The 55,243-nt window shown below is 72.2% G+C and carries 53 protein-coding genes and 2 pseudogenes (1 of these 55 cut by a window edge); 26 read left to right on the plus strand and 29 right to left on the minus strand.

Translation table 11 applies throughout. The annotated features are described in order from the left end of the window. Positions 1–78 precede the first annotated feature (78 nt). The gene (locus ACFV1J_RS17115) at positions 79–222 is read right to left on the minus strand and encodes a hypothetical protein (protein ID WP_385858819.1); all 144 of its coding nucleotides are present in this window, start codon (positions 220–222) and stop codon (positions 79–81) included. 228 nt (positions 223–450) lie between these two features. On the opposite strand from ACFV1J_RS17115, the gene ACFV1J_RS17120 reads away from it, so the two are divergent. Next, positions 451–870: an Asp23/Gls24 family envelope stress response protein gene (locus ACFV1J_RS17120; RefSeq protein WP_385859203.1), complete on the plus strand. Its 420-nt coding sequence runs from the start codon at positions 451–453 to the stop codon at positions 868–870. Between the two features lie 157 nt (positions 871–1,027). On the opposite strand, the gene ACFV1J_RS17125 is transcribed toward ACFV1J_RS17120, so the two are convergent. The 10 genes and pseudogenes from ACFV1J_RS17125 to fdh form a co-directional block, all read right to left on the minus strand. Then, positions 1,028–2,044 (minus strand): SMP-30/gluconolactonase/LRE family protein, encoded by a 1,017-nt coding sequence (locus ACFV1J_RS17125; RefSeq protein ID WP_385858821.1) that lies wholly within the window; start codon positions 2,042–2,044, stop codon positions 1,028–1,030. Beyond that, positions 2,041–2,685, minus strand: coding sequence for a diguanylate cyclase (locus tag ACFV1J_RS17130; RefSeq protein ID WP_385858822.1), 645 nt, complete (start codon positions 2,683–2,685; stop codon positions 2,041–2,043). The genes ACFV1J_RS17125 and ACFV1J_RS17130 overlap by 4 nt, the downstream gene beginning before the upstream one ends. 2 nt (positions 2,686–2,687) lie before the next feature. Then, complete coding sequence (locus tag ACFV1J_RS17135) at positions 2,688–3,056, minus strand: low affinity iron permease family protein (protein ID WP_385858824.1); 369 nt, start codon at positions 3,054–3,056, stop codon at positions 2,688–2,690. A gap of 145 nt (positions 3,057–3,201) precedes the next feature. Next, positions 3,202–3,867: an HAD family hydrolase gene (locus ACFV1J_RS17140; RefSeq protein ID WP_385858826.1), complete on the minus strand. Its 666-nt coding sequence runs from the start codon at positions 3,865–3,867 to the stop codon at positions 3,202–3,204. Continuing rightward, on the minus strand, positions 3,864–4,241 hold the full coding sequence (locus tag ACFV1J_RS17145; RefSeq protein ID WP_385858828.1) for a DUF6479 family protein: 378 nt from the start codon (positions 4,239–4,241) through the stop codon (positions 3,864–3,866). Before ACFV1J_RS17145 ends, ACFV1J_RS17140 begins: the two co-directional genes overlap by 4 nt. A gap of 251 nt (positions 4,242–4,492) precedes the next feature. Next, a pseudogene (locus ACFV1J_RS17150) lies at positions 4,493–4,678 on the minus strand (Ku protein); the annotation flags it as partial. Positions 4,679–4,767: 89 nt separating this feature from the next. Then, complete coding sequence (locus tag ACFV1J_RS17155) at positions 4,768–6,006, minus strand: NAD(P)/FAD-dependent oxidoreductase (protein WP_385858830.1); 1,239 nt, start codon at positions 6,004–6,006, stop codon at positions 4,768–4,770. Positions 6,007–6,108: 102 nt separating this feature from the next. Continuing rightward, on the minus strand, positions 6,109–7,131 hold the full coding sequence (gene nrfD, locus ACFV1J_RS17160) for an NrfD/PsrC family molybdoenzyme membrane anchor subunit (RefSeq protein ID WP_385858832.1): 1,023 nt from the start codon (positions 7,129–7,131) through the stop codon (positions 6,109–6,111). Continuing rightward, the gene (locus ACFV1J_RS17165; RefSeq protein ID WP_385858834.1) at positions 7,128–8,045 is read right to left on the minus strand and encodes a 4Fe-4S dicluster domain-containing protein; all 918 of its coding nucleotides are present in this window, start codon (positions 8,043–8,045) and stop codon (positions 7,128–7,130) included. The genes nrfD and ACFV1J_RS17165 overlap by 4 nt, the downstream gene beginning before the upstream one ends. Beyond that, positions 8,042–11,311: a formate dehydrogenase gene (fdh, locus tag ACFV1J_RS17170; protein ID WP_385858836.1), complete on the minus strand. Its 3,270-nt coding sequence runs from the start codon at positions 11,309–11,311 to the stop codon at positions 8,042–8,044. Before fdh ends, ACFV1J_RS17165 begins: the two co-directional genes overlap by 4 nt. A 195-nt stretch (positions 11,312–11,506) precedes the next feature. Between fdh and ACFV1J_RS17175 the strand changes: the two genes are divergently transcribed. Continuing rightward, on the plus strand, positions 11,507–12,136 hold the full coding sequence (locus tag ACFV1J_RS17175; RefSeq protein ID WP_385858838.1) for a DNA polymerase ligase N-terminal domain-containing protein: 630 nt from the start codon (positions 11,507–11,509) through the stop codon (positions 12,134–12,136). A gap of 97 nt (positions 12,137–12,233) precedes the next feature. Then, on the plus strand, positions 12,234–12,773 hold the full coding sequence (locus tag ACFV1J_RS17180) for a cysteine hydrolase family protein (protein WP_385858840.1): 540 nt from the start codon (positions 12,234–12,236) through the stop codon (positions 12,771–12,773). A 66-nt stretch (positions 12,774–12,839) separates the two neighbouring features. Here ACFV1J_RS17180 and ACFV1J_RS17185 read toward each other — a convergent pair whose 3' ends face one another. Both ACFV1J_RS17185 and ACFV1J_RS17190 read right to left on the minus strand, forming a co-directional pair. Further along, positions 12,840–13,319: a DUF5709 domain-containing protein gene (locus tag ACFV1J_RS17185; protein ID WP_385858842.1), complete on the minus strand. Its 480-nt coding sequence runs from the start codon at positions 13,317–13,319 to the stop codon at positions 12,840–12,842. A gap of 112 nt (positions 13,320–13,431) precedes the next feature. After that, complete coding sequence (locus tag ACFV1J_RS17190) at positions 13,432–13,830, minus strand: DUF2795 domain-containing protein (RefSeq protein ID WP_385858844.1); 399 nt, start codon at positions 13,828–13,830, stop codon at positions 13,432–13,434. 317 nt (positions 13,831–14,147) lie between these two features. Here ACFV1J_RS17190 and ACFV1J_RS17195 point away from each other — a divergent pair, with 317 nt between their 5' ends. Then, entirely contained in the window at positions 14,148–15,290 is a 1,143-nt protein-coding gene (locus ACFV1J_RS17195; RefSeq protein ID WP_385858846.1) for a Vms1/Ankzf1 family peptidyl-tRNA hydrolase, read from the plus strand. 46 nt (positions 15,291–15,336) lie between these two features. Here the strand turns inward: ACFV1J_RS17195 and ACFV1J_RS17200 are convergent, their stop codons facing one another. Next, positions 15,337–16,800 carry an MFS transporter gene (locus tag ACFV1J_RS17200; protein ID WP_385859205.1) on the minus strand — a complete coding sequence of 488 codons (1,464 nt, stop codon included), beginning with the start codon at positions 16,798–16,800 and terminating at the stop codon, positions 15,337–15,339. Between the two features lie 41 nt (positions 16,801–16,841). After that, a complete protein-coding gene (locus ACFV1J_RS17205; RefSeq protein WP_385858848.1) occupies positions 16,842–17,789 on the minus strand; it encodes a nucleoside hydrolase in 948 nt (315 codons plus the stop codon). A gap of 245 nt (positions 17,790–18,034) precedes the next feature. On the opposite strand from ACFV1J_RS17205, the gene ACFV1J_RS17210 reads away from it, so the two are divergent. The 3 genes from ACFV1J_RS17210 to ACFV1J_RS17220 all read left to right on the plus strand — a co-directional run bounded on the left by ACFV1J_RS17210 (position 18,035) and on the right by ACFV1J_RS17220 (position 20,816). Continuing rightward, positions 18,035–19,063 carry a LacI family DNA-binding transcriptional regulator gene (locus ACFV1J_RS17210; protein WP_385858849.1) on the plus strand — a complete coding sequence of 343 codons (1,029 nt, stop codon included), beginning with the start codon at positions 18,035–18,037 and terminating at the stop codon, positions 19,061–19,063. 79 nt (positions 19,064–19,142) lie between these two features. Beyond that, on the plus strand, positions 19,143–19,661 hold the full coding sequence (locus ACFV1J_RS17215; RefSeq protein ID WP_385858851.1) for a lytic polysaccharide monooxygenase auxiliary activity family 9 protein: 519 nt from the start codon (positions 19,143–19,145) through the stop codon (positions 19,659–19,661). 207 nt (positions 19,662–19,868) lie between these two features. Further along, a complete protein-coding gene (locus tag ACFV1J_RS17220; RefSeq protein WP_385859207.1) occupies positions 19,869–20,816 on the plus strand; it encodes a hypothetical protein in 948 nt (315 codons plus the stop codon). Positions 20,817–21,001: 185 nt separating this feature from the next. On the opposite strand, the gene ACFV1J_RS17225 is transcribed toward ACFV1J_RS17220, so the two are convergent. Together ACFV1J_RS17225 and ACFV1J_RS17230 are read right to left on the minus strand one after the other, a co-directional pair. Beyond that, positions 21,002–21,424, minus strand: a complete 423-nt coding sequence (locus ACFV1J_RS17225; protein WP_385858853.1) for a DUF779 domain-containing protein — start codon at positions 21,422–21,424, stop codon at positions 21,002–21,004. A gap of 94 nt (positions 21,425–21,518) precedes the next feature. Beyond that, a complete protein-coding gene (locus ACFV1J_RS17230) occupies positions 21,519–21,947 on the minus strand; it encodes a cupin domain-containing protein (protein ID WP_385858855.1) in 429 nt (142 codons plus the stop codon). 171 nt (positions 21,948–22,118) lie between these two features. Here ACFV1J_RS17230 and nsrR point away from each other — a divergent pair, with 171 nt between their 5' ends. The 6 genes and pseudogenes from nsrR (at position 22,119) to ACFV1J_RS17260 (ending at position 27,231) form a co-directional block, all read left to right on the plus strand. Continuing rightward, positions 22,119–22,562: a nitric oxide-sensing transcriptional repressor NsrR gene (nsrR, locus tag ACFV1J_RS17235; RefSeq protein WP_385858857.1), complete on the plus strand. Its 444-nt coding sequence runs from the start codon at positions 22,119–22,121 to the stop codon at positions 22,560–22,562. Positions 22,563–22,751: 189 nt separating this feature from the next. Then, positions 22,752–23,966, plus strand: coding sequence for a globin domain-containing protein (locus ACFV1J_RS17240; RefSeq protein WP_385858859.1), 1,215 nt, complete (start codon positions 22,752–22,754; stop codon positions 23,964–23,966). A gap of 5 nt (positions 23,967–23,971) precedes the next feature. After that, positions 23,972–24,214 (plus strand): annotated as a pseudogene (locus tag ACFV1J_RS17245) (hypothetical protein); the annotation flags it as partial. Between the two features lie 184 nt (positions 24,215–24,398). Next, positions 24,399–24,851, plus strand: coding sequence for a VOC family protein (locus tag ACFV1J_RS17250; protein WP_385859209.1), 453 nt, complete (start codon positions 24,399–24,401; stop codon positions 24,849–24,851). 111 nt (positions 24,852–24,962) lie between these two features. After that, positions 24,963–25,568: a TetR family transcriptional regulator gene (locus ACFV1J_RS17255; RefSeq protein ID WP_385858861.1), complete on the plus strand. Its 606-nt coding sequence runs from the start codon at positions 24,963–24,965 to the stop codon at positions 25,566–25,568. A 184-nt stretch (positions 25,569–25,752) separates the two neighbouring features. Then, a complete protein-coding gene (locus tag ACFV1J_RS17260) occupies positions 25,753–27,231 on the plus strand; it encodes an FAD-dependent monooxygenase (protein ID WP_385858863.1) in 1,479 nt (492 codons plus the stop codon). 243 nt (positions 27,232–27,474) lie between these two features. Here ACFV1J_RS17260 and ACFV1J_RS17265 read toward each other — a convergent pair whose 3' ends face one another. Beyond that, entirely contained in the window at positions 27,475–28,215 is a 741-nt protein-coding gene (locus tag ACFV1J_RS17265; protein WP_385858865.1) for an SDR family NAD(P)-dependent oxidoreductase, read from the minus strand. A gap of 305 nt (positions 28,216–28,520) precedes the next feature. Between ACFV1J_RS17265 and ACFV1J_RS17270 the strand changes: the two genes are divergently transcribed. Then, positions 28,521–28,874, plus strand: a complete 354-nt coding sequence (locus ACFV1J_RS17270) for a DoxX family protein (RefSeq protein WP_385858867.1) — start codon at positions 28,521–28,523, stop codon at positions 28,872–28,874. Positions 28,875–29,060: 186 nt separating this feature from the next. Here the strand turns inward: ACFV1J_RS17270 and ACFV1J_RS17275 are convergent, their stop codons facing one another. Then, on the minus strand, positions 29,061–29,741 hold the full coding sequence (locus ACFV1J_RS17275; protein WP_385858868.1) for an NADPH-dependent F420 reductase: 681 nt from the start codon (positions 29,739–29,741) through the stop codon (positions 29,061–29,063). Between the two features lie 76 nt (positions 29,742–29,817). On the opposite strand from ACFV1J_RS17275, the gene ACFV1J_RS17280 reads away from it, so the two are divergent. After that, on the plus strand, positions 29,818–30,168 hold the full coding sequence (locus ACFV1J_RS17280; protein WP_385858870.1) for a winged helix-turn-helix transcriptional regulator: 351 nt from the start codon (positions 29,818–29,820) through the stop codon (positions 30,166–30,168). Between the two features lie 16 nt (positions 30,169–30,184). Next, positions 30,185–31,009 carry an SDR family oxidoreductase gene (locus tag ACFV1J_RS17285; RefSeq protein ID WP_385858872.1) on the plus strand — a complete coding sequence of 275 codons (825 nt, stop codon included), beginning with the start codon at positions 30,185–30,187 and terminating at the stop codon, positions 31,007–31,009. Between the two features lie 191 nt (positions 31,010–31,200). Here the strand turns inward: ACFV1J_RS17285 and ACFV1J_RS17290 are convergent, their stop codons facing one another. From ACFV1J_RS17290 to ACFV1J_RS17300, 3 genes are all read right to left on the minus strand, one after another. Next, the gene (locus tag ACFV1J_RS17290; RefSeq protein ID WP_385858874.1) at positions 31,201–31,827 is read right to left on the minus strand and encodes a hypothetical protein; all 627 of its coding nucleotides are present in this window, start codon (positions 31,825–31,827) and stop codon (positions 31,201–31,203) included. A 74-nt stretch (positions 31,828–31,901) separates the two neighbouring features. Further along, a complete protein-coding gene (locus ACFV1J_RS17295) occupies positions 31,902–32,729 on the minus strand; it encodes a hypothetical protein (protein WP_385858876.1) in 828 nt (275 codons plus the stop codon). After that, on the minus strand, positions 32,726–33,247 hold the full coding sequence (locus ACFV1J_RS17300; RefSeq protein WP_385858878.1) for a sigma-70 family RNA polymerase sigma factor: 522 nt from the start codon (positions 33,245–33,247) through the stop codon (positions 32,726–32,728). The genes ACFV1J_RS17295 and ACFV1J_RS17300 overlap by 4 nt, the downstream gene beginning before the upstream one ends. A 393-nt stretch (positions 33,248–33,640) precedes the next feature. Here ACFV1J_RS17300 and ACFV1J_RS17305 point away from each other — a divergent pair, with 393 nt between their 5' ends. Both ACFV1J_RS17305 and ACFV1J_RS17310 read left to right on the plus strand, forming a co-directional pair. Beyond that, positions 33,641–36,181: a SpoIIE family protein phosphatase gene (locus tag ACFV1J_RS17305; RefSeq protein WP_385858880.1), complete on the plus strand. Its 2,541-nt coding sequence runs from the start codon at positions 33,641–33,643 to the stop codon at positions 36,179–36,181. Between the two features lie 215 nt (positions 36,182–36,396). Further along, complete coding sequence (locus tag ACFV1J_RS17310; protein ID WP_385858882.1) at positions 36,397–38,517, plus strand: ATP-binding protein; 2,121 nt, start codon at positions 36,397–36,399, stop codon at positions 38,515–38,517. Positions 38,518–38,529: 12 nt separating this feature from the next. On the opposite strand, the gene ACFV1J_RS17315 is transcribed toward ACFV1J_RS17310, so the two are convergent. Next, positions 38,530–40,236 carry a hypothetical protein gene (locus ACFV1J_RS17315; RefSeq protein ID WP_385858884.1) on the minus strand — a complete coding sequence of 569 codons (1,707 nt, stop codon included), beginning with the start codon at positions 40,234–40,236 and terminating at the stop codon, positions 38,530–38,532. A 400-nt stretch (positions 40,237–40,636) separates the two neighbouring features. On the opposite strand from ACFV1J_RS17315, the gene ACFV1J_RS17320 reads away from it, so the two are divergent. Together ACFV1J_RS17320 and ACFV1J_RS17325 are read left to right on the plus strand one after the other, a co-directional pair. After that, positions 40,637–41,083, plus strand: coding sequence for a hypothetical protein (locus ACFV1J_RS17320; protein WP_385858886.1), 447 nt, complete (start codon positions 40,637–40,639; stop codon positions 41,081–41,083). 3 nt (positions 41,084–41,086) lie between these two features. After that, entirely contained in the window at positions 41,087–43,180 is a 2,094-nt protein-coding gene (locus ACFV1J_RS17325; RefSeq protein WP_385858887.1) for a hypothetical protein, read from the plus strand. 223 nt (positions 43,181–43,403) lie between these two features. On the opposite strand, the gene ACFV1J_RS17330 is transcribed toward ACFV1J_RS17325, so the two are convergent. Beyond that, positions 43,404–43,844 (minus strand): peptidoglycan-binding protein, encoded by a 441-nt coding sequence (locus ACFV1J_RS17330; RefSeq protein WP_385858889.1) that lies wholly within the window; start codon positions 43,842–43,844, stop codon positions 43,404–43,406. A 346-nt stretch (positions 43,845–44,190) separates the two neighbouring features. Between ACFV1J_RS17330 and ACFV1J_RS17335 the strand changes: the two genes are divergently transcribed. Then, on the plus strand, positions 44,191–44,373 hold the full coding sequence (locus tag ACFV1J_RS17335) for a hypothetical protein (protein ID WP_385858891.1): 183 nt from the start codon (positions 44,191–44,193) through the stop codon (positions 44,371–44,373). Between the two features lie 466 nt (positions 44,374–44,839). Here the strand turns inward: ACFV1J_RS17335 and adh are convergent, their stop codons facing one another. The 3 genes from adh to ACFV1J_RS17350 form a co-directional block, all read right to left on the minus strand. After that, positions 44,840–46,363, minus strand: a complete 1,524-nt coding sequence (gene adh / locus ACFV1J_RS17340) for an aldehyde dehydrogenase (RefSeq protein WP_385858893.1) — start codon at positions 46,361–46,363, stop codon at positions 44,840–44,842. A gap of 68 nt (positions 46,364–46,431) precedes the next feature. Further along, on the minus strand, positions 46,432–47,778 hold the full coding sequence (locus ACFV1J_RS17345) for a GAF domain-containing protein (protein WP_385858895.1): 1,347 nt from the start codon (positions 47,776–47,778) through the stop codon (positions 46,432–46,434). A gap of 3 nt (positions 47,779–47,781) precedes the next feature. Continuing rightward, positions 47,782–47,976 (minus strand): hypothetical protein, encoded by a 195-nt coding sequence (locus ACFV1J_RS17350; RefSeq protein ID WP_385858897.1) that lies wholly within the window; start codon positions 47,974–47,976, stop codon positions 47,782–47,784. 110 nt (positions 47,977–48,086) lie between these two features. On the opposite strand from ACFV1J_RS17350, the gene ACFV1J_RS17355 reads away from it, so the two are divergent. After that, positions 48,087–48,743, plus strand: a complete 657-nt coding sequence (locus ACFV1J_RS17355; protein WP_385858899.1) for a TetR/AcrR family transcriptional regulator — start codon at positions 48,087–48,089, stop codon at positions 48,741–48,743. A 102-nt stretch (positions 48,744–48,845) separates the two neighbouring features. On the opposite strand, the gene ACFV1J_RS17360 is transcribed toward ACFV1J_RS17355, so the two are convergent. Continuing rightward, complete coding sequence (locus ACFV1J_RS17360) at positions 48,846–50,129, minus strand: glycoside hydrolase family 18 protein (protein WP_385858901.1); 1,284 nt, start codon at positions 50,127–50,129, stop codon at positions 48,846–48,848. Between the two features lie 362 nt (positions 50,130–50,491). Between ACFV1J_RS17360 and ACFV1J_RS17365 the strand changes: the two genes are divergently transcribed. The 3 genes from ACFV1J_RS17365 to ACFV1J_RS17375 all read left to right on the plus strand — a co-directional run bounded on the left by ACFV1J_RS17365 (position 50,492) and on the right by ACFV1J_RS17375 (position 54,110). Beyond that, a complete protein-coding gene (locus tag ACFV1J_RS17365) occupies positions 50,492–51,664 on the plus strand; it encodes an acyl-CoA dehydrogenase family protein (RefSeq protein WP_385858903.1) in 1,173 nt (390 codons plus the stop codon). Between the two features lie 164 nt (positions 51,665–51,828). Beyond that, on the plus strand, positions 51,829–52,971 hold the full coding sequence (locus ACFV1J_RS17370) for a hypothetical protein (RefSeq protein WP_385858905.1): 1,143 nt from the start codon (positions 51,829–51,831) through the stop codon (positions 52,969–52,971). Then, positions 52,968–54,110, plus strand: a complete 1,143-nt coding sequence (locus tag ACFV1J_RS17375) for a phosphotransferase family protein (RefSeq protein ID WP_385858907.1) — start codon at positions 52,968–52,970, stop codon at positions 54,108–54,110. The genes ACFV1J_RS17370 and ACFV1J_RS17375 overlap by 4 nt, the downstream gene beginning before the upstream one ends. 85 nt (positions 54,111–54,195) lie before the next feature. Here the strand turns inward: ACFV1J_RS17375 and ACFV1J_RS17380 are convergent, their stop codons facing one another. Continuing rightward, on the minus strand, positions 54,196–54,621 hold the full coding sequence (locus ACFV1J_RS17380; protein WP_385858909.1) for a hypothetical protein: 426 nt from the start codon (positions 54,619–54,621) through the stop codon (positions 54,196–54,198). 208 nt (positions 54,622–54,829) lie between these two features. Between ACFV1J_RS17380 and ACFV1J_RS17385 the strand changes: the two genes are divergently transcribed. After that, on the plus strand, positions 54,830–55,243 hold the 5' portion of the coding sequence (locus tag ACFV1J_RS17385; protein WP_030412641.1) for an Lrp/AsnC family transcriptional regulator. It continues 27 nt past the right edge of the window; only the first 414 of its 441 coding nucleotides appear in the window; it begins with the start codon at positions 54,830–54,832; its stop codon lies off the right edge, out of view.

Here is a 55,243-nt window from a genome sequence, read left to right on the forward strand (position 1 = left end):
CCCGCCGGCCCACGGGGGCCCCCTTCCCCCACCGCCAACCCCGGCGCCCTGTCCCGGGGGCCCCGGGTCGCCGGGGCGTCAGCTGCCGAAGGGGAATGCCGACCGGCGGGTCATCGACCGGACCTCGTGCACGAACACGAGGGGGCGGTGGGCGAGTTGGCCGTCCGCAGGGGCGGCGGCCGGGGCGACGGGGGAGAGGCCAAGGGCCGGGGCGATGGTCATGCTCATGAACGGCCGGCCGGGAATCGTGACGTATGGAGACGAGTGGGGCCGACGGGAATTCCGGGACGGGTGGGCGGTCGGCCCGGCCGACAATTCCGGTTGCCGGGACGGCAAAGGAGGAGAGGCGGCCTCATCTCTCGGGCTCTAGCGTGAAGAGAGGCCAACGCTTTTCTCCGTACGGAGCGCACGGCACGAACCACAGGCGACGGAGCGAGGGGTGTGAGCGGGATGACCGAGGTCACCGAGCACGGGTCGCGGAACGCCGGGACCCTCGGGCGGACGACCATCGCCGACGGCGTGGTGGCGAAGATCGCATATCTGACGGCCGGTGATGTGGTCGGCGTACACGCCCTGGGCAGTGGGCTCGCGCGGTCCGTGGGCGAGCTGCGCAAACGGGTGCCCGGCGGAGGGTCGGGCGGCACGCACGGGGTCAGGGTCGAGGTCGGCGAGAAGCAGACGGCCATCGACCTGGACATCATCGTCGACTACGGCGAAGTGATACCGGACGTCGGACGTTCCGTCCGCGAGCAGGTCATCGCCGCGGTCGAGCGGATGACCGGCCTGGAGGTCGTGGAGGTCAACATCGCGGTCAGCGATGTGAAACTCCCCGAAGAGGAGGAGGAGCCCACCGAACGGGTCGTCCGGTAGGCGGGGACCCTCCTGCCGGGCCCGGACCCGGGGCGTCGGCGCACGGCGGGAGCGATGTGGCCACCCCGCCGGCGCCTGCTGCCGCCGGCCAACTGCCCCGCCGGCCACCGGCGCCATGCGACTGCGCCATCCGGACGACGGGGTGTCGGCAGCCGCCTCAGTGCCCGGTCAGGGACTCCGCGCCGGGCAGCGCGCACACCGCCACGCCGCGCTGGGCGACGCTGGCCAGGACCAGCCGACTGCCCGTACGGCAGACCGCGGTGACCATGCGATACGGCGACCGGGCGGCGCGCAGGTCCCACGCCGGGTGGCCGTCGGGCCGGATGCCCAGCACCCGCACGGTCGGATGCGGCGGCGGGAAGGGACGCACCCGCCGCACCGTCCGCCAGACGGCCCGCCGCACCGGGCGGGGCAGGGCGTGCATCAGCTCCAGGGCCGGGTGGCGCGGCCCGGCGAGGGCCACCCAGAAGATGCCGTCCTCGGCGAGGGAGATGTTGTCGGGATAACCGGGCAGGTCCGCGGCGAACGTCTCGGAGTGGCCGGCGCGCGGCCCGGTGAGCCGGTAGCGGCGCAGCCGGCGGGCCCCGGTCTCGGCCACGAGGAGGAACGACCCGTCCGGCGCCAGCGCCACACCATTGGCGAACTGCAGCCCCGACAGCAGCACTTCGGGCGTTCCGCCGGGCCGCAGCCGCAGCAGCCGGCCCGTCCCGAGGTGCTCCAGGATGTCGCCCGGCCACTCGTCGAGACCGTAGCGGCGGCTGGAGACGGTGAAGTAGACGGTGCCGTCCGGCGCCGCGGTGACATTGCTGCAGAACCGCAGGGGCGCGCCGGCCACCTCGTCGGCCAGCACCCGGACCGTCCCGTCCCGGATCGTGAGCTGCAGCAGACCCCGGTAGGCGTCGCAGACGAGCAGCTCACCACCGGGGAGCGGATGCAGACCGAGCGGCCGGCCGCCGGTGTGCCCCACGGCCTCCGCCCGGATTCCCCGGTCGGCCGCTCCCGCCTCCGGCAGCCGCAGCCGCCAGATCGTGCCGTCCGCGGCGCCCGTCAGCACATTGCCGTCGGCGTCCGCCACCACGTCCTCGGGCCCCTCGATCTCGGGAGCGACGAGCCGCGCCGACGGGAGCGGCAGCGGCCCCCCGCCCGTGGCCCGCTCCCCCTGGACGGTGCTCACCGGCCGCGCCGGCGCCGGGCCGCCCGGACGCACCGGGTCATCTCCTCCGCGTACGGCAGCACGATGCAGGCGCCGATGCCGAGGCCGATACCGGCCAGATAGCGCGCGGGCAGCGGGTTCTCCTTGGGCAGCAGCTTCCAGTCCTCGGGCCCGCGGCCGCCGCGCAGCGTGGCCCGGACCTGCTCGGGGTGGAGCGTGCCCAGGAACGCCAGCGCGGCCAGCGGCAGGACCTCCAGGAAGCTGTGGATGTGCTGCTCGACCGGGCGCAGCTCCCGCTCGCCGTCCGCCAGGCCGACGTCCCACAGGGCGGTGGCGGCGTGCGCCAGCGCGGCACCGCCCATGACCGTCAGGACCAGCGGATTGATCCTGGCCAGCAGGCCCATCGCGACCGGCACCCCGGCCTCGGCCATCATCAGCGCGTGCACCGCCGATTCCCGCACCCCCGTGGTGTCCTCGATGCGGGTGCGCCGGTGCATGGCCCAGTCCGCCACCGCCGGGACGAACCACAGCGGCATCACGCCGTACATCAGGAACCGGCGGTTGGCGTCCTCGACGTCCATCGGCCGGCGCGGTGCGGCGAGCGCGGCGGGCCGGTACCGGCCGCGCCGGACCCGGGCGACCGGACTCTTCTTGAGGTCCATGCTTACGTTTCCTCCTCCAATCGGATCGCCTTCCTCAGGTCCTCCGCGGCCTTTCCGCCCCGGCCCTCGCGCGACTCCAGCAGCGCGGCCGCCACGGCGTCGAGTTTCCGTTGGATCGCATGTTCCGCCCGCAGCTCGGAGTTCTTGAGCAGGGCGAGGAGAAGCAGGGTCACCGCGGTCATGAAATCCCCCACCAGCAGCTGCCAGGCCAGTGACAGATGGGCGAGGTGAACGGCGAGGAAAAGGGCGATCAGGACGAGGCAGAGCACGAAGAAGAGCGGGGAACTGGTGAAATGCGAGGCCTTTTCGGCCAGTTCGGCGAACCGCCCCCGTTCGTTACCGCCGCGGTTCACGGGATGACGAAGGGTCATGGCTCCTGGATACTCGATGGGCCGCTACGGTCGGAGACCGCCATGCCGCCGCCGCGCCGGGCGATTTCACCCGCACGGCCTTTCCGCTCGGCACACGACGCTTGCACAGCGACGCGTCCGGTCACGTGCGCGGCGACGAGTCCCGTTACTTGAGCAGCGACGCATCCAGCCGCGCCAGGAGTGCGGCCGGCCCGTCGTAGACCTCCCGCGCACCGGCGGCCAGCAATTCGTCACGGCAGTAGCCGCCGGTGAGCACGCCCACGCAGGGCACCCCGGCCCGGGCGCCGGCCTTCATGTCCCACACGGTGTCCCCGACGAAAACCGCCCGACCGGGCTCGGTACCGGCCTGCGCCAGCGCCTGTTCGACGAGGTCGGGGGAGGGTTTGCTGGACTCGACGTCGTCGGCGCCGGTGACCGCGGTGAGCGCGTCCTCGGCGTCCAGCGCGGCACGCATGGCGCTCAGCTCCGCGCCGCCCGCCGAACTGGCGAGGACCACCGTCCAGCCGCGCCCCGCGCAGGCCCGCAGCAGGTCGGCGGCGCCCTCCAGGGGCGCCAGCCGGTCCCAGTACTCGGCGAAGAGCGTCTTGTGCGCCGCGCTGATCGCGGCATCGCCCTCGCGGTCCCGGTCCGGGCCCAGCAGATGGTCGATGAGGTGGTCGGCGCCCATGCCGACGGTGCGGTGGACGGCGGCCGTCGGCACCCGGTGGCCGGCCTGGCGGAACGCCTCCCACCAGGTGACGGCGTGCAGATAGGTGCTGTCGACGAGGGTGCCGTCCATGTCGAACAGGGCGGCTCTGCGGTCCGCGGTCATGGTCCGCCTCCTTCACGGTGGCCGGGGGTGAACGGACGTGCCGATCGCCGGGACGTGCCCTCCTCGCGGCGCCGGGACTCGATGCCGTTGCCCTTCAGCTCGTGCGGCCTGCGCCGGCGGTCCGTCCGCGGGAGTTCATCGGGCTCCCGGCGCTCCACGACGTCACCGACCGGCTCGCCGTGCGGCAGCCGCGGATGTGACGCGGGGTCGGGCGGGCCCGGCGCGCGTTTCCTGATGCGCCGGCCCCAGGCGAACGCCGCGAGCAGCAGGGCGACGACGAGGACACCGACGATCGTGAGCAGGGCGCCGCTCGTTCCGTGCGGAGCGGCGAGAGGCGCGGACAGATGCGTGGTTTCCACGGTCAGCTTCTCCATTCCGGGCGGATACCCGGCACCTGTCCGAACAAGCGCCGGAATGACGCGGAGAGGGCCTTGATGAGGTCACCCCGGTTCATCGACGAACGGCCGGAAATACCGGCCTCGGTGGCGAGTTCGTAGAGCTCCGATTTGCTGCGGCCTGCCAGGTCCGAGGGCGGAGTACGGCGCTTTCCGCCCTTCGCCTTCGCGGTCTTCCGTTTGCCCTTCGCCGTGTCGAGACTGGCGTGCAGGACGTCCATCAGATCGATGACGATGTCGTCGGCGGCGACCTCCTCGCCGGTGCGTTCGTTGACCCGCTGGTTGCGGATCCGGTCGGAGGTGCCGCGCTGGATCTGGTGGAAGTGGAGGGTGTGGCCGTCCGTCGCCGTGTAGAGCCGCACCGGCAGCGTGACCAGCCCGAAGGTCAGCGCGCCGCTCCACACCGGACGTGCCATGGATCGCACCTCTCCACACCGGACGTGCCAGGGGCCTGGTCCTCTCCATGGCACGACCGATCGGCGGTGATCGCATCCCAGCCGATGCGTCAGGAGCGCGGTACCCGGGCCACCTCCGGTGTCTCGGTGTCCAGCGGTACCGACCAGGACCGCACCAGGCCGAGCTGGACGCCCTGGCGGGGCAGCACCGCGTCCAGGAGCCAGTCGGCGGCCACCCGCACCCGGTTCCCGGGCATCGCCATCAGGTGGTAGCCGCGGGTGACGGCACCGGCGAGCGGGCCGGACAGCGGGACGTGCAGCGGGTTCGCGGCGGCCTGCACCCCGCCCAGGTCCACCATGAACCCCAGGTCGTGGTGCTCGTACGCGCGTGGGGTGCCGTGGCCGCAGGACGCCGCCACATTGCGCGCCGCGACCTTGCCCTGCCGCTGGGCGTGCTGGGCGGTCATCGGCGTCACCTTGCCCGGCCGGGTCAGGTCCGGGACGGCCGCCGCGTCACCGCAGGCGAACACTTCGGGCCGTCCGGGCACGCCCAGGTACTCGTCGACGCACAGCCGCCCCCGGTCGGTGGGCAGCCCCATCGAGGCCACCAGCGGGTCCGGGCGGACGCCGACGCACCAGATCAGACTGCGGCTTTCGACGAACTCGCCGTCGTCCAGCAGCACCCCGTCCCGGGTGGCCTCCTTGACCGACGTGCCGGTACGGACGTCCACCCCGCGGCCGCGCAGCACCCGCTCGGCGGTGTTCGAGAGCCGCTCGTCGAGCTCCGGCAGCAGCCGGTCGGCGATGTCCAGCAGCAGCCAGCGCGGCCGCGGACCGTCCCGCAGCCCGGTGTTCTGCCGGGCCAGCGCATCGGTGAACAGCACGCCGTGGGCGGCGACCTCGGTGCCGGTGTAGCCCGCCCCGACGACCACGAACGTGGTCCTGGCGGCCCGTTCGGCCGGGTCCTCGGCCGCCCCGGCCAGTTCGCACTGGCGGGTGATGTGGTCGCGCAGATAGAGCGCCTCGGGCATGCCGCGGAAGCCGTGGGCGTGCTCGGCGACCCCGGGGATGGGCAGCAGCTTGTTGACGCTGCCGACGGTCAGCACCAGCCGGTCGTAGTCCAGCGTGCCCTCCCGGTCCTCCGGGTCGGTGTACGCCACCCGGCGGGCGTCCAGGTCCAGGTCGTGGGCCTGCCCGAGGACGAGCCGGACGCCCGGCAGGGTCCCGGTCAGTGACACCGAGATCCGGCGCGGCTCCAGGATCCCGGCCGCCACTTCCGGCAGCAGAGGTACGTAGAGGAAGTAGTCATGGGGGTTGAGCAGCACGATCTCGGCGGCTCCCTTGGCCATCCGGGAGAGTGTGCGGGCACATTCGTAGCCGGCGAAACCGGCTCCGACGATCACGATCCGAGGACGACGTCGATGCACGTGGACTCCTGCGGTCGAGGACGGTCAGTCTGTCGATTGCGGTGGTTCCCGGCCGTCCGGGCGGGCGGTGGCCGGGTCCGGCCCCGGTCCGCCGGACGGTCCTTTCGCGGCGCGCTGCGGGACGACGGTGTACGCCGGGTCCTCGGCGGAGGCGATCCCGGCGGCGAAGACGCCGAACCGGGTGCACGCCGACCCGGCGAGCAGTGCCAGCCCGGCGGCGACGGCCGCCGTCCGGGAACGGCGCGCGCCGAGCGCCGCGGTCACCGCTCCGGCACCGAGCAGCAGCTCGGCCCCGCGCAGCAGCCGGCCGGCCCGGCCCTCCCGGTAGGTCTCCGCCACCATCCCCAGCCGCCGCTCCGCCGCCCGGGTCGCCGCCGCGTCCGCGGCGGCGGCCAGCACGGCGGCACAGCGCGCGGGCGCGGTCTCGCGGGGCGGGGCCAGCACCAGCGCCATGCCGGACGCGGCGGCGGTCGCGGAGGCCGCGAAGAGATAGGGCAGTTCGCGGTGTGCGCCGTGCCAGGCCGGCACCGCGGTGTCCGCCGCGAGCACGGCGGTGTACGTGGCCACGGCCGGTCCCAGCGCCGCGGCGGCCGCGGTGGCGGCGGCGCCGGCCCGCGGCAGCCGCCCGCTGACCGCGCACACCGCCGCCGCACCGGCCGCCGGCCCGTAGCCGCTGAGCAGCCAGGAACCGACGCTCATCGGCGAGGTCGGCTTCAGCACGCGCAGCATGTTGGCGAACCGGGCGGGCCGGCCGAGGTCGTGGACGAGCGCCGCGGTGGACAGCGAGACGGCCGCCAGCGACGAGACCTTCATCCCGGTCGCCAGCGTGGTCCGGCCGGTCAGCTGGGCGCCCGCGGCGAGCACCGAGCCGGCGCCCGCCAGGCCGCCGAGGAAGAAGTAGCCGGCGATGTCCCGGGCCGACCAGGAGGGCGCCTTGATGACCGGCCGGCCGTAGTAGGAGTCGAACTCGGCGCGCGGGACCATGAGTTCCTCGCCCTTGCGGGGCCGCCGTGCGCGCCGGTCGTCCGGCCTGTCGGTCCGGGTCATCGCCGTCCCCTCCCTCGGAGCACGGCGGGCAGCGCGAAGGACAGCGCGAAACCGCCCGCCAGCGACAGCGCCGCCGCGCCGGCGTGCTTCCACATCGCGGGCAGGTCCCGGGTGGTGACCTGCGGGTCCGGCGGCAGCCCGTAGACCTCCGGCTCGTCCAGCAGCAGGAAGAACGCCCCGTCGCCGCCGACCCCGTCCGCGGGGTCGTGGCCGTAGAGCCGGGCCTCGGGCACCCCGGCCGCGTGCAGCTGGTCCACCCGCAGTGCGGCCCGCTCGCGCAGCTCGTCGAGCGGGCCGAACTGGATCGACTCGGTGGGGCAGGCCTTCGCGCAGGCCGGTTCCTGTCCGGCGCCGAGCCGGTCGTAGCAGAGCGTGCACTTGAACGCCCGGCCGTCGGACGGGCGTTGCTCGATCACGCCGTAGGGGCAGGCCGGGACGCAGTAGCCGCAGCCGTTGCAGATGTCCTCCTGCACCACCACGGTCCCGAACTCGGTGCGGAACAGCGAGCCGGTCGGGCAGACGTCGAGGCAGGCGGCGTGGGTGCAGTGTTTGCAGACGTCGGACGACATCAGCCAGCGCAGGTCACCGCCGGCCGACTGGTCCGCGTCCTCGGCGAGCGGCAGCACCGTACGGCCCTCGGGCGCGGGCACCGGGGCACGCGGTGCCGACTGCTCGATGAAGGCCACGTGCCGCCAGGTGGACGCCCCGAGCCCGGCGGTGTTGTCGTACGACATGCCGGTGAGCGTCAGCCCGTCCTCCGGGAGGGCGTTCCACTCCTTGCACGCCACCTCGCACGCCTTGCAGCCGATGCAGACGGAGGTGTCGGTGAAGAACCCGACCCGGGGCGGGGCACCGGCGTGCCCGGCGTCGCCGGCCGGGTCCGGCTCCGGGCCGCTGAGCAGCCTGTCGGTCATGGCCTTCGGTCCTCTCCGGTGTGCTCGGTGATGCCCGCCCGCCGCCGGTACTCCGCCACCAGGCGGGGCAGGGCGGGGCCGCGCGGCCGGCGGCCCGGGCGGATGTCGGCGGTGAGCGCCTTGTCCTCCTGGATGTGCGAGTTGGGGTCCAGCACGATCGCCATGAGCTCGTTGGCCGCGTCGCCGGTGACCACCCCGTTGGGGCCCCAGTGGAACGGCAGCCCGATCTGGTGCACCTCGCGGCCGTGCACGGTCAGCGTCCTGATCCGGTCGGTGACCGCGACCCGCGCCTCGATGGCGTTCCGGGCGGTGACGATCGTCGCCCAGCCGTTGTGCGTCAGGCCGCGCTCGGCGGCCAGCCGCGGGGACACCTCGCAGAACAACTCCGGCTGCAGCTCGGCGAGATGGGACGACCAGCGGCTCATCCCGCCCGCCGTGAAGTGCTCGGTCAGCCGGTGGGTGGTCAGGACGTACGGGAAGACCTCGGCGCCCGGCTCGTCGCCGCTGGGGTGGTAGCGGTTGCCCTCGCGGACGTACCGCTGCTGGGTCGGGGAGCGCGGCCGGTCGGGGTAGAGGGCGTTGCCGAACGGCGAGTCCTGCGGCTCGTAGTGGGTCGGCAGCGGCCCGTCGAGCAGCCCGGACGGGGCGAACAGCCAGCCCTTGCCGTCCGCCTGCATGATGAAGGGGTCGTCGCCGCGCAGCGCGTCGGGCCCGCTCGCCCCGGGCGGCGGTACGTGGTCCGGCGCCCGGTCGGGCACGAAGTCCGGCACGTCGCGGCCGGTCCAGCGGCCCGCGTCGGCGTCCCACCACACATACGCCTTGCGGGCGCTCCAGGGCGTGCCGTCGGGGGCGGCGGACGCCCGGTTGTAGAGGATCCGGCGGTTCGCCGGCCAGGCCCACGCCCACTCGGCGGCGACCCAGTCCTGTGCGGTGTGCGGGGTGCGGCGGGCCGCCTGGTTGACGCCGTCCGCGTAGACCCCGCAGTAGATCCAGCAGCCGCAGCGGGTCGAACCGTCGTCCTTCAGCTCGGTGTAGGCACTGAGCGGGGCGCCGTCCGGGCCGTGCCCGTTGATCTCGGCGAGGACCGCGGCGGCGACCGGCTCCCGGTGGTCGCCCTCGACCGGGTAGTCCCAGGTCAGGTCCTGCACCATACGGTCCATCGGGTCGGTGGACGCCGCCAGCTTCTCCTTGATGCGCCGGCCCAGGTGGTACATGAACCACAGATCGCTGCGGGCGTCGCCGTCCGGCTCGACGGCGGCGTGGTGCCACTGCAGCCAGCGGTTGGTGTTGGTGAACGACCCGGACTTCTCGGTGTGCGAGGCGGCCGGCAGGAAGAACACCTCGGTCCCGATGTCCTCGGTGGCGAGCTCACCGCTGTCGATCTCGGGCCCGTCCTTCCACCAGGTCGCCGACTCGATGAGCGAGAAGTCGCGGACCACCAGCCAGTCGAGGTGGGCCATGCCCAGCCGCTGCAGCCGGGTGTTGGCCGAGCCCACGGCGGGGTTCTCACCCATCAGGAAGTAGCCCTTGCAGACGCCGTCCAGCTGGGCCATGACGGTGTCGTAGGTGCTGTGCGAGCCGGTCAGCCGCGGCAGGTGGTCGAAGCAGAAGTCGTTCTCCGGGGTCGCGGCGTCGCCGTAGTACGCCTTGAGCAGGCTGACGAAATACGCCCGCATGTTGCCCCAGAAGCCCTTGTCGGTGCGGCTCGCCGCGATGAAGGTGTCCAGGTCCTCGTGGGTGTGCGCATGCGGCATCGGCAGATAGCCGGGCAGCAGGTTGAAGAGGGTGGGGATGTCGCTGGAGCCCTGGATGGAGGCGTGGCCGCGGAGCGCCTGGATGCCGCCGCCGGGGCGGCCGATGTTGCCCAGCAGCAGCTGCAGGACGCTCGCGGCCCGGATGTACTGGGAGCCGGTCGCGTGCTGGGTCCAGCCGACCGCGTAGACGAAGGCGCTGGTCCGCTCCCGCCCGGAGTTCTCGGTCAGCGCGTCGCACACCTGCCGGAACGTCTCGCGCGGGATCCCGCAGGTCCGCTCGACCATCTCGGGCGTGTAGCGGGCGTAGTGCCGCTTGAGGATCTGGTAGACGCACCGGGGGTGGGTCAGGGTCGGGTCCCGCGGCGCCTCCGCGGCGGCCTGCGGACCGCCCGAACCGTGCGTCTCGGCGTGGCCGGGGACGTGGTGGGCGGAGCCGCGGAGGTCCGCCAGCCGCTGGTCGTGCAGCTGCTCGACGTCGCCGGCCGGGGCCTGGACGTCGGTGCCCTCGTACTGCCAGCTCGCCGGGTCGTAGCGGCGCCCCTCCTCGTCCAGTCCGGAGAACACCCCGCCGAGGTCCTCGGTGTCCCGGAAGTCCTCGCTGATCAGGGTGGCGGCGTTGGTGTAGGCGAGGACGTACTCGCGGAAGTCCTTCTCCTCCGACAGGACGTGGTGGATCAGCCCGCCCAGGAAGGCGAGGTCGGTGCCGGCCCGGATCGGCACGTGCAGGTCGCACAGCGCGCTGGTCCGGGTGAAGCGCGGATCGACGTGGATGATCCGGGCGCCCCGGGCCTTGGCCTCCATCACCCACTGGAAGCCCACCGGATGCGCCTCGGCGAAGTTCGAGCCCTCGATGACGATGCAGTCCGCGTGCTGGAGGTCCTGCATGAAGGTGGTCGCCCCGCCGCGCCCGAACGAGGTGCCCAGGCCCGCGACCGTCGAGCTGTGGCAGACCCGGGCCTGGTTCTCCACCTGGACCACGCCCAGACCGGTCAGCAGCTTCTTGATCAGGTAGTTCTCCTCGTTGTCGAGGGTCGCGCCGCCCAGGCTCGCGATGCCGAGCGTGCGGGCCACCCGCTTGCCGTCGGCCTCCCACTGCCAGGTGTCCCGGCGGGTCTCGATCACCCGCTCGGCGATCATGTCCATGGCCGTGTCCAGGTCGAGCGGCTGCCAGTCGGTCCCGTACGGCCGGCGGTAGAGGACCTGGTGGCGCCGGGACGGCCCGGTCGTCAGCTGGAGCGTCGCCGACCCCTTGGGGCACAGCCGCCCCCGGCTCACCGGCGAATCCGGGTCGCCCTCGATCTGCACCACCCGGTCGTCCTTGACGTACACCTGCTGTCCGCAGCCGACCGCGCAGTACGGGCAGACCGACTTCACCACCCGGTCGGCGGTGTCCGTCCGCGGCCGGAGCGCCTCGGTGCGCGCCGACATCGCGGCCCGTCCGCGGCCCAGCGGATCGCCGCCGGTCAGCTGCCGGTACACGGGCCAGTCACGCAGCAGCCTCCCCACGCCCATGGCTCCTCCAAGCACCTCGCCTCTGCGGTCAGCTCCAATCTCGCTCCCGCGGCCCTCGCGTGCCCCTTGGCGGGCGTGTTACTCACCCGACCGGGCACTCGAAGAGCCGCGGGGCGGGTCCCGGCCGCACGTGCGGCGCCGCCCGCCGCGCGCCACAGTGAGAGATGCGGCATCCCAGGAAAGGCGGGCGGACCCGTGAGTGGCAGGAACGGACTGACGACGTACCGCGGCAAACGGCACTTCGACCGGACCCGCGAGCCGCAGGGCGGGCAGACCTCCTCCGGCGACACCCCCTGCTTCGTGGTGCAGATCCACGACGCCAGCACCCTGCACTTCGACTTCCGGCTGGAGGTCGACGGCGTCCTCAAGTCCTGGTCGGTGCCGAAGGGACCGTCCACCGATCCGCAGGACAAACGGCTGGCCATGCCCACCGAGGACCATCCGCTGGAGTACCGGGAGTTCGAGGGCGTCATCCCGGAAGGGGAGTACGGCGCGGGCACCGTCATCGTGTGGGACGAGGGCAGCTACCGTCCGCTGCCCGGTAGGAAGAAGGGCCGCACCCGCACCTTCGGCGAGGCACTGGAGCAGGGCCACGCCTCCTTCTGGCTCGACGGCAGCAAACTCCACGGCGGCTATGCGCTCACCCGGTTCCGCGGCGGCGACGGCCCGGGGAAGCGGGAGTCCTGGCTGCTGGTCAAGGAGAACGACGAACGGGCCGAACGGCGCGGCACCCCCGACGCCCGCCGGGCCCGGTCCGTCCGCAGCGGGCGGACCCTCAAACGGGTCGCCGAGGAGGAGACCGGGGAGCAGGGGATGCGGCGATGACCGCGGCCGGCGGGCGGCTGTCGGCGCGGCCCGCCGACGAGCGGGCCCAGGACGTGGTCCGGCAACGTCCCGCACGGAGCTGACCGGGGACCCCGCCATGTCCGGCACCGCGCTCATCGTGATCGACATGCTCAACTCCTACGAGCACGAGGACGCCGAACTGCTGCTGCCCTCCGTGCGCGCGACGCTGCCGCAGCTCACCGCACTCATCGAACGGGCCCGGCGGAGCGATGCCGAGGTCATCTACGTCAACGACAATTTCGGGCTGTGGCGCTCGCACCACGACGAGCTGCTGGACACCGTGCTGAGCGGCCCGCACGCCGACCTCGTGGAGCCGGTACGGCCGGACGAGAAATCACTGTTCGTGGTCAAGGCACGGCACTCGATCTTCTACCAGACACCGCTGGAATACCTGCTGCGCCAGCACGGCATCGACACCATCGTGCTCTGCGGCCAGGTCACCGAACAATGCGTGCTCTATTCGGCGCTCGACGCCCATATCCGGCACATCGAGGTCACCGTCGTCGAGGACGCCTGCGCGCACATTCACCGGGATCTGGCGGAAGCCGCGCTGCGCATGATGGAACGCAATATGCGGGCCCGTATCGTCCGGTCCACCGCCGAGGAAATCTTCTGACCGCCCACCGGCGGACGGCGTGAAAGGGAGGGCAGAAGGGCAGAGAGGCATTCCGGAACCGGGCCGCTAGGCCTCCGGTTCGCCGTCGCCCGCATTGTCGCGGGCGATGTGCACCGCGGCTTCCTCGGCGGACGCCGCACCGCCGTCGATACCCACGTCCCGGGCGGCGATGTCGTCGCTGCCGCCGCGCCAGAAGCCCTCGTCGCTGCCCACGAGCCGGCCGGCCCGCTCCTCGCCGCACTCCAGATCCACCGGCTCGCCCACACCGCCCGGCAGATCACCGATGCCGTCGCCGTCGACCGGGAGCACGTCCGGCACCTCCACGGCCAGTCGGTGCTCCAGCGACTCGCGGTCGTGCAGTTCCCGTGCCGTGGTGCCGTCGTGATTGACCACGAAGGGCCGTTCGGGCGGCGAATAACCGGTGTCCAGCAGGGCATCGAGGTCGGGCTCGTCGAGAGCGTCCTCCATGTCGAGGTCGTTGGGATTGTCCTGGGGGTCGGAGCTGGGCGGCTGGTAGACCTCGTCGCCCATCGCGTCGTCGGACATGACCGCCCTCCCTCTCCCGTCCGCTCGTCCCGCCGCGGGCTGCGGCGGGCCTCTGTCACCAATTGTCCGCCTCCCGCCGCCGCTCGGCAGCGTCAGGAGGCGGACGGCAGGGTCAGCGCCGCACGTGCTCGGTGTGCAGTCCGATGGCCTCGGCGATGGCCTGCACATTGACGTACCGGTCGTGGGCCGGCAGCCGTTGCGCCAGTTCCACCAGCCGGTCCGGCGCGTGGTTGCGCCGCAGCGTCTCGATGATCGTGTTCTTGTCGGCGGGGTACAGGCTCCGGCCGAGGTGCTGGGCGAGTTCGGAGCGCAGTCCCACGTCCAGCTCGGTCATCCCGCTCGGCGTACCGCCGCGGTAGTCGCTCGCGGGCGACCACGCCGGCACCGGCTGGTCCTCGCCCGCGGGCTGGAGTTCATGCTCCTCGTCGGTCCGCAGCGAGCGCTCCGCGGCCAGTTGCCCGCGCAGCTGCTTCTTCATCATGTCGTCCCGGGCGGGGCCGGTCTTGTCCATTCCGTGTTCCATGACCATCGCTGCCTCCGGTCTCCGAGTCGTACCCGACCCGACGCTTTCTCCCAGTTTCCCTGGTCCTTCCGCCCTAACAACCCGGCGCACTCGATTCAAGCCCCGGGACGGAATTCACCCGCACCGCCACCCTGCGTGACCGCCGATGCATATCCCCGGCCGGACCGCAATGCATACGCCCTGGGGGATCGGGAATTCGTATGACAGCCAACCGCGTACGCAGTCACGCATGCGCACCACACCGCATACCCAGCCAACCGCTGACAAGCCCACCGCATACCGGGAGAACCCAAGGAGGCAGCGCCATGCGACTCTCGCTCCTTCGACCGGTCATCGATCGGCCGGGCCCATGGGCAACCGTCTATGCCGATATCTCGCACGGAACCGAGGACGCCGAAAAACAGCAAGAGTTGACGGCGAGCGCGACCACCGCGCAGCTTTTCGCGCTCGGCGCGGACGAGGCCACCTGCGGCGCCGTGCACGAGGCCCTGGTCACGCGGCGCGAAGGGGAACCGCAGTCGCACGCCGGGCGGGTGCTGTTCGCCACCAACGGCAAGGTGGTGCTGGACGCACCACTGCCCGGGCCGCCGCCCACCCCCTTCGCCGCCTGGGGACCGGTGCCCCGGATCGCGCCCTTCCTGGCCGCGATCGGTGACGACCCCGTCTGCCTCGTGGTCCGGCTGGACCGCACCGGCGCGGACCTCGCCGTCCTCGGCCAGCAGGGCACCGAGGACCAGGCCGGCAAGGTCACCGGCGCCGAGTGGCCCATCCACCGCACCACGTCCTCGGACTGGTCCGAAACCCACTTCCAGGCCAAGGTGGAGAACACCTGGGAGCAGAACGCCGCGGAGATCGCCGACGCGATCCGCCGGACCGCCGAGGAACACGGGGCGGAGGCCATCATCCTGATCGGCGACGCCCGTGAACGGCACCTCGTCCACGACAAGATGCCGGAGCAACTGCGCAGTATCACCTACGAGAGCGAGCACGGCGGCCGCGCGCCCGGCTCCGAGACCGACCTGGTGGAACGGGACATCGCCCAGGTCCGGGCCGAACAGGAACGCCAGCACGTCGCGGAGGTCACCGACCGCTTCCGTACCGGCCAAGGACCCGGCGGCAAGAGCGCCCCGCACGCCGCGGCCGGCATCCCCGCGCTGGTCGAGGCGGCCCGGGAACACCGGATCGACACCCTGCTGGTCGACCCGCACGGCGCGGACACCGGCCGCCAGGTGTGGGTCGGCGAGGGCGCCGACCAACTGGCCGTGCGCGGCACCGAGTTGCAGTACCTCGGCGAGGTGCGGCCGGCCGCCGCCCGGGCCGACGACGCGCTCATCCGGTCGGCCGCGGCCAGCGGCGCCGAGGTCGTGATCGTCCGCGATCCCGAACAGGCGCCCTCCGGCGGGCTCGGCGCCATCCTGCGGTGGACGGACGAGCCGACGCCGGAGTGAGCCACCGCCGCCCGAAGTTCCCCCCGGTGGCGTGCCGTGAGCCCGGTCAGTCCTGGGCTTCGGCCGCCACCGGCTTCGGGATCAGGAACGAGGTGGCGATCGCCGCCACCAGGATGACCACACCGGCGATCATGGCCGCGGTGTAGCCGCCGGCGGACGCCGGATCGGCCGGTGCGGCGGCGGTCTTGACCGCGTAGAGCACCGCGAAGCTCAGCCCCGCGCCGAGGTTGAACGCGCCCGCGTTCAGGCCCGGCAGGAAGCCCGGGTTCTCGGCGGGGGAGAGCACGATGCCGAGCCCGTTGAGGACGATGTTGGCCACGCCCGCGTAGGCGACGCCCACCAGGACCGAGGTCACCAGCAGCAGGACGGGCGAGTGGCTGTGCATCGTCAGCAGCATCAGCACCACCGTCGCCACCGAGCCGACCAGGCCGTACCGCAGGATGCGCCGGTAGCCGAAGGTGGCGGCGAGCCGGCCGGCCAGCGGGCCCATGGCCAGACCGGCCAGCGCGTACGGCGACAGCGTCCACCAGGCGGAGGCCTCCGCGCTCATCCCGAGACCGGCCCGGGCGTCCTGCGCGAACGCCGGGATCAGCCCGTTCATCACGGCGAACACGCCGGTCATGGTCAGTACGGTGGTCAGCAGGGTCGCCCAGGTCGCGCGCTGCTTGAGGTGCCGCGTGGCGACCAGCGGGTGCCCGCTGCGGTTCTCGGTGCGCCAGAAGAGACCGAAGGCGGCCGCGGCCAGCACGACGAGGACGGCGATCAGCGGCCAGTTCGCGGCGGCCAGCTTGCCCGCCTCGTTGAGCGCGATCAGCAGCGAGCCGACCGAGACGACGAGCAGGGCGACGCCGGGCCAGTCCATCCGGCGGGCGCCCGACGCGTCCGGGGCCGGAGCCCTGGACTCCGGGGTCAGGGTGGCGACGAGGACGGTCGCCAGCGCCGCGACGACGGCCATGGCCCAGAAGACGGAGCCGAAGCCGTGGTGGTCGGCGAGGTAGCCGCCCGCGAGCGAGTCCACACCGGCGATCCCGCCGTTGACCGCGGTGATCACGCCGAGCAGGGTGCCGTACCGCTTCGGCTCCGGCACCTCGACCCGCAGCATGATCAGGCACAGCGGAACGACCGGACCGCTGACGCCCTGGATGACGCGGCCGGCGAACAGCATCGGCACGCTGGTCGCCAACGCGGCGACGACACAGCCGACGACCATCAGGCCGAGCATCCCGGTCAGCACCCGGCGGCGGCCGAGGAGATCGCCCAGCCGCGGCAGGAACAGGGAGAACAGGGCCGCCGAGGTGAAGAACGCGGTCTGGGTGAGGCCGATCTCGGCCGAGCTGGCACCGAGGGTGTCCTCGATGTTCTTCAGCGCCGGGCTGAGCATGCTGGCGTTCAGCTGGAACGCGAAACAGGCCGCCAGCAGCGCGGTGACCAGCACCCCGATACGGACGCCGGAACCGCCGCCCTTCGCCTCGACGGTGGACCGGGTGGGCCCGGGGAGAGAGGTGTTCATGCCGTGGGTGCCGTTCGTGCTGGGGGTGTCGTTCATGCTGTTCATTCGGCGATGTCGCCGATCCGCTCCAGCGCGTCCACGACGAGGTTCCAGAACCGCTCGTGGTCGAGCGTGACGGCGACCTGGGTGGTGCAGTCCTCCGGTGCGGGCGCGCGGAAGTCCGTCACGGTCATCCCGAGGGTCAGCGCACCGCGCAGCTCGACGTCCACCGGGGCCCGGCGCACGGTCATCACGTCCGGGTCGATGACGTACGCCACCGCGCACGGGTCGTGCACCGGCGGGTGCTCGAAGCCCTGGTTCTCGCGGTAGGCCTCACGGAAGAAGTCCAGCAGCTCCAGCACGAACGTGGCCGGTTTGGTGCCCACCGCGGCGATCTTCTCCTCGACCGCGGGGGTGGCCAGCGCCTGGTGCGTGAGGTCGAGTCCGACCATGGTGACCGGCCACTTCTCGTTGAAGACGATGTGCGCCGCTTCGGGGTCGATGATGATGTTGAACTCGGCGACCGCGCTCCAGTTGCCCTCGTGGAAGCCGCCGCCCATCAGCACGACCTCGCGGACCCGCTCGACGATCCGCGGCTCCTTGCGCGCGGCCAGCGCGATGTTGGTCAGGCCGGCCGTGGGCACGATGGTGATCTCGCCCGGCTCGTGCGCCATCACGGTGTCGATGATCAGGTCCACCGCGTGCCGGCGGTCCAGTTCGAGGGTGGGCTCGGGCAGCTCCGGGCCGTCCAGACCGGTGTCACCGTGGATCTCCGGCGCCGTCTCGATGTCCCGCACCAGCGGCCGCGGGCAGCCGGCCGCGAACGGGACACCGGTGATCCCGGCGATCCGCGCCACGGACAGCGCGTTGCGGGTCACCTTCTCGACCGACGCGTTGCCGACCACGGTCGTCACGGCGACCAGTTCGACCTCGGGATTGCCGTGCGCCAGGAGCATGGCGATCGCGTCGTCATGCCCCGGGTCGCAGTCGAGGATGATCTTTCTGGCCAACGGACGAGCCCCTTTGCTCTGCGGAACGGTGGTGCCGGGGTGAAGTCTCTGGGTGCGCCCGCAGGAGGCGGCTACCGCTGGAAAACGTTCTCCGAGAATCTCGCCCATCGCTCCCTGCGATGTCAACGAAATGTGAGCCATGCGACCGCTTGATCCGGGTCACGGACACGGTGGGTGAGCGGTGATAACGTTTGCCGCCCTCATCCGGTACGGGTCGACAAAAGGGGCGCGCCACCGTGGCCGAAGTGACCTTGAAGGACGTCGCGCTGGCGTCCGGCTGCTCCATCGCCACGGTCTCCCGGGTGCTCGCCGGCACCCGCCCGGTCGGCGCCGAGACCGCCCGCACCGTCCGCGCGGCGGCCGAACGCCTCGGCTACCGCCCCAACCACGTCGCCCGCGCCCTGCGCAGCCGCTCGACCGGCACCGTCGGGCTGGTCCTGCCGCAGATCACCAACCCGTTCTTCCCCACCCTGGTCCGGGAGCTGGAGCACGCCCTGCACGCCGAGGGCCGCGCCGTCCTGCTGGCCGACTGCGACGACGACCCGGCCACCGAGGCGGCCCGGATCGGTGCCCTGCTGGCCCGGCAGGTCGACGCGCTGCTGCTGATACCGGTCGACGAACGGCACAGCCGGGAGGCGGTGGTGGCGGCCGCCGCCCAGGTGCCGCTGGTGCTCCTGGACCGCGGCTGCGGGCCCGGCGTCGCCGACTCCGTCGCCGTCGACAACGTCGCCGGAATGGCGCTCGTACTGGATCACCTCGCCGCCACCGGGCGCCGCCGCCCCTGCTTCGTCGGAGCCGCCGGCACCGCCTCCGCGGCCGTCGAGCGGCGCACCGCGTACGAGAACGGCGCCGCGGCCCTCGACCCGGCGGCACCCGGCCGGCTCGCCCTCGGCGACTTCTCGGTGGAGTGGGGCCGGGCCGCCGTCGACCGCCTCTGGCCGTCCCGTCCGGACGCGGTGGTCTGCGCCAACGACCTGATCGCGGCCGGCGCGTTGCAACGGCTGCGGCAACTGGGGGCGGACGTCCCGGGCGAGGTCGCGGTCACCGGTTTCGACGACATCCCGCTGGCCGGCCTGGCCGACCCCGCGCTCACCACCGTGCGCCAGCCGGTCGCCGAGCTTGCCGCCGAGGCCGCCCGGCTGCTGTCCCGCCGCCGGGCCGACGGTTCGTCAGGACCGTGCCATACGGTGCGCCTCGCCCCGGAGTTGGTGGTCCGCGCCTCCAGCGGGACGGCGGCCGTGGTGTCGGCCGACGGGTGGCCCGCGACCTCTTGACCGTACACGGTCACGGAGTAAAGTCTAGACCAATCAGTGCACCCCTCGCGCCTTTCACCCCCCTCGCGAAAGGGTTGACATGAACAAGAAAAGAAAACTGGCCCTCGCCATCGGCGCCGGCATCGCCCCGCTGCTCGTCGTCACCCTGCCGGTCACCCCGGCCAGCGCCCACGGTTATGTCTCCGCACCCCCCAGCCGCCAGGCACAGTGCGCCGCCGGCACCATCGACTGCGGACCCATCAAGTGGGAACCGCAGAGCGTCGAGGGCCCCAAGGGCCTGACCAGCTGCAGCGGCGGCAACAGCCGGTTCGCCGAACTCGACGACGACTCCAAGGGCTGGAAGGTCACCCCGATCGGCCACACCCAGACCTTCACCTGGCGGCTGACGGCCCGTCATGCCACCAGTACCTGGCAGTACTTCGCGGGCGGAAGGAAGGTCGCCGAGTTCAGCGGCGGCGGCGCCCAGCCCCCGGAGACCGTGACCCATACCGTCGATTTCGGCGGCATCACGGGCAGGCAGAAGATCCTCGCGGTCTGGAACATCGCCGACACCGCGAACGCCTTCTACGCCTGCATCGACGTCACCATCGGCGGCTGACCCGGTACCGGCGGCCGCCCCGCTTCCTCCGCGCACGTCCCCCTCATCCGCCTCGTCCGCCTCGTCCGCCCCCGTCCCCACCCGCCCCGTCGCCCTGCGGCGTCACGGCAGTGACCAGTGGTCAGCAGGGTGACGGGGCCGGCCGGCGCACCCGTTACGATCGGCCCATTCATGGCCGTTGTGCGTGGCCGCTGCCGGGAGGAAGAGATGGGCCTGTTCCGCCGAGGACCGAAGCGGGATCCCCGCGACCTGGCACGCGACGGGGAGTTCAGCTTCTTCTCCGAGCGGGAAGGCGGCGTCTTCCGCTCCCAGGTCCGGCAGGCCTTCGCCGAACACGGCCTGGAGGTCACCGCGTACGCGGGGGTGGTCACCGACTCGTCGGGGCGTCAGTTCGGCCTCGGCAACCTCGCCGCGGTGTGCCACCGCGACCGGCGCGGCGAACGCGCCTGGCCCGGGCTGATCCGGGACCACGTCGGCAAGGTGCTGCGCACCATGGACGGCCCGCAGCCGCTGGACGTGCTCTCCGCGGACGAGATCCGCGCCTGCCTCTACCCCCGGGTCGTCGCCCAGGAGACCCTGCCCGCCTCGGATTCCTTCCGCTACGGCCGGGAACCGGCACCCGGCCTGTGCGAGGTCCTCGCGCTCGATCTGCCCGAAGCGGTGCAGATGCTCAGCGAGGACTCGCTGACCGACCTCGGGGACGTCGCCGAACTGCGGATCCGGGCCATGAACAACCTCCGCGCCCTGCCCGTCGAGGGCCATGAGACGGTACGGCGCGGCGACGGCTCGGCGTTCGAAGTGCTGCTCGGCGACTCCTTCTTCACCGCCAGCCGGGTGCTGGTGCTCGACGACCTGGTCCAGCGGCTCATGGGCACCGGGCTCACCCCCGACGGTGCGCTGGTCGCCATGCCGTTCCGCCACCAGCTGGCGTTCCACCGCATCCAGGACGCCCAGGTGATCCCGGCGCTCCAGGCCATGGCGCAGTTCGCGGCGGCCGGCCACGAGGACGCGGCGGGCGCCATCAGCCCGCGGGTCTTCTGGTGGCGCCGGGGCGTGATGACCCCGCTCAGCGAGCCGGACGGGGACGGTCTGCGCGTGGTCGTCGACGGCGAATTCCAGGAACTCCTCGAACGCCTGGTACAGGGCGAGAGCTGAGCGGGCGAGTCCGGTCGGAACACCCGTCCCGAGTGGGCCCTTTCCTCGGCCCGAAAGATTCTTTCCCCGAATCTTCACAGAAGGGGAACCACTTCCCGCGTCCACCCGTTCCTATAGGTGAGGCCCCACGCTCTCCCCCGTGCGTGGGGTCTCGCCATGTCTCACCGCTGCCTCGTTCCGGGCCCTCAGTCGTGGCCCGCCCGCTCCGTTTCCTCCTCGGTCAGCAGCCGCGAGCGGATCAGGAACCGCACCCCCTCGGGCGCCTCCAGGGAGAACCCGCTGCCGCGCCCCGGTACGACGTCCACGGTCAGATGCGTATGCCGCCAGCGCGCGAACTGGTTCGCCGACATCCAGAAGTCCACCGGCTCCGGCACCCCCGCCACCGCCAGCCGCCCGAGCAGCACGTCCGACCCGCCCGTACGGAATTCCCCCGCCGGGTAGCACATCGGCGCACTGCCGTCACAGCAGCCGCCGGACTGATGGAACATCAGCGGCCCGTGCTGCTCCCGCAAGGACCGCAGCAACGCACCCGCCGCCCCGGTCACCGCAATCCGCTCCGCACCCGCACCCGCACCCGCACCCGCATCCGCGCCCGCGTCCACAGTCACACCACCCGCCGCATCAACGTAAGGTCCACTGCCTTCAGTCAACCCCTTGTGAGGTTGCTAGAGGGTTGCACGGGCCGTCCGGGGCCGAAGGCGTTCACGGCCGGCGGCGGTCGGCGGGCGGGGGTGGCTGGATCCGCATGCCGGGCCGGCGCGGATGGACGGTCAGGTAAGACAGGCCCCCCGCGCCCGCGACCAGGCCACGGGTGGCACCGTGCGGCAGCCAGACCAGGCTGCCTTCGGCCAGCGGACGCGACCCGTCCGCGGAGAGCAGGGTGCCGTCTCCGGCGACGACCAGCAGGAGGACGTCCAGATCCGGCTCGGTGTGGGGGGCCACCCGCCCGGCCGGCGGGATGCGCACGACATTGGCGTCGAGTTGCCGTCCGGGTTCCGCCAGCCGCCAGAGCGCACCGGCCGGCGCACCGTCGAGCGCCGCGCCCGCGGTCAGGGCCCCGGTGTCGCACAGCACGCGGGGGACCGGTGCGTCACCGTCCGGTCCGGCGGAGCCGTCGTTTTCCACAGTCATACACGTGCCCTGTTCGATGTGCATTGCCTGCCCGCCGGCGGAACGGGCTCTCCACGGGGCCAACCCCCGTACCAGTCTCGCCTGTCGGCGGCCTCGCCCGTGATGCATTCCACGCGCTCCCGGGCGTATCTGAATAGGAATCTAACATGCGTCTTTGCTAACGTCCGGTATGTGCGGCTGACGAAGTTCACCGACCTGGCGCTGCGTTCCGTGATGCGCCTGGCGGTCTCCGGAGAGGGCGACCCGCTGACCACGCGCGAGGTGGCCGAGGCCATGGACGTGCCCTACACCCACATGGCGAAGGCGGTCACCCGCCTCCAGCGCCTGGGCGTGGTGGAGGCGCGACGGGGCCGCGGCGGCGGCCTGGCGCTGACCGGACTCGGCCGGCGGGCGTCGGTCGGCTGGCTGGTCCGGGAGCTGGAGGGCGAGGGCGAGGTGGTCTCCTGCGACGGCGATCCCCCGTGCCCGCTGCGCGCGGCCTGCCGTCTGCGCAGGGCGCTGCGCGACGCCCAGGAGGCGTTCTACGCCGCGCTCGACCCGCTGACCGTGACGGACCTGGTGGCCTCACCCACCGGCCCCGTCCTGATCGGCCTGGTCGGCCGCCCGCCGGAATGACCTTCGCGCCACCGGCATAACCGGCGTCATCAACGTAACCGGCGTAACCGGTGCCATCAACGTCACCGGCGTCACCGGTCTCGCCGACGGAACCGGTCTCACCGACCTCACCGACGTCATCGCGCTGCTGGACGCGCCCTCGCGTCGCGCGCCTAAATAAGAAGATCATTAGCGTATTAAGGAGTCGCGGTGCTCTCCGAGCAGTCCACCCCGGTCCTCCGGACCTCCCTCCCGGCGGTCGGCGCCGCCATCGGCGACATCACCGAGCTGTTCTACCGGAAGCTGTTCGACGCCCACCCCGAGCTGCTGCGGGACCTGTTCAACCGGGGCAACCAGGCCAACGGGGACCAGCAGCGGGCCCTCGCCGGCTCCATCGCGGCGTTCGCCGAAATGCTGCTGGACGGCCCGGAGGCCCGCCCGGACGCGACGCTCGCCCGGATCGCGCACAAGCACGCCTCCCTCGGCATCACCTCCGACCAGTACAAGGTCGTCCACCGCCACCTCTTCGCGGCGATCGCCGAGGTGCTCGGCGACGTGGTCACCCCCGAGGTCGCCGCGGCCTGGGACGAGGTCTACTGGCTGATGGCGAATGCGCTGATCGCCGTCGAGGTCCGGCTCTACCAGGAGGCCGGCGCCGCCGAGGGCGCCGTCTGGCACCGCATGACGATCGTCGAACGGCGGCAGGAGACCCCGGACGCGGTCTCCTTCGTCCTGCGGCGGGCCGACGGCCGTCCCACCGCCCCCTTCCGTCCGGGCCAGTACGTCAGCGTCCAGGTGGAACTCCCCGACGGCGCCTGGCAGATACGCCAGTACAGCCTCTCCGCCGCCCCCGGCCGCGCCGATCGGCGCATCACCGTCAAGCAGGTCCGGGCCGGGACCGGGAGCGACGCGGATCGTACGCAGCCGGACGGTGAGGTCTCCAACTGGCTCTGCACCCACGCCCGTACGGGGGACGAGCTCATGGTCTCCGTCCCGTTCGGCGACCTGGTCCTGCCGGAGGGCGACAGCCCGCTGCTCCTGGCGTCGGCCGGGATCGGCGTCACGCCCATGCTGTCCATGCTCGACCACCTCGACGCCACCGGATCCGCCCGCCCGGTGACCGTCCTCCACGCCGACCGCACCCCCGCCGACCACGCCCACCGCGACGAACAGCGCAGCCTGGTGGGCGCGTTGCCGGACGCCCGGCTGCATCTCTGGTACGAGGAGCCGGGCGACCAGGCCCCGGAGGCGTCGACCGGCCGGGTCGACCTCGACACCATCGACCTTCCCCCGGGCGTGACCGCCTACCTCTGCGGCCCGCTGCCCTTCATGCGCGCGGTCCGCGGTGCCCTGCTGCGCCGTGGCGTCCCCGCCGAAGCGATCCACTACGAGGTCTTCGGCCCGGATCTGTGGCTGGGGCGGTGACCTGCATGCATTCCCCGCACGCCGGCCCCGCCGCGGTGGCCGTCGCGGCGGCCTTCGTCTGGCTCGGCATGGTCGTCGCCATCTCCTTCCTGGAGGCGCCCCTGAAGTTCCGCGCCCCCGACGTGACGGTCCGCATCGGCCTCGGCATCGGCCGCCTCGTCTTCCGGGCACTCAACCGGGTCGAGGCGGTACCGGCCGTCGTCGTGGTCACCGCGGTCGCCCTCGGCCGGCCCCCGGTATCCGTGGTGAAGATCGTCCTGAAGGTCACCGACTGAGGAACGGCCGGTCCTCGAGACGCCCGCACGCTCGGCTGTCGCGCCGGAACGAGGGATAGTGACCGATCGGGTTGCACGTCGTGCCATTGCCTGGCCGCGCACCTGCCTGGCCCTGCACTTGCCTGGCCGTGCAACTACCTACTGGGAGGAGAGTCTCATGGCGCTCGGTTGGAAGGTGGTCTTCGATGCCGGTGACCCGCATCGCCAAGCCGTGTTCTGGGCGGATGCGTTGGGCTATCGGATCGAGGACAACAGTGCTTTGATCCAGCAGCTGCTGGCCTCGGGGGCGATTGACGAGAGTCTGTGCATCGAGTTCCAGGGGCGGTTGTTCTGGCGGGATGCGGCGGCCGTCCGGCACCCCGAGGACCCCTTCGATCCGGTCAGCGGCGCCGGCCGCGGCAGACGCCTGCTGTTCAACCGCGTTCCCGAGCCGAGGGCGAGCGGAAAGAACCGGCTGCACCTCGACATCCACACCGAGGCGGGCCAGCGGGAAGCGACCGTGGCCCGGCTGCAGGAACGCGGCGCGACACTGGTCCGGCACGTGAAGGAGCCCGGGGGCGAGTGGTCCGTCCTCACCGATCCGGAAGGCAACGAGTTCTGCGTGGCCTGAGGGGACATCAGTCGCCGCATCAGTCACTGCATCAACCACCAGGTCAGTTCGGGAACTTGCGTGGTGCGCACTATTGCGTGCCGCGCAAGTTTTGCTTTACGGTCCTGTGCCATGGGGTTGCGAGAGCAGAAGAAGGCCGAGACGCGTGCGGCGCTCAGCTGGGCCGCGGTCCGGCTGACCGTTGAGCGCGGGTTCGGCAACGTCAAGGTGGAGGACATCGCCGAGGCCGCCGGTGTCTCCCCGCGCACGTTCAACAACTACTTCTCCAGCAAGGGAGAAGCGATCGTCGCCCGCCACCTCGACCGCGGTCTCCGCATCGCGGAGGCGCTGCGGGAGGGCCCGGAGGAGCCGCTGTGGGAGGCGATCACCCGCTCGGTGCTGGCCCAGTTCGGGCCGGACGCCGAGTCGGCCGCCCATCCCATCGCCGACGCGGCTCAGTGGACGGCCGGGGTGCGCATGATGGTCTCCGAACCGGCCCTGCAGGGCGAGATGTTGCGGGCCGGAGCCATCGCCGAGGCCGAGATCGCCGCGGCCGTCGGCGACCGCACCGGTACCGATCCCAAGCAGGACCTCTACCCGCACCTCGTCGCGTCCGCAGTCGTCGCCGCGATCAACACGGCCACCGCGCACCACCTCCGCACCGACCCGCCGGTACCGGTGAGGAGTCTGCTCGCGGACGCCCTGACCCGGGTCGCAGCGGGACTGTCGAAGCCGTAGGCACCACCAGCACGCATCCCCTCCCGTACGCATCCCCTTCCGCAATGCGTCCCCGTCCGCACGCGTCCCCTTCCGTAGGCGCCCCTTCCATAGGCGTCCACCCGTAGGCACCACCACCCCGGACGGCAAGCCCGGCACCTTCCCGCCGGGCCGATGTCCCCTGCCTGGAAACGGAAACCCACTCATGATCGACGTCGTCATCGCGGGCGCCGGGCCCAACGGCCTGATGCTCGCCTGTGAGCTCGCCCTGGCCGGTGCGCGGCCGCTCGTGCTGGAACGCCTCGCCGAACCGACCTCCGAGCAGCGCGCGAACGGGCTGGTCGGTCAGGTCGTCCGGATGCTCGACCGGCGCGGGCTGTACGAGCGGCTGACCGTACCCGGTGCCCCCAACACCCCCCGGCCCGCGCCCAGTTACGTCTTCGGTGCGTTCCCGCTCGACCTGAACGGCCTGCCGGACAACCCGCTCCACACGTTGCGGGTGCCGCAGAGCCGGATAGAGCTCATGCTCGCTGAGCGCGCGGCCGAACTGGGCGTGGAGGTCCGCCGCGGCCATGAGGTCATCGGCCTGACGCAGGGCGAGCATTCGGTGCTGGTCGAGCTGCGCGGGCGGGAGCCGGTCGAAGCGGCGTTCCTGGTCGGCGCCGACGGCGGGCACAGTGTGGTGCGCAGGCTCGCCGGGATCGAGTTCCCCGGGGTGACCAGGGACGACTCGGTGTCGCGCACCGCACACGTCAGCGTGCCCCGGGAGCGGGTCGGGGCCGATGGCGGCCTGGTCGTGCCCGGCTTCGGCACCGTTCCGCCGTACCGGCATCTGCGGACCGAACACGGCCTGATCGCCTGGGCACCGTTCCCCGACGGCGATCCGCTGATCAGCACGGTGGAATGGGGACAGCCGGCCGAGGGCGAGGCCACGCTCGACGAGCTGCGGGCCAGCGTCGCCCGGGTGCTCGGTGCGGAGGTGCCGCTCGGCCCGCCGGCCGGGCCGGGACCGCACATGATGCGGCGGCTGCTCGGTGGCAACACCCGGATCGCCTCGCGGTATCGCGCGGGCCGCGTCCTCCTGCTCGGGGACGCCGCGCACGTACACTCGGCGATCGGCGGCCCGGGGCTCAACCTGGGCCTGCAGGACGCGGTGAACCTCGGGTGGAAACTGGCCGCGGAGGTGCGTGGCCATGCACCGGAGGGGCTGCTGGACACCTACGAGACGGAACGGCTCCCGGCCGCGCGGCGGGTCGCCATGCACACGCAGGCACAGTCCCTGCTGACCCGGCCGGGCAGCGAGGTGACGGCACTGCGGGAACTGTTCGGTGAGTTGCTCGACCGGCCTGCGACGCGGCAGCACCTCGCGCATCTGCTGTCCGGCGATGACCTCAGCTACGACATGGGACCGGCCACCGGAGCGCTCGTCGGCCGGTGGGCGCCGGACCTGTCGGGCCTGCAAGGCCTGCCGGACCTGCGCGAGCTGACCCGCACCGGCCGGCCGCTCCTCCTCGATCCGACGGGCACCCTCGATGCCGGGCCCTGGGCCTCGCAGGTCGACACCGTGACCGTCCCGGACCTCGACACCGCACTGCTGCTCCGGCCCGACTGCTACGTCGCCTGGCAAGGCACCACGGGCGACGGTTTGCACGAAGCGCTGGGCACCTGGTTCACGGCGGCTTGAACGGCAGCACGGACCAGCAGGCGCGCGAGGTGGCCGCCCGCCCGGCCCAACAGCCGGCCGGCGTGAAGCGCCGCCCGGCCTGACGCACCACTGCTGAGGCTCCGCCCGGCGTGAAGCGCCACCTGGCCGGCCGGAAGCGCCCCCCCGAGGCGGCCGGAAGTGCCACCCGCGCGGTCGGGAGGCGCCACCTGGCCGACCCGAAGTGCCACCCACGCGGCCTTGCAGCTCTGGTCGGGGGGCGCTTCAGGTGAGGTTCAGCCCGCCGTCGAGCATGATGACCTCGCCGGTGAGATAGCTGCTGGTGAGCACCGACGCCACCAGGTCGGCCACCTCGGAGGGTTGGGCCGGGCGGCGCATCGGCGCGCGCTCCCGCCAGATGTCGTGCGCATGCGCCCAGTCCTTCGTCATGGGCGTGTCCACGAGGCCCGGGGCCACCGCGTTGACCCGTACATCGGGCGCGAGCGCGGCGGCCAGCAGCCGGGTCACGTGGTTCAGTGCCGCCTTGCTCGCCGCGTACGGAACCGAGGAGCCCTTGGGGCGCACCCCGGCATGGCTGGTGACGTTCACGATGCTGCCGCCGCCGGGGGATTCGCGCAGCGCCGGCAGCGCCGCCGTGCACAGCACCCACGGTGCGATCAGATTGACCTCCAGCAGCTGTCGCCAGTCCGCCGGTGTCGCCGCTGCCAGGTCATGGTGCGGGATCGGCCAGCTGATGCCCGCGTTGTTCACCAGCACGTCCAGCCGCCCGTACCGGCCGAGCGCCGCCTCGACCAGCCCGCGGGCCTCCTCCTCCACCGCCAGATCGGCACGTACGTACGCCCCGCCGAGCTCCGCCGCCAGTGCCTCCCCGGCCTCCGCGCTGCGCCGCGAGTGCACGACGACCCGCATGCCGTCCGCCGCCAGCCGCCGTGCGACGGCTTCCCCGATCCCCGAGGTGGACCCCGTGACCAGGGCAACGGGCCGATCCGATGGTTCAAGCGTCATGATCGGGAATCCTGCCATGGCCGTCACCCGGTGACCGGTCGGCCGGTGCGGGGCGGGTCGCGGCGATCGCTCGGCCGACGGCGACGTTCGCTGAGAGTCCCCTCTCTCCCTCTTGCGCTGCGGACGCCGGGCCGGACGGGCGGATCCCGTGCCGCGGCGATGTCACGAATCACCGGCCCCCGCCCGTCCTTCATGCGACAGCCCGAACAGCGCTAGCAGCCCCAACAGCCCGAACAGCGCTAGCAAGCCCAACAGCCCCAACAGCCCCAACAGCCCCAACAGCTCTACGAGATGAGGTGTCCGTCGTGATCCACCCGTGGTGGCTCTTCGCCGGCCTGGCCGCCGTCCAGCTCGGCGATGCCGCATTGTGTCTCAGGCCCGTCGCTTTCATCCGGGCCTGCCTGGAGGACGTGCACTTTCCCCGCCGGTACTGGCGGTGGGTGCCCGTGGTGAAGACCGCCGCGGCGGTCGGCCTGATCGTCGGCATCTGGTTCCTGCCGATGGCCGTCCTCACCACCGCCTCACTGGTGGTCTACTTCCTCATTGCCATCTCCCTGCACCTCCGCGCCAAGGACTACGGTCGCAACCTCTTCCTCAATGCCCTCGGCATGCTCGCCTTCTGCACTGCCGCACTGGTCTTCGCCCTCCAAGCGGTATGACCCCCGACCCACCGGAACGGACGTGCCGATACAGCTGACCTCAGCGGATGTTCACCACCACCCGCACCAGCTCGACGTCTGTACGTCGACGACAGCGATGAGGTTGCCAGCTGTGACGTCGTACCGTCCTCGTCCTGGCCTGGCCAGGACGAGGACGCACCCCTCCCGTGACGCCACGTCTACGCACTACCCAGCACCCATCGCCCCCTCCACACCCCCGGTTCGTGGCCCTGCCGCATACGCCAGCGGCGGTGTCATCGCCCGTACGTCCGCCGATTCTCCGACCCACAGCCCGATGAACAGCGCGGCCGTTGCCTCCAACAAACCGGCCCGTTCCAGGCCGCCCGCGGCCACCGGCTCGCAACCCGCATCCCGCACCAATTCACGGACCCGGGTCAGTGCCATCTCGTTGTCCCCGCAGAGCGGGACCGTGAGGAGTTGCCCGTCGAAGACCGGCGGAGTCATCCGCCACACGTCCTCGTGGCAGAGGTTGAACGCCTTGACGACATACGCAGCCGGTGCCGCCGCGGCCAGGCCGGCTGCCGCCGAGGGGCCGCCTTCCGTCAGCAGCTGGAAGCCGGGGCCGACCGGATTGGCGCAGTCGAGGAGCACCCTCCCGCTCAGCGCGGCCTGCAGCCCCTTGGCGATGTCCACCCCGACGCCGTACGGAAGCGCGACCAGTACCACCTCACCGAAACCGGCCGCCGCATCAAGACTCCCGTGCCGAGCTCCACCCCCGAGGCGCGTCGCGAGCCGCCGGGCCTTCTGCTCGTCCCGGCCCCCGATGAACACCTCATGCCCTGCCCGCACCCAGTGCGTGGCCAGCGCGTCCGCCATGTTTCCCGTTCCCAGTACGCTGATCCTCATCGCTCCGCCTCTCTACGCGTCTGCTGCAACCGCTTGCCGGACGACACTAGGCAGCCCGTCAGGCACCATTTGGTACGTGACGACCGACGCCTATCTCGCCGACTGCCGCGCCCGACTCGCCTTCGACCTCCTCTCCAACACCTGGAACGCCGTGCTGATCTGGGCTCTTCGTGAGGGTCCCAGGCGGCCCGGCGAACTGCGCGAGACCATCGGCGGCATCAGCCCGAAGGTTCTGACGCAGACCCTGCGGCGGCTGGAGTTCAACGGACTGGTGAAACGGCACGCCTACGCCGAAGTCCCACCGCGTGTCGAGTACGAACTCACCACCCTGGGGCGGACATTGCTCACCCCGATCGACACATTCGGCGCCTGGGCCTTCGAGCACGGCGATGAGGTCATGGCGGCCCAAGAACGCCATGACGGATGAGCATTCACCCCGACACATGAGAGTTTTGATCGTGGGTGGTAGCGGGTTCCTGGGCTCGGAGCTGGTCCGGCAGGCGGTAGCGGCGGGGCACACGACGGCCGCGACCTACGCGACCAGGCCCGGCCACCCTCGCGAGGTTGCGTGGCACGCCCTCGATCTGCGGGACCCCGGGCGCATCGACGCGGTCATGGACGGGGTCGGCCCGCATCTCATCGTCAACACATCGAGCGGCAAAGCCGATTGGGCGGTCACGGCCGAGGGCCCGGTCCGCCTGGCGATGGCCTCGGCGAGGTACGGAAGTCGTCTGGTCCATGTCTCCAGCGACGCGGTGTTCTCCGGCACCCGCGTCCACTACGACGAGTCCTGCCACCCCGATCCCGTCACCCCGTACGGGGCGGCGAAAGCGGCAGCGGAAACCGGGGTCCTCCTCGTGCATCCGGAGGCCGTCGTCGCCCGTACCTCGCTGATCATCGGCGACGGTCAGTCCGTCCACGAACGTGCCGTCCATGAACTCGCGGCAGGTACCCGCGACGGCGCCCTGTTCACCGACGACATCCGCTGCCCGGTGCACGTCGCCGATCTTGCCGCGGCCCTCCTGGAGCTCGCGTCGTGCGACACCAGCGGCATCCACCATCTCGCCGGAGCCGAGGCGGTGAGCCGCCACGAACTCGGCGTCCTCATCGCCCGGCGTGACGGCCTCGACGCCTCCCGCCTGCCCACGGGCCTGCGTGCCGACAGCACACTTCCCGGCGCCCTCGACGTCCGCCTCGACAGCCGCGCAACCCAACGCAAGCTGCGCACCACCCTGCGCGGCGCCTCGCAGTTCACCGTGGCGGCTTGACCCACGACCGCTCGGGGGTGGGGGAGAGAACGGCGCCGTTGATGCTGCGCTTCCGAGCCGGTGGGTGAGGGGCGCCCGGCGAGCGCCCGCGACCCCACCGTGGTCGGCGTGCCGCAGGCACTGCCTGGCTTGCGTCACGTCGGACCATTGGGCGAGCTGTTATGACGTGGGCCGGCGGGTGTCTGGCGCGTTCAGTGGCTCTTTGGGGAGATGTCGCGGGTGGCTTCGAGGAGGGGCAGCAGGGCGACACCGTTTGCCGGCCGGCTGTCGGAGGGTGCTTTCTGCGGCTGGTACGACATGACGACGCGCACCTGGTAGTTGCCGGGGTGCTGGTCCACGTCGGACCAGGTGGTGCCGGGGCAGAGGCCGTTGATCGCCAGGGTTCCCGTGTACGGGCGCCGACCGACGGGATACCCGATGGCCGGACTGCCGTCCGGGCCCTTGTGCGCGACGGGCTTCTGGCGGCCGACGATGACACCGTGCTTGAGCAGGAGAGCGGTGGGCGGGATCTGACCGATGGGCAGGCTGAGCATCTCCTTCCGGTCGCCGGAGGTGATGCGGTAGGCGGTCCGCAGACTGGAGCCCTGGCGCCGTAGGGACGTGATGGTCAGTTGCAGAGGCTCGTCGGGGCCACTGACGACGACGGGGCGTTCGACGGTGCTGCCACAGGGGAGGGAGCGGTCCTGTTCCCGCAGTGACGGGCTCGTGGTGGTCGGGGCGGGGTGGGCCGGAGCGGCGGTCACCGCGTGGGACTGGCCCCCGCATCCGGCGAGGACGAGCAGCAGGGCGGGGACGGCGGGCAGCAGGGTGCGGCGCATGGATTCCTCCGTGAGGTCGTGAGGTCGCGAAGTCGCGAAGTCGGGAGTGATGTGTCGGGAGCGGTGCGGAGTGTTCATTCGGTCAGGGGCGTACGGGCCACGATCAAGGCATCGGGAGCCCGGGTGCCGGGGGGCGTGGCGTGCTCGGTGGGCTCGGTGGGGAGGACGACGGCCACTTCGTAGCCGTCCTTCCACATCGAGTTCCAGGTGGTTCCCGGGCAGGGACGGCCCGGTACGGGCGCGAGTTGGGCACGCTGCGGACGGTCGGGGGTGAGGGGCGTCCGGCGCGCGGTGTTCTCGTCTCCGTTCCCGTTTGCGTTCCCGTTTGCGTTCTCGCTTCCGGTCTCGCTTCGGTTCTCGTTTCCTGGCGGGTGGGTGGCCGGTGGTCCGGCCGGATCCTGACCGGCCACGACGCGACCGTCCTTCAGGACGAGGATCCGTGGCCGGCCGGACAGGACGGTGGGGGCGGTCGCGGTCACCGCGTAGCTGACCCGTGGGGTTCCGTCCGGAGCCTTGGCCACACCGGAGACGCGCACGGTCACGGTTCCCCGGCCGGAACTCGCCGGGATCCTCGCGCCGCAGGTGTAGTGCGGGAGCGGTGGTGGGGCGCCCGGGGTGTTGCCCGGTTCGGCGCCCGGGGTGTTGCCCGGTTCGGCGCCGCTGGTGGCGGGGGGCCGCTTGTGTACCGAGCCCATCGGTGTCTGGGGCTCCGGTGGGGACGCGGACGGCAGGGTGTTCAGCACCACCGCGGTGGCCACGGCCAGGCCCGTCCCGGTCACGGCCGCATACCGGGCGACCCTGCGCCGGCGCACCCGGGTCCGGACGCGCTCGGTGTCGATCTCCAGCGGCGCGGTGCGGTGCGCGGCGGCCAGCAACTGCTCGCGCAGCTCCTCGGGTTTCATGTCTCCAGCCTTTCCTCCGCGGCGTGATGGGTGGGCAGCCGCAACCGGGTGCCCAGCCGTGCCAGCGCGTCGCTCAGATGACGTTTGACCGTGCCTTCACCGCAGCCCAGCCGCGCGGCGATGTCCGCGGTGGACATGTCCTCGTAGTAACGGAGCACCACACAGGCCCGTTGCCTCGGCGACAGTCCGCGCAGGGCGTCCATGAGGTCGATCCGGTGCATGACGTCCGTGCTGTGGTCGGCAACGGGCGCCGCGGACACGAGCCGTGGAAGCGCGCGGATCCAACGGGCGCGGCGCCGGTGCAGATCCAGATAGCGGTTGAGCATCGTGCGGCGTACGTATGCCTCCGCCTCCCCCAGTTCCCACGCACGGCGGGGCCGGGAGAAGACCCGTACCAGTGCCTCCTGAACCAGGTCGGCGGCCTCCGCGCGATCGCCGCACAGCAGGAAGCCATACCGGTTCAGCTCCGCGCCGCGCTGCTGCGCGAGCTCGGCCAGAAGCCTTGACCATTCGGCCACATTCCCTCCGATCCCCTCACCCGGTTCCACGAACAACTCACCCGCCCGGTTGGGGCCTTACGGCAAGGAATTCCGCGCGATCGCAGACGGGCCGAGGCGAGTGGCAGAGCCGGGGCGAGTGGGGTCGGCCGCCGGCCGCCATCTGTCCACGATCAGCCGGGGGCCCCACCGTGCTGGGGGCCGCACCGCGCCGGGAGTCCCGCCGGGCCGCGAGCCCCACCGCGCCACGAGCGCAGTCGCGCCGGCGGTGGGAGGGAGAGCCGCTTGACGCCGCAGCCCGCGTCAGTGCGGTGTGCGGGGCGGGCGCTCATGCAGGGCGCGCAGGGGTCCCCGGGCACACGCACTCCGCCCTTCGGCGCGCGATCTGGCCGGGGTGGTACGAGGGTGGTAGTGATGGACACACCGGTGACCACGTTCAGTGAGAGCCCGGACGACCCGTTTGCGGTGCGTCGCTCGGCCTCTGCCCTGCTGGACGACACAGGGCGGGTCGTCGGCTGGAGCGAGCGCGCCGAGGCGCTGCTCGGCTACTCGCCCGAGGAGGTGCTGGGACGGGCGGCCCGCGACCTCCTGCTCGACCCACGCGACGAGGACGTCGTCATGGCGGCGGTGGCGGCCTGTGTGAGCGCCGGAGGCTGGTTCGGGGTCATCCCGGTACGGGACCGGGGTGGTCAACGGGTTGAGCTGGGCTGCCGGGCCCGGGCGGTGGTGCGGTCGGGCACCAGCGTCGAGTGGCACCTCGTGAGCGCGCCGGCGGAGCAGGTGATCCAGTGGGAGACGGACCGGTCGGTCCTGGACGGGATGTTCCGCCGGTCCCCGATCGGCCTTGCCGTCCTCGCGCCCGACCTGAGCCTGCTACGGGTGAACCGGGCGATCGCGCGCTTCGGCGGGCTTCCGGCCGAGCGTTACCGGGGGAGGCGCATCGGGGACTTCGTCGTCGACCGGGACACGGCCATGGTCGAGTCGGGGCTGCGGCGGGTGCTCGAAACGGGTGAACCGCTGATTTTCACCGAGCAGCCGTGCCATCTGCGGCATGATCCCCACACGGAAATGTTCGTCTCCGTGTCGGCCTTCCGGATGCAGGATTCGTCCGGGCGGATCCTTGGTGTCACTGAGCTCGTCGAGGACGTTACCGACCGCTATCAGGCGCGACGGAGACTGGCGCTGCTCAATGACGCCGGCGCCCGTATCGGCACCACCCTCGACGTGGAGGCCACGGCACGCGAGCTGGCCGAGGTGGCCGTCCCCGACCTCGCGGACTGTGCTTCCGTAGACCTGCTCGAAGCGGTGACCCGCGGCGAGGAGCCTGGTCACGTCGAGAGGGTGGCCCGCGGCGAGGAGCCTGGTCACGTCGAGACGGCGGCCCGTGGTGAGGAGTCTGGTCAGGAGCCGTCGGCAGCCCTGTGCAGGGCGGCCGTGCGGAGCGTGTCGCCCGAGGCGCCGACGGTGATGTTCCCGGTGGGCCACACCATGCACTTCCCTCCGGAGGCACCGCAGGCCCGATGTCTGGCCGAGCGACGTCCCGTCCTCGAACCGGTCCTGGGGTTCTCCCCCGCCTGGTCGTCACTGGAGCCGGAACGGGTCGAGCGGATCCGCGAACTGGGCGTCCACTCACTCATCGCGGTGCCCCTGGTCGCGCGCGGCCTCGTGCTGGGCGTGGTGAGCCTGTGGCGGTGGCGCCGGCCCGAGCCGTTCGAGGAGGACGACCTGACGCTGGCCGAGGAGTTCGCCGCCCGCGCCGCCGTGTGCATCGACAACGCCCGCCGCTTCACCCAGCAGCAACAGGCCGCGGTCGCGCTGCAGCGCAGCCTGCTCCCGCGCGAGGTACCCGAGCACCATGCGGTGGAGGTCGCCCGTCGGTACCGGCCGGCCGACACCACCGCCGGCGTCGGTGGCGACTGGTTCGACGTCATCCCGCTCTCCGGACTCCGGGTCGCCCTCGTCGTCGGAGATGTGGTCGGCCGCGGCATCCACGCGGCGGCCACCATGGGCCGGCTGCGCACCGCGGTGCACACCCTCGCCCACCTCGACCTGCCGCCGGACGAGGTCCTCTCCCACCTGGACGACCTCGTGGACCGGCTGGCCGCCGAGCAGGAAGCGACCGACGAGCGCTCTCCGCAGATCGTCGGCCCCTCTCCCCAGATCGTCGGCGCGACCTGCCTGTACGCGGTCTACGACCCGGTCTCCGGGCGCTGCGCCCTCGCCCGCGCCGGCCACCCGCCGCCCGCGGTGGTGACACCGGACGGACGGGTGGACTTCCCCGATCTCCCGGCCGGCCCACCGCTCGGCCTGGGCGGGCTGCCGTTCGAAACCGCCGAGGTGGAGCTGCCCGAGGGCTCCCTGCTCGTCCTCTACACCGATGGACTCCTGGCGGCCTGGCGCCGTGATCTCGACGAGGGGCTGGCCCTTCTGCGCGGGGCGCTGAGTGATCCCGCCCGTTCGCTGGACGACCTCTGCGAGGCGGTGGAGGACGCGCTGCTCCCCGAAAGTCCCAGCGATGACATCGCGTTGCTCGCCGCCCGCACCCGCTGCCTGGCCGAACACCAGGTGGCCACCTGGGAGTTGCCGTCCGAACCGACCGCTGCTGCCGAGGCCCGGAAGCTCGTCGCGGCCCAGCTCCACGACTGGGGCCTGGAGGAGATGGCCCTCACCACCGAGCTGATCGTCAGCGAGCTGATCACCAATGCCTACCGCTACAGCAGCGGTTCGGCCACCCTCCGCCTCATCCGGGACCACCACCTCATCTGCGAGGTCTCGGACACCAGCAGCACCTCGCCCCACCTGCGCCACGCCGCCACCACCGACGAGGGCGGCCGTGGCCTCTTCCTGGTCGCCCAACTCACCGCCCGCTGGGGCACCCGCTACGTACGCAACGGCAAGACCATCTGGGCGGAGCAGGCGTGGGAGCCCGGCGTCGGCGGAGCCGGAGGTGGATGAGGACGGTTGCGGATTCCACCAGGTGTGCCGTCCCGGGGCAGAACGAGAGTGATCCGCCGCCGAAAAAGCCCTGGCGCCTCACAACTACCTTGGTGGAACACGGGACCGGGTCGGGCCGGATCGATCCATCCGGCTGCTTCGGCGGGGATACAGTCCGGCCAGGGGAAAGCAGCGGACGCAGCAGGGGACGCAGCAGGACCAGGGGAGGGGCCGGCGTGTTGGAGATCGTGACGGTGGGGGCGCTCACCGCATTCCTCGCCGCAGTGGGAAATGGCGCCGCGGGGGAGATGGGCAAGCAGGCGCTCGTGTCGACGGGCGCTCTGGTGAGACGGACCCTGGGGCGGGAGGCGCCGCTGCCGGCCGGTCCGGCGGGGTGGGAGGTACTGGCACGGGAGTTGCACGCCAGGCTGGACGGGGACCGGCAGCGGAACGGCGAGTGGGCCCAGTTGTTGCGGGGCATGCCGGACCCCGTGCTGCTGACCCCGGGCGCCGGACTGCCGCCTGCCACCAGGAACTTCACCGACCGCCAACGGGTACTGAAGCACCTGACACGGGAGGCGGTCCGGCCGGCAGCGGGCCGGCCACGGGCTGCCCTCCTGTACGGGCCGCCGGGAATCGGAACCACCGCGGTGGCTCTGTATTGGGGCGCCGGCCAGCTCGCCCGGTATCCCGACGGACAGTTTTACGTCGATCTCCGCGACGTGGCCGGGGAGAGCGGGCCGGGGCCGTCGGCCGTCCTGCTCGGTCTGTTGCGGAAAATGGGGGTCGAGCGGGGCCGGATCCCGCCCACCGAGGCCGGGCGGGAAGAGCTGTACCGGCGGCTGACGGCCGGTCGAAGGGCGCTGGTGGTGATCGACCATGCCTCCTCCGTCGCGCAGGTCCGCCCCCTCCTTCCCGCCACCCCGGAGGTCTTCCTCCTGGTCATCGCGTCCGGCCCGGCCTTCGCACTGGAAGCGGAGCGCATCGCCGTACCGCGGCTGAAGGACCGGGACGCGGTGAAGCTGCTGAGGAAGGTCGCCGGACCGGAGAAGGTCGCTCTCGCCAAGCCGCAGCTGCCGGCGCTGCTGGGCCGGTGTGCGGGCAACGCCTTCGCCCTGAAGGTCGCGGCCCTGCGTCTGCTGACCGCGGAACCGTCGCTCCCGGACCCGGCGGACGGCGCGCTGGGGCGCTCTCCGGTGCAGGGCATCGCCCGGGCCACGTGCCGCGGGCTCGGCCCTGGGACGGCAAGGCTGTGCCGGCTGACGGCGGTGGGCGGCTGGCCCGCGTTCGACGCCGATCTGGCCGGGGCCGCCGCGGACGTCACCCCCGAGGAGGCCGACCGCATGCTGGCCGAAGCGGCGGACACCCAGCTGGTGGAACCCCTGCACGAAGGCCGTTACCGCTTCCGCCCCGAGGTACGGCGACTCCTGGCGGACGCCGCGGGCCCGGAGCACGGCATCGCGGAGTGCGCCGCGTCGGTGTCCCGAGCACTCGACCATCTGCTGAACCGCGCACTGCACGCCGCACATGCCGCACTGCCGCGGAGCTGGCGGGTCGAGCCCGCCCCGGCGGAGGGCACGCCGTACCGCGACGAGGCCGCGGGCATGGCGGCGTTGCGGGCGGAGGCCGCGAACGTGATCCGGGCGGTCTCCGTGGCCCACGAATACGGGCACCTCGGCGTCGTGCTGCGGCTGGCCCGCGCGCTGTGGCCGCTCCAGCTGAAGGCCGGGTACTGGGACGAGGTGCTGCCCGCTCTGCAGCTCGCGGCCCGGTGCGCCGACGAGCAGGACCTGGATTCCCGTACGGCAGCCGCCCTCCACTTCCAACTCGGTCACTGCCTCGGCGAATTGCGGCGGTGGGAGGAGGCCGACCGCGAGACGCAGCTGGCTGTCGCGGGCGAGCGCGCGGCGGGCCATGTGCGGGGCGAAGCCTCGTCCGTGGAGCTGCGGGGTCTGCACCTGCTGAGCCGGTGGCGGTACGGAGCGGCCCACGAGCGGTTCGTCGAGGCGGAACAGCTGTACCGGCGGATCTCCTCCGGGCAGGACGGCGCGGAGGATCTGCCACGCGCCCTCGCCCTCGCCGAGCGCCACCAGGGGCGTGCCCTCCGTGGCTTGGAACGGTGGGAGGAATCCCGCATCCACCTGGAGAGGGCGCTGGACTTCTTCGTGGAACAGGGCGAGGCGTACAACCAGGGCCGGGTCCTCACCGATCTCGCCGAGACGTTGCACGACGCGGGCGACGACGCCGCGGCGCTGGCCAGGATCGCCGAGGCGGAGCGTCTGCTCATGCCGGAGGGGGCGACTCCGCACCTGGCGTACCTCGCTCGCCTCCGGCAGCGCTGCGAAGCCGTGGCGTAGCCGCCCCCGCCGTCACCGGGTGCACACCATCGGATGCACACCGCCGGCCACGCGTACCCGAAGCGTCGTCCCGCCCGGAGGCACCTTGCCGCCGTGCGCCAACCACGCGTGCAGTGCCGAGGCGTACACCGCCGGGTCGGCGTCCGCGGCCGGACCCGCTGACAGGCGGAAGACGCCGACGCCACGGGCGCGCACGGTGCACCGGTCCGGCCCGCTGACGTACGCGGCGAGGGAGCAGTGCGGGTGACGCCGCAGTATTTCCGCGGTCCACGCGTCCGGGACACCCAGGCGCGGGTCGTCCGGCGGTCCGTCGCGCCAGATCACATCGGCCGTCGCCAGGTCGCCGGGATCGCGAGTGTCCTCGTGCACGGCGCGGTGCGTCTCGCCGACAGCGTCGTAGGGATGCCCGGTGGATCGCTCGACGACGACCTCCACGCCGCGGACACGGGTACGGACATCCAGCGGGTGGGTGCGCAGTGGGGGAGTGAACTCCGGCAGGGGCAGCGGCTCCAGCAGTGCGGCGGCGGTGGGCTCGGGGAGGTCCAGCAGCGCGTAGAAATGCCGCCGCAGCAGTTCCGCGGAGGCTCCGGGTGCCGAGGTGGTGAACTCCGCGGGCCCGGCGAGCGGCCGGTGCCGCGCCAGCAGTTCCGCGAGCTGATCGTGCAACGGGCCGTGCGGGTCGAGCCGCGGAGCGCCGCGGACGAACGCTGCCAGCGGTGTGTCGGGGTCCAGCCGCCCCTCCCCGGTGGCCGCCAGCAGCACGGGGTGGCCCAGCGCTGCGGCGTAGTAGGTGACGGCCCCGAAGTCCCCCAGGACGACGTCCGCCGCCAGGAGGGCCTGGCGCCAGGCGTGCACCGGATCGATCAGGGTCAGGCCGCTGCGGCGGGCCCGGTCCAGCCACACGCGGATCTGGCCCGGGCCGTGCCCGTACCAGATGTTCGGATGCAGGACGGCGGCGAGCCGGTAATCGTCCGCCGACAGCTCGGCGGCGAGCCGCGGCAACAAGCTGGGCAGGACGTCCTCGTCACCGCCGGTCCCGAAGAGACCTTCCGGGTTCCAGGTGGAGTTCAGCACGAGGAGCCGTTGTCCGCGGCGCACTCCCAGCGCGCGTCGGAACCGCTCCCGATAGGGGCGCGCGGCCAGTATGCGGTCGAAGCAGGGATCGCCGGCGAGCACGGCTGCCTTCTCGGCTTCGGGACATACGCGGCGCAGGCGTTCGAGCTGTTCCGGATGTGACAGTACGAGTCCGTCCACGAACGATTCGCCGTCCACCAGCAGCCAGTCCGGCGACAGCCCGAACGTCGGCTCCCGGCTCCCGGCTCCCGGCTCCCGGCTCCCGGCTCCCGGCTCCCGGCTCCCGGCTCCCGGCTCGGCGAGCTTTTTAGTGTATCCCACACCGTGCGACAAAACGGTCAATCTGCCTTTGAGGTCGTGCAGTTGACCACCGAAACTGGCAGAAATCGCCAGGTCTACGGGCGTCCGCAGCGCCTGATCCCAGGGCATGACGGGCAGCTCCAACTCGGCGAACAGCTTCCGGATTCCGCCTTGGAACACGGACGACTCCGTTGAGGTGATCAGCAGTTGCACCCGGAAGTCGTCGTGGAACAGCGGCAGTACGTCCAGCAGGCGTCCGGCGGAGGTGACGTTGTGCACCACGAGCAGGACCCGGCGACGCGCCGCCCGGCTGACCCAACGATCGGAGCCGTCCCCGACCGGCACGCGTATGACCGGGGGATGGGATGGCCCCACTGTCACCTCCTGCTGGCTGCACGCCACCCGCGGCGCTTCCCGATCACCCTAGCCAGCCGCACGCCGTCGAAAGCCTTCGCCCCTGGCCGGGTGGTGTCATGGGCCGCTCGGAAGAGTGGGCCGCGGATCATCATCAAGGCGTACCGATCGGCGTCCCACGCAGGAAGTCAAGGGAGCTGACGGTGCCTGCCAACTCCCTTCGCTAGTCTGGGAGTTACGAGTTGCGACAGGATGCCGGAGCGCATCAATGGGCGTGCATGAATACCGCTGCTCCACGCCGGGGATGATCAGGTCGAGGCGGCCCGGCCCGGCCGAGGCGACAACGTGTGGTGCGCGTGCGGGCCGCCTGGAGACGGGAAACGGGAGGCGAGTGACCGTGTTGGCCGAGGCGATGACGGCGGCAGCGGCGGCCGGAGCCGGGGCCGTGGTGCAGGCCGCGGGCTCGGATCTGTGGGCCTGGTTCCGGACACGGTGCGCGCGGCTGATCGGCCGCGGTGATTCCCGGCGGGAGGAGGAGGCCCTCGATCAGCTCGACACGACCGCCGCGGATCTGAACGCCGCTGACGACGGTAATCGGGAGCGGGTGCGGGGCAGGCATGCGCACCTGTGGCAAGAGGAGTTCCTCTCCGTGCTGCGCAGCCTGGAAGAACAGCAGCGCGAGCGGTTCGCCGACGAACTGCGCGCCCTGGAGCGGCAGTTCGGCAACGCGAGCGGGTCCTCCGGCGGAGTGCTGTCCGGCAACAGTTTCCACGGGCCCACCAACGTCCAGACCGGCGACCACAGCACCCAGACCAACTATTTCGGGACCCAGGGGTGACAGGTGGGGAGGAGAGGGTCCGGATCCGGCATTCCCCGACAGTCCGCCGGCAACACCCACTACGGGCCGGTCAACCTTCAGACCGGCGATCACAGCGTCCAGAACAACTACTTCTCCACCACACCGCGGTCACCGCTCGATGTGGCGGCCGACACACTGGCCGATGCAGTCCAGAAACAGTGGGAAGACGAGGCCGGATTCCGGCGTCTGCTGGAGCCCGCCCCCCTGCCGGTGCGGTGGCGGGTGACCGAGCGCAAAGTGGCGGGCCCGCCGGCGGGCGCCACCGCCGTAGGGACACGTGCCCGGTTCGCGCCGCTGCCCGGCCTGGACCCCCTCACCGGCGAGCACCTGAGAGACGGCGGTGACCTGAAGGGCCTGCACGACGTGTACGGCGGGGTGGCCTCGGGCCGCCTGCTGCTGGTCGGCCCTCCGGCGGCGGGCAAGACGACCGCCGCCGTGCTCCTGCTCCTTGAGGCACTGAGGTACCGCGCCCGCGCCAACCCCACGGACCGGGAGCACATCCCCGTACCAGTACTGCTGTCGCTGAACGGCTGGGACCCGGCCAGGGAGCGCGCGGACGAGTGGGCGGCCGGTCAACTCGCCCGCAAATACACGTCGTTCCGTAGCCGTAAGGGACACGACCTCGCGCGCACCCTGCTGCAGAAGGGACGGGTCGCGCTGTTCCTGGACGGACTCGACGAGGTGACCGGTAGGTTACGCGCCGCCATGGTCAGCGCCCTGACGTCCGCTCCCTGCCGGCTGGTGCTGCTCTCCCGTAGCTTGGAAGCCCGGCTGACCGCCAAGAAGGCCCGGTTGAGCGGCGCCCTCGCACTGGAGCTGCAAGAGGTGTGCCCACGGGACGCTGCCGCGTACCTGCTGCATTCGCGCCGCGCGTCGTCCTCGTCCGCCTGGCAGAAGCTCACCCGACACCTCCAGGACCGGCCGGGCAGCGCCGTCGCCGAGGTGCTGTCCAGACCTCTGTGGATCACGCTGGTGCTCGACGTCTACGGGGACGACAGCCCGGTTGACGAACTGCTCGACACCGCTCGCTTTCCCCGTCCGCGCGACATCGAGCACCACCTGCTCGACCACGTGGTCACCGCCGCCTACACCCCGCGCGACGGATACCCCGACCGCCGCCCCCGCCACTCGCCCGAGATCGCCGAGCGGACACTGCGCCACCTGGCCGCCCGGCTGGCCGAGGAGGGCACCCATGAGCTGTGCTGGTGGCACATCCCCACCTGGGCGGCACCGCGGCCCCGGGCGATACTCCTGGCGGCCTTGGTCGGACCGACGTTCGGTGCACTCTCCGGCCTGACGTTCTCGTACGCCTGGGGGCCCGTGTGGGGCATGCTGCTCGGGCTCCTCACGGCGATCGGCGGCGGGTTCGTGGCCGGTGGGCTGCACATGAGATTCAGCGAGCGCCAGCCGCTGCCGAGCGCGGGATGGCGCGACGTCTTCACACCGTTCTCCCTCACCGTGGGCGCCGGGATATGGACCGTCTCGGCCTGCGCGCTCTGGTACGGCTACCAACTCCGCGGAGATCCGATGCCGTTCTGGCTCTGCGCCCTTCTGACGTTCGTGTGGGGCTTCGCCGCGACGATGGTCAGCGGCAGCGGATTCGGAATCGTCAAAGGCACCCTGCTCGGCTTCGGCTCGGGTCCGTCCTTCGCCGCACTCAGGAAGAGCGACCGGGCTGCCGTGGTGGACACCCGGTCGATCGGCCCGCGTGACGTGTGGCGGCACCACATCGGACTGCGGCTGCTCCTCGGCCTGACGGCGGGAAGCACCTTCATGCTGTGGCAGATCCCGGTCACGGCCCACGCTCTCGGGTGGCGGGACGGCATCCTGATCGGTCTCAGCACCGGTTGCTGGACCATCCTCATTCCCTGCCTCGTCCGCAACCTTGCCGTCGCCACGGCCCTCGCCGCCGTACAGCTCTCCGCCAAGGAAGGCACTCCGGTACGTCTGTTGTCCTTCCTGGAGGACGCACGCCGCCGCAACCTCCTGCGTGCGGTCGGCCCGGTGTACCAGTTCCGCCACTCCCGCCTGCAGGAACACCTGACGCGGCAACGAGCCCACCTGCCAAAGGCCTGATGGCTGGGCGCGGGCCGTCTGCGGCTTCCAGGAGAGCGACAGGCATCGTCCGCCCGGGGCCAAGGACCTGTGCGCCGAACGCAGATGACAGAGCGCGGTGCGCTCGATCGGGCACCGGCGGAGCCCGGTGGCTCGGACCGTGCCGTCGCGGGCCGTACTGTCGCTCGTCCTGCCACGAGCGGCGCCGCCGTTGAGCCCGGGGTCCGTGGCCCGCTGCCGCTGGTCATTCGGTCCGCAGCATGAGGGCATGACGTGTGTGGTCGCCGTAGACCCCGCTCTCGTCCCCGCGGACGCCGTAGCGCTCCTGAAAGCGGGTCAGGGCCGCTTTGACCTCCGCGCCGTAGCGGCCGTCGATCGCGCCGTCGTCGTAGATGCCCGGTATCTGCCGGAGCCGAACTTGCAACTCGTAGACCCCATGGCCGCTGTCGCCCTGGCGCAGGACACCCGTGCCCGGGATTTCGGGGAGCGGCGGGTCCGGGGTGCCGGGTTGCGGGCGGTTCGTCCGCCCTGGAGCCGGGGGAGAGGGGTCGTTCGGCGAGGGACTCGCCGGGAGTGGAGTTTCCCGGTGCCCGGGGGGCGAAGAGGACGTCGCAGGCTCGGCGTTGAGGGCGGACAGCAGCCAAGAGGCGAGGACGAGTCCGCTCGCCGCGCCCAGCCCCAGCATTCCGGCGACTCGCAGGTTCCCGCGACCGGTGAATCGCCGCCGTCGGTCACGAGCCCTCCTCCCATGGGCGCGGACGGAGGGCGCAGATCCCTTTGGTTGCGGAACGGGAGTGGCGAAAGCCAGGGTCGGCGCGACCGCCTCCGGGGCCGGCCCACAGGCCGTCGGCGGCTCTCCCACCGACGGGGGCGGGACGGCCTCCAGCCCTTGGAGCAGGGCCGGTGGCTCCGCCGCGACAGCATGCGGGGTGTCGGCCTGGCGCAGGCCGACAGTCGGCAGCGATGCAGTGTCAGTTGGCCGATGAGGCTCGGGGGCACTTGGACGGTGGGGCTCGGGCCACTCCGGTGGCGTGCCTGCCGACACACGTCCGGCCGGCAGTGTCCCGCCGGACGAAGACGAAGCCGGGGTCAAGGGCGGGGGCGGGGGCGGGGAGGGGGACGAGGACGGGGAGAGGGACGGGGACGGGCATGTGGTCGAGGACGGGGACGGGGACGGGATCGGCTGGGGAAAGCGGCCGTCGCCGGTCGGTTGACGGTGCCGACTCCGGGGCGGAGACGGCCTCTCGACGCGTTCGGGCTGCTCGTCGCTCAGGAGGTCGGCGCGTACGGCATCCAAGGCGTCCAGCACGGCCTGGAAGGAGTCCCTGATCTCTTGCACGAGGTCAGGACCTGAGGCGGGAGTCCGCCCGGGGTCGTCGTCGTTGCTGGGCACCGGGTCCTCCTCGGCTGGTCTTGTCTCTGGCGGGCCGTTTCCTTCGTCAGTGGCGGTCAGGTAGCAGGTGTCGAGCGGTGACCGCTCCCAGGCTCTGCGTAGGACGCCCCGGTGGCGGGTTTCTCTTCTTCCTCTCCGCAAGGGCAATACGTAGGCCGCGCGGCTCTGCCCTCATCCCGCGGTCGGCATGTAACCCACGCCACAGTCAAAGACGCCGCACCCACGAAGAGGCCGAGCAAAAGGCGCCTGACCGGCATAAGCCAGGTCAGGCGCCTCTCCCCGACCGCTTAGAAGAACCCCAGCTTCTTCGGCGAGTACGAGACCAACAGGTTCTTCGTCTGCTGGTAGTGGTCCAGCATCATCTTGTGGGTTTCGCGGCCGATGCCGGACTGTTTGTAGCCGCCGAAGGCGGCGTGGGCCGGGTAGGCGTGGTAGCAGTTGGTCCAGACGCGGCCGGCCTGGATGGCGCGGCCGGCGCGGTAGGCGGTGGAGCCGTCGCGGGTCCAGACGCCGGCGCCGAGGCCGTAGAGGGTGTCGTTGGCGATGCCGATGGCGTCGTCGAAGTCGGCGAAGGGGGCCACCGCGACGACCGGGCCGAAGATCTCCTCCTGGAAGACCCGCATGTCGTTGTTGCCCTCGAAGACGGTGGGGCGGACGTAGTAGCCGCCCTCCAGTTCGCCGCCGAGTTCGGCGCGGGTGCCGCCGGTCAGGATGCGGGCGCCTTCCTTCTGGCCGATGTCCAGGTAGGAGAGGATCTTTTCGAGCTGGTCGTTGGACGCCTGGGCGCCGATCATGGTGTCGGTGTCCAGCGGGTGGCCCTGGACGATCTTCTCCGTACGGGCCACGCCGGCCGCCAGGAAGTCGTCGTAGTGGCCGCGCTGGATCAGGGCGCGGGAGGGGCAGGTGCACACCTCGCCCTGGTTGAGGGCGAACATGGTGAAGCCCTCCAGCGCCTTGTCGAGGAAGTCGTCCGCGGTGGCGGAGACGTCGTCGAAGAAGATGTTGGGGCTCTTGCCGCCCAGTTCGAGGGTCACCGGGCGCAGGTTCTCGGAGGCGTACTGCATGATCAGCCGGCCGGTGGTGGTCTCGCCGGTGAAGGCGATCTTGGCGACCCGGGGGCTGGACGCCAGCGGCTTGCCGGCCTCGACGCCGAAGCCGTTGACGATGTTGACCACACCGGGCGGCAGCAGGTCCGCGACCAGGCTCATCCAGAAGTGGAGGGAGGCGGGGGTCTGTTCGGCCGGCTTGATGACGACCGCGTTCCCGGCCGCGAGCGCCGGGGCGAGCTTCCAGGCGGCCATCAGGATCGGGAAGTTCCACGGGATGATCTGGGCGACCACGCCGAGCGGCTCGTGGAAGTGGTAGGCGACGGTGTCCTCGTCGATCTCCGACAGTGAGCCCTCCTGGGCCCGCAGCGCCCCCGCGAAGTAGCGGAAGTGGTCGACCGCGAGGGGGATGTCGGCCGCCAGGGACTCGCGTACCGGCTTGCCGTTCTCCCAGCTCTCGGCGACCGCGAGCGCTTCGAGGTTCGCCTCCATCCGGTCGGCGATGCGGAGGAGGACCCCGGCGCGCTCGGCGGCCGGGGTACGGGCCCAGCCGGGCGCGGCCGCGTGCGCGGCGTCCAGCGCCCGCTCCACGTCCTCGGCGGTGCCCCGGGCGATCTCGGTGAACGGTGCTCCGTTGACCGGCGTCGGATTCTCGAAGTACCGGCCCGATGCCGGCGCCACGAACTCGCCGCCGATCCAGTGGTCGTAACGCGGCAGATAGCTCATCACGGCATCGGCGGAACCCGGGCTGGCATAACGGGCCATGAGGCGGCCTCCCCATCACTCTCGGCGCTGCTGCCCGCCGCTCCCGTGCGGCGGGCGATGGGCGCACCCTAGGGGCGCGGAGGTTGCCGGAACGTTGCGACGCGCGCGGCGGCCGGGGCGGGCGCCGCGCCGCGGGTCAGGCCGTACGGGTCGGGCGTCGCGCCGCCGGTCAGGCCGTACGCGGCCCGCAGCCGGTCCGCGGTGGCGCGCGGTACGCCACGGGCCGGTGACCGCTCCGGCAGCGCGTCCACCAGGGCCTCCCAGACCTCCAGGTCGTCCTCGCCCCACGGCGTACGGGACCACGCGCCCAGCAGCTCCGGATCGCGCGCGGCGAGCAGGGCGGCGCGCAGCCGGTCCGCGAGCGCCTCCCGCAGCCGCCGCACACCGGGCGCCTCCGACGACGGCAGCAGCGGACCGCCGTAGCCGTCCAGCGCGGACCACGGGTCGCCGGCCGCCAGCCGGTCCTCGACCGTGCCGAGGTCGGTCTCCACCGGCCGGCTCAGCCGGTACGGACGCGAGTGCAGCAGCCCGCCGACCAGCTGCCGAAGCCGGGACAGCTCGGCGCGCAGCGTCACCGGGCGCATCTCCCGTTCGCCGTAGAGCTGCACGGCGAGCTGATCACCCGTCAGGCCCGCCGGGTGACGGGCCAGCAGCAGCACGATCTCGCTGTGCCGGCGCCCGAGCCGCAGCCGCCGGCCGTCGACGACCAGCAGCGCCTCGTCCCGGCCGAGTACGGACAGACAGACGCCGGGTTCCGGCGCGCCGGCCGCGAGATGGGCCTCCGCGGCCCGGGCGGTGGCCTGCACCAGGGCCAGGCTGTGCGGGCTCGCCAGATGGTCGCCGCCGGTGATGTCCACCGCGCCCAGCAGCCGCCCGGTCCGCGGATCGTGCAGCGGCGCGGCGGCGCAGGTCCAGCGCTGCACCTGCCGGTTGTAGTGCTCGGCGGCGAAGATCTGCACGGCGTGATCGGCGGCGAGCGCGGTGCCGGGCGCGTTGGTGCCGGCGTGCGGCTCGTCCCAGCGCGCGCCGACGACGAAGTTCATCCGCTCGGCGCTGCGCCGCACCCCGCGGTGTCCCTCCACCCACAGCAGCCGCCCCTGCTGGTCGCAGACGGCCAGCAGATGCGCCCCGTCCTGCGCGAAGCTGCCCAGCAGGTCCCGGAAGACCGGCAGCGCGCGGGCCAGCGGATGGCTCTCGCGGTGGGCCCGCAGCGCCGCCTCGTCCAGCTCGATCGGCGCGGCGCCGTCCCACGCGGCCCGCGCCTGCGCGGACCGGCGCCAGGACTCGGCGACGACCCGGCGGACCGGCGGCGCGACGGTCCCGTCGGCCAGGAACGCGGCGTGGGCCCGGCGCACCGTGCGGATGCGCTCCACCGGATCGGCACCGGCCTCCATCGCCAGCCAGGGGTTGACCACGCGTCACCTCTCCGCAGCGGCTCCTGCACCGTACGTGCCGATGGTGCTCGGCCGGAACGGAACCGTAAACCCCGCGCCGTCGCTCAGGTGTACGGGGACGGACCCGGCCCGCGGCCGCAGCCCGTCCGCGGTGATCAGCTCCGAGACGGTGCGGTCCCGGGTGGTGAGGCGGTGGTCGGTCAGGGACGCCGCCTTCATCCGCCGCCCCCTCGCCTCCACCGGGCCGCCGGCACCCGGAAGCCGGCCGCGGATCATGACGCTCTGTCATACTGCCTGGAAATCTTGGCAGTTGGAGACTAGGGCGAATCTTGAACAAGGGTCGACAGTGCGGAGCGAGCGGCTCCCCGGCTGCTCGTGGCACCGCGCGCTCGCAGGCGCGCCGTGCCGAACTGATAGCCACCGGGCGGAAGTTGTTCGCCGACACCTCCTACGACGCGCTGTCGATGGATGACATCGCCCGCCAGGCGGGGGTCGCCAAGGGCCTGATCTACTACTACTTCACGAACAAGCGCGGCTATTACCTCGCGATCATCGAGGACGCGGTGGCCGAGCTGGTCGAGCGGGCCGGCGCCACCCATGACCTGCCGCCCGTCGAACGCGTCCGGCGCACCGTCGACGGATATCTGCGCTACGCCCAGCACCACCAGGCCGCCTACCGCGCCATCGTCACCGGCGGGGTCGGCTTCGACGCCGAGGTCATGGCGCTCCGCGACACGGTGCGCGCCCGGCTGCTCGGCACCCTCGCGCGCGGCGCCTGGGGCCGTACCGACATCCCGCCGCTCGCCCGCACCGCGCTGACCGGCTGGCTCTCCAGCGTCGAGGGCGTCACCCTGGACTGGATCGCGGAGCAGGAGGTGCCCCGCGAGACGGTGGTGACGCTGCTGGTGCGCGGGCTGGCGGACACCCTCCGGCTGATCGAGGAGTTCGAACCGGCCTGCCCGGCGCCGCCGCGTCCGCCCGCCTGAGACCGGCGGGGCGGCAAGCCCGGACGGGCGGAGGCATCCCGCGGCATGCCGGACGGGCGGGAGGCCGCCACCTCCCGCCCGTCCGGGGCCTTGCGCCGTCGGCTAGTTGATGGCCTTGATCAACTCGCCGTTGGAGGTGTCACCGCTCAGTTCCCAGAAGAACGTGCCGCCCAGGCCCTGGGCGTTCTTGAAGGCCATCTTGGTCCCGATGGTCTCCGGGGTGTCGTAACTCCACCACTGGTCACCGCACTTGGCGTAGGCGGTGCCGCCCACCTTGCCGGTGGCCGGGCAGCGGCTCTTGAGCACCTTGTAGTCGTCGATGCCGGCCTCGTACTTGCCCGGCGCCGCACCGGTCGCGGTACCGCCCGGCGCGTCCTGGGTGACGCCCGACCAGCCGCGGCCGTAGAAGCCGATGCCCAGCAGCAGCTTGTTCGCCGGCACCCCGAGGCCCTTCAGCTTGGCGATGGTGTCGGTGGTGTTGAAACCGGCCTTGGGGATGCCGTTGTACGAGGTGAGCGGGGAGTGCGGGGCGGTGGGGCCCTTGGCGTCCCAGGCACCGAAGTAGTCGTACGTCATCGGGTTGTACCAGTCGACGTACTGGGCCGCGCCGGCGTAGTCGGCGGCCTCCAGCTTGCCGCCGGCCGAGGCGTCCGCGGTGATCGCCGCGGTCACCAGGTTGGTCCGGCCGAACTTCTCCCGCAGCGCCTTCATGACGCCGGTGAAGGCGCCCTTCCCGCTGGTGTCGCAGGTCAGACCGCAGGCGTTGGGGTACTCCCAGTCGATGTCGATGCCGTCGAAGACGTCCGCCCAGCGCGGGTCCTCGACCAGGTCGTAGCAGGACTGGGCGAAGGCGGCCGGGTTCTTGGCGGCCTCGCCGAAGCCACCGGACCAGGTCCAGCCGCCGAAGGACCAGATCACCTTGAGGTTCGGGTGCAGCTTCTTGAGCTTCCGGAGCTGGTTGAAGCTGCCGCGCAGCGCACCGGCGTCCCAGGTGTCCGCCTTGCCGTCGACGCTCTGGTCGGCGGTGTAGGCCTTGTCGTAGTCGGCGTAGGAGTCACCTACCGCGCACCTGCCGCCCTGGACGTTGCCGAAGGCGTAGTTGATGTGCGTCAGCTTGGCCGCCGACCCCGACGTCTCGATGTTCTTGACGTGGTAATTGCGGTCGTAGACACCCCAGTTGGTGAAGTAGCCGACCACCTTGTCGCCCGCCGCGGCCGGCTTCGCCGTGGGGACGGCGGCCGCGGAGGGGTGCGGGGCGGCGGAGGTGCCCGCCGGGTGGGCCGAGGCGGGCCCGGCGAGCAGGGTGCCGGCCAGTGCCGCGGTACACAGCGCGGTGGCGGCGGCGATCAGCCGGCGTGGCGATCGCATCCGGTGCGGTCTGAGCATGTCGTCTCCTCGGAGGGGGGCGAGGGGGAAGCGTTGATGACCTGCGTTCCGAATTGGCATGAACGCGTTGAGCGTTGAGGAGAAGGTAGAAGGACTAGACCAGTGCGTCAATGGTTCGGACCAATTTCACCGGCGGCCGGTAGCGGCCCCGCGGTGCGTCCGGGTAACGGGCCGGAACCCGTACCCGCTGTTGATCAACCCGTGACGCGGGGCCGCCGATCGGGCATACTCCTAGCGCCACAGCCGCAGGTCATCGCGTTCCGAGACCCGGAAAGCGATCATCGGCCTGGCACTACGGAAACGGCGCCGCCGCCCACCCCGCGTGCGTCGCCGCAGCGCCCGACAGGGAGGAGAGCGCCGCCATGACCGAGTACGGCCCCCGGCCGGTGGACCGCAGGCTGCCCACGGAGGAAGCCCGCGACCTGATGACGCTCGTGCGAGAGCTCGCCGAGCGCGAGATCAGGCCGACCGCCGCCGAGGAGGAGGACGCCGGCCGCTTCCCCCGTGAGACCTTCCGGCTGCTGTCGGAATCGGGACTGCTCTCGCTGCCCTACGACGAGGAATTCGGCGGGGGCGGCCAGCCCTACGAGGTCTACCTCCAGGTCGTCGAGGAGCTCGCGGCCGCCCGCCTCACCGTGGGCCTCGGCGTCAGCGTGCACACCCTCGCCTGCCACGCCCTGGCCGGCTACGGCACGAAGGAACAGCGGGCCGAACACCTCCCCGCCATGCTCGGCGGCGGCCTGCTGGGCGCCTACTGCCTCTCCGAGCCGTCCTCCGGCTCCGACGCCGCCTCGCTGACCACCCGCGCCGAGCGGGACGGCGACGTCTGGACCCTGAACGGCACCAAGGCGTGGACCACCCACGGCGGCGTGGCCGACTTCTACACCGTCCTGGCCCGCACCGGCGGCAGCGGCGCCCACGGCATCACCGCCTTCCTGGTCCCCGGTGACGCCGCGGGCCTGAGCGCCGCGGCCCCCGAGCGCAAGATGGGCATGAAGGGCTCCCCGACCGCCCAGCTGCACTTCGACGGCGTCCGCGTGCCCGACGCCCGCCGCCTCGGCGACGAGGGCCAGGGCTTCGCCATCGCGCTGTCCGCCCTGGACTCCGGCCGCCTGGGCATCGCCGCCTGCGCCGTCGGTGTCGCCCAGGCGGCGCTGGACGAGGCGCTCTCGTACACCGCCGAGCGCCGGCAGTTCGGCCGCCCCCTGGTGGACTTCCAGGGTCTGCGGTTCATGCTGGCCGACATGGCCACCCAGATCGAGGCCGGCCGGGCGCTCTACCTCACCGCCGCCCGGCTGCGCGACGCCGGTCTGCCGTTCTCCAAGGAGGCGGCGATGGCCAAGCTCTTCTGCACCGACACCGCGATGCGGGTCACCACCGACGCCGTCCAGCTCCTCGGCGGCTACGGCTACACCCTCGACTTCCCGGTCGAGCGCTATATGCGCGAGGCCAAGGTCCTCCAGATCGTCGAGGGCACCAACCAGATCCAGCGCATGGTCATCGCCCGCCACCTCGCGGGCCCGGAAGGCCGCTGATCCCCACCGGGCGGGCCGGCACACCCGGCCCGCCCGGCCCCTCCGGCACCTCTCCTCCCGGCCGTGGTCTGGCCGTCCGCGCCGAGCTGACGTACCGTCAACTCCCGGCCGCGGCCCCCGGGTCCGGGCGGTGCCCCGGCCTGCCCGAGCGCCCAGGAGGAGAAGTGCCCGACCGACCGATCGCGCTCGACGAGTACCCGATCCACCAGGTCCCGCTGTCCCTGCGGCACGTCGCCACCGGCGACCGCAACGCCTACGACCGGTGCATCTTCCACGTCCTGGACCACTCGGGCCGGGCCCTGCTGATCGCCGGCCTCGGGGTCTACCCCAACACCGGCGTCATCGACGCCTACGCCACCCTCCGCCTCGGCGACCGGCTGCACGCCGTACGGGCCTCGGACGCGCTCACCGACGACCGGATGGCGCTCACCGTCGGCCCCCTCACGATCACCGTCGAGGAGCCGCTCGCCCGGCTCCGGCTGACCTGCGCCGCGGACCCCGGCGACCCGGACGGCCTGGCGTACGACCTGACCTGGACCGCGGCCTTCCCGGCGACCTGGGAACCGCACCACACGCAGTACCGGGGTGACCGGCTGATGCTGGAGGCCCGGCGGTTCGTCCAGGCCGGCACCTGCACCGGCCGCATCCGCGTCGCCGGGGAGGAGATCGCGGTCACGGCGGGGGAGTGGACCGGGACCCGCGACCGCAGCTGGGGCGTCCGGCCGATCCCCGGCGAGGACCCCGGACGGGCCGGGGAGGAGCTGCGGACCGAGGGCTTCCACTGGATCTGGTGCCCGGTCCGCTTCGACGACCGGTTCGTCATGGTCATCGTCCAGGAGGACGCCGACGGGTACCGCACCCTGAACGAGGCGCGGGTGGTCCGCCCGGACCGCCCCGACGTCCAACTCGGCTGGCCCCACCCGGAGATCACCTACCGCCCCGGCACCCGGCACCCCGAACGCGCGGTCCTCCACCTCACCGGCCCCGCCCGCGAACCCCTGGCACTCACCGCCGAGATCCTCACCTCCTCACCCCTGGCCGTCGGCGCCGGCTACCCTCCCGCCGACCCCGAGGACGACTGGCAGCACGGCACCTGGCGCGGCCGCGGCTGGACCGACCGCCGCGTCCACGACCTCAAGGACCCCGCGGCACACCCCCGTGCCGCCTACGGCGTCACCGACCACGCCGCCCGCTTCACCCTCGACGGCCGCACCGGATACGGGATCTTCGAACACGGCAGCTTCGGACGCCACGACCCCAGCGGCTTCGCCGACCACACCGCGGTGGCCCCGGAGGCGGACCGATGAGCACCGCGCCCCGGCCCCGCACCACCACCCGCGACCCCGACGAGCTCGCCGCCCGGCTCACCGCCTGGCTCGGCACCCGGCTCCCCGGCGCCCGCGCCACCCACACCAGCGTCCCCGGCTCCAACGGCATGTCCAGCGAGACCCTCCTCTTCGACATCGAGTGCGACACCGGGCACCCCGACGCCCCGTCCCCCGAGCTCTCGACCGCGCCCGAGCAGGGCGGGACCCCGCTCTCCTGCGCGCTGCGGCTGGCCGCCGACCCGGCCGCGTACACCGTCTTCCCGCGCTACGACATGGCCCGTCAGTACCGCACGATGCGGCTGGTCGCCGCGCACACCGATCTCCCCGTGCCCCGCACCCTCTGGCTGGAGGAGGACCCGGCACACCTCGGCGCCCCGTTCTTCGTCATGGCCCGGGCCGACGGCCGGGTGCCGCCGGACGTCATGCCCTATACGTACGAGGGGAGTTGGCTGACCGCGGCCACCGACGCCGAACGCGACCGGCTGGAGGCCGCCAGCGTCGACGTGCTCGCCCGGCTCCACGATCAAGTCCCGCTCCACGAGGCCGGCTTCCTGGCCGGCACCGGAACGGGGAGCGCCCTGCACCGGCACGTCGAGGCCCAACGCGCCTATTACGCATGGGTGGTTGCGGACAAGCCGCGCTCACCGCTGATCGAGCGCGGCTTCGCACGGCTCGCCGACCTCTGGCCCGCCGACCCCGGCGAGACCGTCCTGACCTGGGGCGACGCCCGGATCGGCAATATCGTCTACGACGGTTTCGAGCCCGCCGCCGTACTCGACTGGGAAATGGCCGCGCTCGGCCCGCGCGAACTGGACCTGGGCTGGATGATCTACCTCCACCGCTTCTTCCAGGACCTCACGGAACGCGGCGGCCAACGGGGACTGCCCGGATTCCTGCGCCGGGACGCGGTCGAGAGCCGCTACGCCCGGCTCACCGGGCACACCCCGCGCGACATGGAATTCCACACCCTCTACGCGGCCCTGCGGCACGCCGTCGTGATGCTGAGGGTGGCCTACCGCCAGGTGCACTTCGGGGAGGTGCCGGTACCGGAGGACGCCGACGCGCTGATCCTCCACCGGGACACCCTGGAGGCGATGATCGAGGGCCGCTACTGGTGAGCCGCTGACGGCCCATGCCCCGGGTCCCGGCTCCCGTATGCGTACGAGGACCGTCGCGGCCGCCGTACGGCCGCGGACGGGACGTTCAGGCGCTGCGGCGCATCTGCGGCACCTGCAGCGGACGGGTGCCGGGCCCGCCGATGTGCGAGAACGGCTGGCGGCGCCAGTCCAGGGTCTCCGGCAGGGTGAGCAGCACCGCCGCGTCCTGCTCCTGGGCGTCCAGGGTGTCCTCGGTCTCCGGGGCGTCGGCCGCCGGACGGCCCGAACCCTGGCACACCGTCAGCCCGAACGGGTTCCACGGCGTCGGGCACAGCGCGTGCTCCGGGAGGGTGTCCTCGTCCGCCAGCAGCGCGATCGGCTGCAGGCAGTCGGGGCAGGTCACCCGGTAGATCTCGAAGGTGTCGAAGGCGTCGTACGCATCGTCGTCGCCGGTGCGGCCGGAACTGTCGCCCTCCTGGGCGCCGATGTTCGCGGCGGCGGAGTCCTGCTGAAGGCGTCCCATGATGTCCATCCCCCTCGGGTGGGCCGCGGGGACCGCTGACTTCCTTGACGGGCGGTCCTGGCCACCACCAGCAATTCCCTTCATGCCGCGCGCATAATCGCGACCGCCCCACGGACACGGGTTCACCCCTGTGGCATTGGTCACACGAGGGGTCGCGAGAGTGTCCACGATCCGGCGCGCGATGCGCATACGCGCCCGCGCACAGTAGGTTGAGTGGGTGGAGGAGTTGGACCGACAAATCGTGGATCTGCTCGTCAAGGACGGGCGGATGAGCTACACCGACCTGGGCAAGGCCACCGGCCTGTCCACCTCGGCGGTGCACCAGCGGGTGCGCCGCCTGGAGCAGCGCGGTGTGATCCGCGGCTATGCCGCGATCGTGGACCCGGAAGCCGTGGGCCTGCCGCTCACCGCCTTCATCTCGGTCAAACCCTTCGACCCCAGCGCCCCCGACGACATCGCCGACCGGCTCGCCGAGGTCCCCGAGCTGGAGGCCTGCCACAGCGTCGCTGGCGACGAGAACTACATCCTCAAGGTCCGGGTCGCCGCCCCGCTCGAACTGGAACACCTGCTCACCCGCATCCGCACGCTCGCCGGTGTCTCGACCCGCACCACCGTCGTGCTGTCCACCCCG

The sequence above is a fragment of the Streptomyces sp. NPDC059649 genome, assembly GCF_042734445.1.
GTDB lineage: Bacteria > Actinomycetota > Actinomycetes > Streptomycetales > Streptomycetaceae > Streptomyces.

What these genes read in the sequence shown, in the direction of transcription:
- ACFV1J_RS17360 (WP_385858901.1), bottom strand. Translation starts at nt 50,129, where the DNA reads ATGCTCAGACCGCACCGGATGCGATCGCCACGCCGGCTGATCGCCGCC.
- ACFV1J_RS17250 (WP_385859209.1), top strand. Translation starts at nt 24,399, where the DNA reads ATGGCGCTCGGTTGGAAGGTGGTCTTCGATGCCGGTGACCCGCATCGC.
- ACFV1J_RS17120 (WP_385859203.1), top strand. Translation starts at nt 451, where the DNA reads ATGACCGAGGTCACCGAGCACGGGTCGCGGAACGCCGGGACCCTCGGG.
- ACFV1J_RS17255 (WP_385858861.1), top strand. Translation starts at nt 24,963, where the DNA reads ATGGGGTTGCGAGAGCAGAAGAAGGCCGAGACGCGTGCGGCGCTCAGC.
- ACFV1J_RS17145 (WP_385858828.1), bottom strand. Translation starts at nt 4,241, where the DNA reads ATGGAGAAGCTGACCGTGGAAACCACGCATCTGTCCGCGCCTCTCGCC.
- ACFV1J_RS17290 (WP_385858874.1), bottom strand. Translation starts at nt 31,827, where the DNA reads ATGCGCCGCACCCTGCTGCCCGCCGTCCCCGCCCTGCTGCTCGTCCTC.
- ACFV1J_RS17135 (WP_385858824.1), bottom strand. Translation starts at nt 3,056, where the DNA reads ATGACCCTTCGTCATCCCGTGAACCGCGGCGGTAACGAACGGGGGCGG.
- ACFV1J_RS17165 (WP_385858834.1), bottom strand. Translation starts at nt 8,045, where the DNA reads ATGACCGACAGGCTGCTCAGCGGCCCGGAGCCGGACCCGGCCGGCGAC.
- adh (WP_385858893.1), bottom strand. Translation starts at nt 46,363, where the DNA reads ATGGCCCGTTATGCCAGCCCGGGTTCCGCCGATGCCGTGATGAGCTAT.
- ACFV1J_RS17190 (WP_385858844.1), bottom strand. Translation starts at nt 13,830, where the DNA reads ATGGACAAGACCGGCCCCGCCCGGGACGACATGATGAAGAAGCAGCTG.
- ACFV1J_RS17265 (WP_385858865.1), bottom strand. Translation starts at nt 28,215, where the DNA reads ATGACGCTTGAACCATCGGATCGGCCCGTTGCCCTGGTCACGGGGTCC.
- ACFV1J_RS17375 (WP_385858907.1), top strand. Translation starts at nt 52,968, where the DNA reads ATGAGCACCGCGCCCCGGCCCCGCACCACCACCCGCGACCCCGACGAG.
- fdh (WP_385858836.1), bottom strand. Translation starts at nt 11,311, where the DNA reads ATGGGCGTGGGGAGGCTGCTGCGTGACTGGCCCGTGTACCGGCAGCTG.
- ACFV1J_RS17295 (WP_385858876.1), bottom strand. Translation starts at nt 32,729, where the DNA reads ATGAAACCCGAGGAGCTGCGCGAGCAGTTGCTGGCCGCCGCGCACCGC.
- ACFV1J_RS17230 (WP_385858855.1), bottom strand. Translation starts at nt 21,947, where the DNA reads ATGACTGTGGAAAACGACGGCTCCGCCGGACCGGACGGTGACGCACCG.
- ACFV1J_RS17260 (WP_385858863.1), top strand. Translation starts at nt 25,753, where the DNA reads ATGATCGACGTCGTCATCGCGGGCGCCGGGCCCAACGGCCTGATGCTC.
- ACFV1J_RS17275 (WP_385858868.1), bottom strand. Translation starts at nt 29,741, where the DNA reads ATGAGGATCAGCGTACTGGGAACGGGAAACATGGCGGACGCGCTGGCC.
- ACFV1J_RS17330 (WP_385858889.1), bottom strand. Translation starts at nt 43,844, where the DNA reads ATGCTGGGGCTGGGCGCGGCGAGCGGACTCGTCCTCGCCTCTTGGCTG.
- ACFV1J_RS17200 (WP_385859205.1), bottom strand. Translation starts at nt 16,800, where the DNA reads ATGAACACCTCTCTCCCCGGGCCCACCCGGTCCACCGTCGAGGCGAAG.
- ACFV1J_RS17130 (WP_385858822.1), bottom strand. Translation starts at nt 2,685, where the DNA reads ATGGACCTCAAGAAGAGTCCGGTCGCCCGGGTCCGGCGCGGCCGGTAC.
- ACFV1J_RS17220 (WP_385859207.1), top strand. Translation starts at nt 19,869, where the DNA reads ATGGGCCTGTTCCGCCGAGGACCGAAGCGGGATCCCCGCGACCTGGCA.
- ACFV1J_RS17215 (WP_385858851.1), top strand. Translation starts at nt 19,143, where the DNA reads ATGAACAAGAAAAGAAAACTGGCCCTCGCCATCGGCGCCGGCATCGCC.
- ACFV1J_RS17305 (WP_385858880.1), top strand. Translation starts at nt 33,641, where the DNA reads ATGGACACACCGGTGACCACGTTCAGTGAGAGCCCGGACGACCCGTTT.
- ACFV1J_RS17180 (WP_385858840.1), top strand. Translation starts at nt 12,234, where the DNA reads ATGTCCGGCACCGCGCTCATCGTGATCGACATGCTCAACTCCTACGAG.
- ACFV1J_RS17195 (WP_385858846.1), top strand. Translation starts at nt 14,148, where the DNA reads ATGCGACTCTCGCTCCTTCGACCGGTCATCGATCGGCCGGGCCCATGG.
- ACFV1J_RS17350 (WP_385858897.1), bottom strand. Translation starts at nt 47,976, where the DNA reads ATGAAGGCGGCGTCCCTGACCGACCACCGCCTCACCACCCGGGACCGC.
- ACFV1J_RS17155 (WP_385858830.1), bottom strand. Translation starts at nt 6,006, where the DNA reads ATGGCCAAGGGAGCCGCCGAGATCGTGCTGCTCAACCCCCATGACTAC.
- ACFV1J_RS17185 (WP_385858842.1), bottom strand. Translation starts at nt 13,319, where the DNA reads ATGTCCGACGACGCGATGGGCGACGAGGTCTACCAGCCGCCCAGCTCC.
- ACFV1J_RS17140 (WP_385858826.1), bottom strand. Translation starts at nt 3,867, where the DNA reads ATGACCGCGGACCGCAGAGCCGCCCTGTTCGACATGGACGGCACCCTC.
- ACFV1J_RS17285 (WP_385858872.1), top strand. Translation starts at nt 30,185, where the DNA reads ATGAGAGTTTTGATCGTGGGTGGTAGCGGGTTCCTGGGCTCGGAGCTG.
- nrfD (WP_385858832.1), bottom strand. Translation starts at nt 7,131, where the DNA reads ATGACCCGGACCGACAGGCCGGACGACCGGCGCGCACGGCGGCCCCGC.
- ACFV1J_RS17115 (WP_385858819.1), bottom strand. Translation starts at nt 222, where the DNA reads ATGACCATCGCCCCGGCCCTTGGCCTCTCCCCCGTCGCCCCGGCCGCC.
- ACFV1J_RS17365 (WP_385858903.1), top strand. Translation starts at nt 50,492, where the DNA reads ATGACCGAGTACGGCCCCCGGCCGGTGGACCGCAGGCTGCCCACGGAG.
- ACFV1J_RS17380 (WP_385858909.1), bottom strand. Translation starts at nt 54,621, where the DNA reads ATGGACATCATGGGACGCCTTCAGCAGGACTCCGCCGCCGCGAACATC.